37 protein-coding genes, 2 tRNA genes and 1 pseudogene are annotated in these 43,457 nt (G+C 70.4%); 16 read left to right on the forward strand and 24 right to left on the reverse strand.

Annotated elements, in window-relative coordinates:
- Nucleotides 1-458: 458 nt before the first annotated feature.
- The gene (locus tag G3I54_RS30195) at nucleotides 459-974 is read right to left on the reverse strand and encodes an ATP-binding protein (RefSeq protein WP_164619161.1); all 516 of its coding nucleotides are present in this window, start codon (nucleotides 972-974) and stop codon (nucleotides 459-461) included.
- A 223-nt stretch (nucleotides 975-1,197) separates the two neighbouring features.
- Here G3I54_RS30195 and G3I54_RS30200 point away from each other — a divergent pair.
- Nucleotides 1,198-1,306: transfer RNA gene (locus G3I54_RS30200), tRNA-Arg, on the forward strand.
- Nucleotides 1,307-1,383: 77 nt separating this feature from the next.
- On the opposite strand, the gene G3I54_RS30205 is transcribed toward G3I54_RS30200, so the two are convergent.
- The 6 genes from G3I54_RS30205 to G3I54_RS30225 form a co-directional block, all read right to left on the reverse strand.
- Nucleotides 1,384-2,250, reverse strand: coding sequence for a GNAT family N-acetyltransferase (locus tag G3I54_RS30205; RefSeq protein WP_164619163.1), 867 nt, complete (start codon nucleotides 2,248-2,250; stop codon nucleotides 1,384-1,386).
- Between the two features lie 88 nt (nucleotides 2,251-2,338).
- Nucleotides 2,339-2,503, reverse strand: a complete 165-nt coding sequence (locus tag G3I54_RS39110; protein WP_203687388.1) for a hypothetical protein — start codon at nucleotides 2,501-2,503, stop codon at nucleotides 2,339-2,341.
- A complete protein-coding gene (locus G3I54_RS30210) occupies nucleotides 2,500-3,624 on the reverse strand; it encodes a radical SAM protein (protein ID WP_164619165.1) in 1,125 nt (374 codons plus the stop codon). The genes G3I54_RS39110 and G3I54_RS30210 overlap by 4 nt, the downstream gene beginning before the upstream one ends.
- Complete coding sequence (locus tag G3I54_RS30215; protein WP_164619167.1) at nucleotides 3,624-3,830, reverse strand: hypothetical protein; 207 nt, start codon at nucleotides 3,828-3,830, stop codon at nucleotides 3,624-3,626. The genes G3I54_RS30210 and G3I54_RS30215 overlap by 1 nt, the downstream gene beginning before the upstream one ends.
- On the reverse strand, nucleotides 3,818-4,147 hold the full coding sequence (locus G3I54_RS30220) for a hypothetical protein (protein ID WP_164619170.1): 330 nt from the start codon (nucleotides 4,145-4,147) through the stop codon (nucleotides 3,818-3,820). The genes G3I54_RS30215 and G3I54_RS30220 overlap by 13 nt, the downstream gene beginning before the upstream one ends.
- Nucleotides 4,147-4,347: a hypothetical protein gene (locus G3I54_RS30225; protein ID WP_239144658.1), complete on the reverse strand. Its 201-nt coding sequence runs from the start codon at nucleotides 4,345-4,347 to the stop codon at nucleotides 4,147-4,149. The genes G3I54_RS30220 and G3I54_RS30225 overlap by 1 nt, the downstream gene beginning before the upstream one ends.
- A 123-nt stretch (nucleotides 4,348-4,470) precedes the next feature.
- Here G3I54_RS30225 and G3I54_RS30230 point away from each other — a divergent pair, with 123 nt between their 5' ends.
- Entirely contained in the window at nucleotides 4,471-5,817 is a 1,347-nt protein-coding gene (locus tag G3I54_RS30230) for a helix-turn-helix transcriptional regulator (RefSeq protein ID WP_164619173.1), read from the forward strand.
- Here the strand turns inward: G3I54_RS30230 and G3I54_RS30235 are convergent.
- On the reverse strand, nucleotides 5,795-6,328 hold the full coding sequence (locus G3I54_RS30235; protein WP_164619176.1) for an NUDIX hydrolase: 534 nt from the start codon (nucleotides 6,326-6,328) through the stop codon (nucleotides 5,795-5,797). The two genes, G3I54_RS30230 and G3I54_RS30235, sit on opposite strands and share 23 nt — an antisense overlap.
- Before the next feature lie 521 nt (nucleotides 6,329-6,849).
- Nucleotides 6,850-7,326: a hypothetical protein gene (locus tag G3I54_RS30240; protein WP_164619178.1), complete on the reverse strand. Its 477-nt coding sequence runs from the start codon at nucleotides 7,324-7,326 to the stop codon at nucleotides 6,850-6,852.
- Between the two features lie 333 nt (nucleotides 7,327-7,659).
- On the opposite strand from G3I54_RS30240, the gene G3I54_RS40195 reads away from it, so the two are divergent.
- Nucleotides 7,660-8,223 (forward strand): DUF4145 domain-containing protein, encoded by a 564-nt coding sequence (locus G3I54_RS40195; protein ID WP_164619180.1) that lies wholly within the window; start codon nucleotides 7,660-7,662, stop codon nucleotides 8,221-8,223.
- A gap of 204 nt (nucleotides 8,224-8,427) precedes the next feature.
- Here the strand turns inward: G3I54_RS40195 and G3I54_RS30250 are convergent, their stop codons facing one another.
- Together G3I54_RS30250 and G3I54_RS30255 are read right to left on the reverse strand one after the other, a co-directional pair.
- Nucleotides 8,428-9,264, reverse strand: a complete 837-nt coding sequence (locus G3I54_RS30250) for a protein kinase (protein ID WP_164619182.1) — start codon at nucleotides 9,262-9,264, stop codon at nucleotides 8,428-8,430.
- A 72-nt stretch (nucleotides 9,265-9,336) separates the two neighbouring features.
- Nucleotides 9,337-9,780, reverse strand: a complete 444-nt coding sequence (locus G3I54_RS30255; protein WP_164619183.1) for a hypothetical protein — start codon at nucleotides 9,778-9,780, stop codon at nucleotides 9,337-9,339.
- A 364-nt stretch (nucleotides 9,781-10,144) separates the two neighbouring features.
- Here G3I54_RS30255 and G3I54_RS30260 point away from each other — a divergent pair, with 364 nt between their 5' ends.
- Both G3I54_RS30260 and G3I54_RS30265 read left to right on the forward strand, forming a co-directional pair.
- Nucleotides 10,145-10,888, forward strand: coding sequence for a helix-turn-helix domain-containing protein (locus tag G3I54_RS30260; RefSeq protein ID WP_164619185.1), 744 nt, complete (start codon nucleotides 10,145-10,147; stop codon nucleotides 10,886-10,888).
- Between the two features lie 2 nt (nucleotides 10,889-10,890).
- Nucleotides 10,891-11,361, forward strand: coding sequence for an NUDIX domain-containing protein (locus G3I54_RS30265; protein WP_164619187.1), 471 nt, complete (start codon nucleotides 10,891-10,893; stop codon nucleotides 11,359-11,361).
- A 713-nt stretch (nucleotides 11,362-12,074) separates the two neighbouring features.
- On the opposite strand, the pseudogene G3I54_RS30270 reads toward G3I54_RS30265, so the two are convergent.
- The 4 genes and pseudogenes from G3I54_RS30270 to G3I54_RS30285 all read right to left on the reverse strand — a co-directional run.
- A pseudogene (locus G3I54_RS30270) lies at nucleotides 12,075-12,272 on the reverse strand (NUDIX hydrolase); the annotation flags it as partial.
- Nucleotides 12,273-12,415: 143 nt separating this feature from the next.
- Nucleotides 12,416-13,183 carry an enoyl-CoA hydratase-related protein gene (locus G3I54_RS30275; protein WP_164619189.1) on the reverse strand — a complete coding sequence of 256 codons (768 nt, stop codon included), beginning with the start codon at nucleotides 13,181-13,183 and terminating at the stop codon, nucleotides 12,416-12,418.
- Nucleotides 13,184-13,275: 92 nt separating this feature from the next.
- Complete coding sequence (locus G3I54_RS30280; RefSeq protein ID WP_164619191.1) at nucleotides 13,276-14,520, reverse strand: Ig-like domain-containing protein; 1,245 nt, start codon at nucleotides 14,518-14,520, stop codon at nucleotides 13,276-13,278.
- 247 nt (nucleotides 14,521-14,767) lie between these two features.
- On the reverse strand, nucleotides 14,768-16,009 hold the full coding sequence (locus G3I54_RS30285; RefSeq protein ID WP_164619193.1) for an Ig-like domain-containing protein: 1,242 nt from the start codon (nucleotides 16,007-16,009) through the stop codon (nucleotides 14,768-14,770).
- 152 nt (nucleotides 16,010-16,161) lie between these two features.
- Here G3I54_RS30285 and glgX point away from each other — a divergent pair, with 152 nt between their 5' ends.
- Nucleotides 16,162-18,489 carry a glycogen debranching protein GlgX gene (gene glgX / locus G3I54_RS30290; protein WP_164619195.1) on the forward strand — a complete coding sequence of 776 codons (2,328 nt, stop codon included), beginning with the start codon at nucleotides 16,162-16,164 and terminating at the stop codon, nucleotides 18,487-18,489.
- Here the strand turns inward: glgX and G3I54_RS30295 are convergent.
- From G3I54_RS30295 to G3I54_RS30310, 4 genes are all read right to left on the reverse strand, one after another.
- The gene (locus G3I54_RS30295) at nucleotides 18,465-19,118 is read right to left on the reverse strand and encodes a response regulator transcription factor (protein WP_164619197.1); all 654 of its coding nucleotides are present in this window, start codon (nucleotides 19,116-19,118) and stop codon (nucleotides 18,465-18,467) included. The genes glgX and G3I54_RS30295 overlap by 25 nt on opposite strands.
- 55 nt (nucleotides 19,119-19,173) lie before the next feature.
- Nucleotides 19,174-20,463: a sensor histidine kinase gene (locus tag G3I54_RS30300; RefSeq protein WP_164619199.1), complete on the reverse strand. Its 1,290-nt coding sequence runs from the start codon at nucleotides 20,461-20,463 to the stop codon at nucleotides 19,174-19,176.
- Nucleotides 20,464-20,477: 14 nt separating this feature from the next.
- Nucleotides 20,478-21,209: an ABC transporter permease gene (locus G3I54_RS30305; RefSeq protein ID WP_164619229.1), complete on the reverse strand. Its 732-nt coding sequence runs from the start codon at nucleotides 21,207-21,209 to the stop codon at nucleotides 20,478-20,480.
- Nucleotides 21,210-21,318: 109 nt separating this feature from the next.
- Entirely contained in the window at nucleotides 21,319-22,266 is a 948-nt protein-coding gene (locus G3I54_RS30310; protein ID WP_164619201.1) for an ABC transporter ATP-binding protein, read from the reverse strand.
- 196 nt (nucleotides 22,267-22,462) lie between these two features.
- On the opposite strand from G3I54_RS30310, the gene G3I54_RS30315 reads away from it, so the two are divergent.
- From G3I54_RS30315 to G3I54_RS30330, 4 genes are all read left to right on the forward strand, one after another.
- Nucleotides 22,463-24,382, forward strand: coding sequence for an ABC transporter ATP-binding protein (locus G3I54_RS30315; RefSeq protein WP_164619203.1), 1,920 nt, complete (start codon nucleotides 22,463-22,465; stop codon nucleotides 24,380-24,382).
- Entirely contained in the window at nucleotides 24,379-26,262 is a 1,884-nt protein-coding gene (locus G3I54_RS30320; RefSeq protein ID WP_164619206.1) for an ABC transporter ATP-binding protein, read from the forward strand. The genes G3I54_RS30315 and G3I54_RS30320 overlap by 4 nt, the downstream gene beginning before the upstream one ends.
- 106 nt (nucleotides 26,263-26,368) lie before the next feature.
- Nucleotides 26,369-26,860 (forward strand): DUF2975 domain-containing protein, encoded by a 492-nt coding sequence (locus G3I54_RS30325; RefSeq protein WP_164619208.1) that lies wholly within the window; start codon nucleotides 26,369-26,371, stop codon nucleotides 26,858-26,860.
- Nucleotides 26,860-27,105 carry a helix-turn-helix transcriptional regulator gene (locus tag G3I54_RS30330; protein ID WP_137233565.1) on the forward strand — a complete coding sequence of 82 codons (246 nt, stop codon included), beginning with the start codon at nucleotides 26,860-26,862 and terminating at the stop codon, nucleotides 27,103-27,105. The genes G3I54_RS30325 and G3I54_RS30330 overlap by 1 nt, the downstream gene beginning before the upstream one ends.
- Nucleotides 27,106-27,186: 81 nt before the next feature.
- Here the strand turns inward: G3I54_RS30330 and G3I54_RS30335 are convergent, their stop codons facing one another.
- From G3I54_RS30335 to G3I54_RS30345, 3 genes are all read right to left on the reverse strand, one after another.
- Nucleotides 27,187-28,236, reverse strand: coding sequence for an LPXTG cell wall anchor domain-containing protein (locus G3I54_RS30335; protein WP_164619211.1), 1,050 nt, complete (start codon nucleotides 28,234-28,236; stop codon nucleotides 27,187-27,189).
- A gap of 200 nt (nucleotides 28,237-28,436) precedes the next feature.
- Nucleotides 28,437-28,556: transfer RNA gene (locus G3I54_RS30340), tRNA-OTHER, on the reverse strand.
- Nucleotides 28,557-28,635: 79 nt separating this feature from the next.
- Nucleotides 28,636-29,718: an NAD(P)/FAD-dependent oxidoreductase gene (locus G3I54_RS30345; RefSeq protein WP_164619213.1), complete on the reverse strand. Its 1,083-nt coding sequence runs from the start codon at nucleotides 29,716-29,718 to the stop codon at nucleotides 28,636-28,638.
- A 124-nt stretch (nucleotides 29,719-29,842) separates the two neighbouring features.
- Here G3I54_RS30345 and G3I54_RS30350 point away from each other — a divergent pair, with 124 nt between their 5' ends.
- Entirely contained in the window at nucleotides 29,843-30,433 is a 591-nt protein-coding gene (locus G3I54_RS30350) for a TetR family transcriptional regulator (RefSeq protein ID WP_164619215.1), read from the forward strand.
- A gap of 385 nt (nucleotides 30,434-30,818) precedes the next feature.
- A complete protein-coding gene (locus tag G3I54_RS30355) occupies nucleotides 30,819-32,864 on the forward strand; it encodes a M4 family metallopeptidase (protein WP_164619217.1) in 2,046 nt (681 codons plus the stop codon).
- A 93-nt stretch (nucleotides 32,865-32,957) separates the two neighbouring features.
- On the opposite strand, the gene G3I54_RS30360 is transcribed toward G3I54_RS30355, so the two are convergent.
- Nucleotides 32,958-34,190 (reverse strand): alginate lyase family protein, encoded by a 1,233-nt coding sequence (locus G3I54_RS30360; RefSeq protein ID WP_164619219.1) that lies wholly within the window; start codon nucleotides 34,188-34,190, stop codon nucleotides 32,958-32,960.
- 249 nt (nucleotides 34,191-34,439) lie between these two features.
- Nucleotides 34,440-37,109: an alpha-glucan family phosphorylase gene (gene glgP / locus G3I54_RS30365; protein ID WP_164619221.1), complete on the reverse strand. Its 2,670-nt coding sequence runs from the start codon at nucleotides 37,107-37,109 to the stop codon at nucleotides 34,440-34,442.
- 706 nt (nucleotides 37,110-37,815) lie between these two features.
- Between glgP and G3I54_RS30370 the strand changes: the two genes are divergently transcribed.
- From G3I54_RS30370 to G3I54_RS30385, 4 genes are all read left to right on the forward strand, one after another.
- The gene (locus G3I54_RS30370; RefSeq protein WP_164619223.1) at nucleotides 37,816-39,834 is read left to right on the forward strand and encodes an alpha-1,4-glucan--maltose-1-phosphate maltosyltransferase; all 2,019 of its coding nucleotides are present in this window, start codon (nucleotides 37,816-37,818) and stop codon (nucleotides 39,832-39,834) included.
- Nucleotides 39,831-41,537, forward strand: a complete 1,707-nt coding sequence (gene treS / locus G3I54_RS30375) for a maltose alpha-D-glucosyltransferase (protein ID WP_164619225.1) — start codon at nucleotides 39,831-39,833, stop codon at nucleotides 41,535-41,537. The genes G3I54_RS30370 and treS overlap by 4 nt, the downstream gene beginning before the upstream one ends.
- A 229-nt stretch (nucleotides 41,538-41,766) precedes the next feature.
- Nucleotides 41,767-43,188 carry a phosphotransferase gene (locus tag G3I54_RS30380; RefSeq protein WP_164619227.1) on the forward strand — a complete coding sequence of 474 codons (1,422 nt, stop codon included), beginning with the start codon at nucleotides 41,767-41,769 and terminating at the stop codon, nucleotides 43,186-43,188.
- A 76-nt stretch (nucleotides 43,189-43,264) separates the two neighbouring features.
- Nucleotides 43,265-43,457: hypothetical protein (locus tag G3I54_RS30385; protein WP_203687391.1), on the forward strand; the 193-nt coding region annotated here is incomplete at its 3' end.

Here is a 43,457-nt window from a genome sequence, read left to right on the forward strand (position 1 = left end):
ATCCGGCGGCGAGGGCGGCGGCCAGCACCCCGGCGCCCGCGCCCAGCGCATCACGGCGGCCCATCGGAGCCCTGCGTCCGTCCATGCCCGACCACCTCACGCTCCACGGATGCCACCGGTTCCGGGGTCACAGTAGAGGCGCGATGGGCGAAATGGGGTGATTGAGCAGTTCAGCCGATGATCAATGAATCATTCAGACGTCGCCATAAGAATGCATGGAAAACCAGGCAAGTGACCGAGCACACCTACGATTCAACCAGCAAATGCCCGTTTGATCCTAAAATATCCACACAAGCCGCTTTGGCACCGGGGTCGCCCGTCTGCCATAGTCGGATCCACGACCCCCATTGACCCGGGCCAAGGTCGTCATAAGCGGCCGTGAACACACCCCCCATGTCACGGCCCCCGTCAGAAACCCCCGCAGCGCCGCACCACGGCCGACCGGGGGTTTCTGCGTGTCAGCGGTCGGAGATCCGCATCTCGAACCAGGTGGTCTTGCCGCGCGGCAGCAGGTCCACACCCCATCGGTCGGAGAGCTTGTCGACGAGGAAGAGCCCTCGGCCGCTGACGTCCATCTCGCGCACCGGCATCAGACACGGCAGCCCACGCGAGGGATCACGCACCTCGACCCGGATCCAGCCCCGCCGGCGCACCATGCGTAACCCGAAGACCCGGGCCCCGGTGTGGCGCACCGCGTTGCCGACCAGCTCGGAGACGAGGAGCACCGCGTACTCCGCGGTCTGCGGCGAGAGGGCCCACTGACGGAGCACGACGCAGGAGGTGAGCCGTCGGGCCGTCGCCGCCGACTCCGGACGGGACGGCAGCCGCACTTCTCCCTCGGTCGGATTTCCGAACAACTCCAGCGCCTTGAACGCCTGTTCGTCATCCATGGTCGACGTCCAGCGCGCCGCGGTCGCGCTGCTGCGCGGTCGCGGCTGATCCACACCCTCCAAGCCCGCCATGCCCACCATCATGGCCGCACGAATCGGCCTCCGGGGCCGTTCCGCAGGAATCCGCACCCCGGAACAACTCATTCCGCAGAAGGCTTTTGACATATGCCCATGGCAAAAGAGTGCCGCGCAGAGCCCCGCTGAGCTGCGGCGATACACGCCCCCGCGAGGGTCGCCCGGCCGACGGCGGCACCGGGCCTTAAGGTTGCCTTAAGGCCCGGATAATCCGCTCTGATTGGTGAACCCCGCACACGAGGCCCACCCGACCCGACTATCGGCGACCCCGATCTGACTACGGATCACCGGTCATCTGACTACGGATCAGATGGTTGCGGGTTCGAATCCTGCCGAGTGCACAGCAGGCGAGAGGCCCCCCCGGGGGGACATCCTGGGGGGCCTCTCGCGTTGCCCGTACACCTTTCTCGTCCAGCGGCTACGCCCGTGTCGTGTGACTGAAGCCGAGGGTGGCCAGGCCTTCGGACTGACACAGCCGATCGGAGGGGCCGCCGACCTCGGTCTGGAGAAGTTGGTACGCGGCACCGAGCGTCTGCCCCCAGTGCATCGCGGCCCGCCACAGAATCCGGCCCAGGCCCTGTCCTCGGACGTCGGGCAGGACGGCGAAGTACTGAGGCAGGAGCTGGGGGCGTCCGATGGCATCGAGGCGCACGTCCATGGGGCCGATCGCGCCCACGATCCGGTTCTCGACGGCGGTCGCGAGGACCGGACCGCACTGGCCGGTCTGCATCTGGGCGTGGAGGAAGGCCAGGCCGTCGGCGGCCATGGCTTCGGCGAAAGGGGCGAAGGTCTCCCGTACGGCGGCAGGCCAGCCGGTGACGGGGCGGACCGGCCCGTCGGGGTTTGGGCAGGTGCGGTCGGTGAAGCGCTTCAGCTGGATGCGAGTGCCGCGCGGAGAGCCGGTGTCGGGCCCGAGTGGACGCACGACCTTCGCGTTGAACGCGTCGTACTGTGCGGCGAGCTTCGCTGCCAGCTCGGCTGCTTCGTTCACGACGCTGTCTCGGTGGCCGTAGGCGAAGACCTTCACGGTGCCGCGTCCGCGCCGGGTCAGGGTGGGGATCAGGGTGCGCTCAGGTTGGTGGACCACATCACTGCGGAGGACTGTCTCGTCCTTCTCGCCGCCCCAGCGCCGGTCCTTGTCGTAGGGCAGGAAGTCCCCGGTGTCCGCGACTCGCAGAATGTCCTCGAAGAGGTCGACCGACAGGGCGTCGGGGTGGACCGGACCGAGAGTCGGCACGATCGGCGCGGTCAGTTGGGGCCGGAGCCAGTCCCAGCGGAAGAACATGAGCGGCACCCTAGTGGTGGGACGGGCAGGGCTCAGGCCCCGACGCGAGTACGCCGGAGCCTGAACGGAGTTGACCGGCTCGTGTCGGTCAGTGGGGGTTGTCGTCACCGGCATCGCAGGAGCACTCCGCGCTCTCCACGACCTCGTCCAGGTCCAGTACGGCGGTCACCGAGAGGGTGGCGACGGGCGGTGCCGGACGGCGGGCCGAGGCGGGCGGGCCGGGGAGGATGGTCACCGGTACGGGCGTGGTCATGAGGTGTTCTCCTTGTCTCCGTGCTGGCAGTAGCTGTGCAGCGGCGCTTTCGCCTCCTGGTAGTGCTTGGCCAGGGGGCGGCAGACCCGGCAGGTGCCGGACAGGGCGCAGCCCTCGCACCCACCGGTGCGAAGCATGAGGCGGTCGGCGATGGCGCCTAGCCGGGTGAGGCCGTCGATGCCTTCGGCCATGAGGTCGATCTGGTCGTCGCGGCCGACCTTGCAGATCGAGACCTTGGCGTGGGGGTCGGCGTGGAAGAAGGTGTGTCCCGCGTTGCAGCCGGCGAACGGCTTGCGCTGCCGCAGGTGGGCGGCGGACTGGGCGAGGAGCGGCTCTCCGCCGCCGTAGATCGTGGGCGTCATGTTCGTGTACGCGTGGTTCTCGACGTTCCACTCCTCGGCGAGGGCGGCCATCTCGTCGGCCTCGGAAGCGTTGTCCTCGGTCACCACGACGTTGATCCGCAGCGGCAGCCCCGCCTCACGTGCGGCGTCCATGCCTCGCCGGAACGACTTCCATGCCCCGCGGCGCTGGGTGAGCGTGTCGAAGGACTCCTCACTCGCCCCGTACATGCTGACGACCAGACGGTAAGGCGGGCAGTCCTGGAAGAGCTTGAGGAGGTCCGGCCGCCAGAGCAGTGAGCCGTTGGTGGAGATGGTGAGCATCATCCCGGCCCGCCAGGCGTACCGGTAAGCACCCTGGAAGTCTGGATCCATGGTGGGCTCGCCGCCGGTGATCTGGAGCCAGAGGACACCGGCCTCGCGCATGATGTCCAGCAGCCGCACCTTGTCCTCCCAGCCGAGGCCGGAGAAGGGCCGCTCGCCGAGGTAGCAGTGCTTGCAGCCGAAGTTGCAGCCGAGGTTGATCTCCCAGGAGGCACGGCAGTAGCCGTACGGAGACGGCTCGCGCACCAGCACCGTGCCGTGCGCGGTCTGGCCGCCCAGGTCCAGGCCCCACAGGTCGGCGGCGGCCTGCACCGCCCAGGCGGGAAGCGACTCACCGTCGGTGGCGGCCTGGCGCAGGCCCTCGAAGTGGTCGGCGGAGATGCGCGCGCCGGCCCTTGCTCCCGGCTTGAGGAGAAGATGTCCGTCGAGGAACGGGGAGGCGATCAGAGCGTGGGCCATCAGTGGCCCTCCTTCCGGATCACGGAGCGGGCCAGCACGCGGGACTCCTGGCGGCCGGCGCGGCAGTGAATCTCGCCCAGCCCGTTGCAGGTGCCGCAGGTTCTGCCGGACGAGTTGGCGCCGCTGCCACCGCAATCGCCGCACTGTTCGTTGCGAGGCGAGCGAGGGAGCCAGGTCTTGTGCGGGCGCGCGATCAGCTGGTGCACGAGACCTCCTCCGGGGCGTCTTCCCAGGTGTGCTGCTCGGGGTGGTCGGCGAACAGACAGCAGCCCTCCCCGTCAGGACCAGGGGCGACCACCGGGCAGTCCGGCAGCACAAAGAGTTCGGCCTCGTCCGTCCCGTACCAGCGGAGCCACAGTGCGGTCCCGTATGCGCCGGTGTCGGTGAGGAGACCGAAGTGCTCACCCGCGTCGTGCGCGGACAGCTGGCACTGCACCGCCTTGTCGATGTACGGGGCGGCCACCTTCTCCCGCGCTTCCCGCGCAAGGTCGAGGGGCACCCGGTACCAGTGCACGCACCGCATCACGACACCATCCGGAAGGACGCGACAGCGTTCCGGGCCTGCTGCGTGCACCGGGGGCAGACGCACGGCGGGTAGCGGCCCGGGTTCTCCGGTACCACCGGGTCATCGCCCACGCGTACCTCCGCGAGAGGCCCCCACGTCAGCCCGGAGTCGCGGGAGACCCGCAACGTCATCCGTACGTCATCCTGTCCGTTCGCCATGGACAGGAGCATCGCGATCTGCGGGCACGGCCAGAAAGGCCAAGCGGGTTACCCAACTTGGGTAACATCACTTTCGGTTGACCACGAGCTGCAATCCGTAGTCCTCATGCCGGAGCGTGCCCGATGCCCGAGCCACCTCGCCCGAAGGAACTCCCGGTCAGCCTGCTCACGGATCCGGTGATGATCGAGGCATGCCGGGCCAGAGACTTCGGCCGCATCTTTCGGCTGGTCAAGGCGCGAGCGGGCATCTATCCGTCGATGATCGCGCGCCGTTGTGACCTGACTCCGAGCCGGGTGGGTGAGGTGATCACCGGGCGGAGGCAGTTAGTGCACATGGATGTGATCGAACGGATCTCGGACGGGCTGCGCATCCCCGGAAACATGCTCGGCCTTGCCCGACGCTCCTGGGAGACACCGCCCACCCTGGCAGTCACGCCCCGCGAACCGACCGAGGTTCCGACCTCAGCCATCGAACCGTTTGCCGCCGGACTGCCGGGGGCGGACGTCGACAGCATCCTCGCTCTGGCGGCCGAGCGGGATCTCAGCCCGTCGACGCTGGACGCGCTGCATTCGTCGATCGCGGACTACTGGCGCCGGGACGACGAGCACGGCGGCGAGACCCTACGGCCGGCGGTGGTCGGCCAGCTCCGCTACGTCGTCGACCTCCTCAAGAAGCAGCGTCCGGCTCCTGTACGGGACGGCCTGCACAGCATCGCGGCCGAGCTGGCCCGGCTCACCGGATGGACCTACTTCGACGCCCGCCAGTACAACCAGGCACGCGCCTACTTCACCGAGTCCCTCGGACTGGCCAAGGCCATCGACGACCGCCAGTTCATGGCCAACGTCCTCGCCTGCATGAGCCTCCAGGCCACCTACCAGGACAAGCCCGGCGACGCCCTCGCACTCGTCACGGCCGCCCAGGACCAGGCCCGAGCAGCCGCCGCAACGACACCACGCGTACTGGCCATGCTCGCGATGCGCGAAGCCTTCGCCCACGCCACCCTCGGCAACCACAGCGCGACCCACACCGCGATCTCGGAAGCGCACACCCACTTCGGACGGATCAGCACCGGTGACCCGGATCCGGCCTGGGTCGCCTACTTCGACGAACCGAAACTGATAGTGGACACCGGCATCGCACACGGCCGCCTGGGCGAAGCCGCCCTCGCCGAACCTCTCATCGCGGACGCCCTCCGCCACGAACACGCATCGAACCACCGAGGCCGCGCCTTCCACGCCTTCTGGCTCGCCCGCACCCAACTCCAGCGCGGCAAACTCGACGAGGCGTGCTACACGGCCATGGACGCACTGGCCCCGGCGGCGGCCGTCAGCTCGCAACGAGTCACCGGCCACCTCACGGAGTTCTACGAACAGCTGGAGCCCTTCCGCCGCGAACCGGCCGCGGTGACGTTCGAGTCCCGGCTCCGGGAAGTGCTACCCCGTCAGATCAGCGGATTGCCTCGTCCATGAGCACGTAGAGCAGCCCGACAAGAGAACCGCTGCTGACGATCTCGCGCCGGTCGATCATGCCCCGCACGTCGGCCAGCGGGATCCATTCGATCCGGTCCGACTCGTTCATCTCGGTCGGAGGCCCCTCGTGCGTTGCCCCGTCGGCCCGGAAAACGTGATGCTGGGAATCGGTGATGCCGTTGGCCGGCTCGGCATAGATCAGTGACTTGACCGCGCCGAGCCGCCAGCCGGTCTCCTCCAGCACCTCCCGGGCCGCCGCTTCCGCAGGCGTCTCGCCCTCCTCGACCAGGCCCATGGGGAGTTCCCACGCCCAGGCGTTGGTGATGAAGCGGTGTCGCCACATCATCAGCACCTCGCGCCGATCGTTGACGACGGCGGCCACGGCCAGGTGCCGGAGCTTGACGACGTGGTGCTCCCAGCGGTTCCCGTCAGGCGTCTCGACATCGGTGAGCCACAGGTTCACCCAGTTGTTCTCGTAGATCGGACGTTCCCCGTGGATCTTCCACTGCATCGCCGCAGCCCCTCTCGATCGGCTTTCAGCATCGCAGAGTTGTGGAGACGCGCGCCGCGCTTCCGACAAGTTCGCGTCAGATTGACACATGCGATTTGCGCGTGCGGCCGGGCGCTTGTCGGAGACTCGGGCTGCGTTGGCGTCTTTCGCTTGACCGGCGTGGTGCCGACTGGGGTTGGGAGATGTAGCACCATGCGTAGAGCGAGACCCGCCTGTGGGCTTCGAGGGCGATCGAGTGAGCCTCTGAGCGTGGCGTCCTGATCAGCGCGTAAGCGTTGAGCGAGTTGTTACAGGTTTCTCTACCTCATCAAGCACCCGACGCTGGCTGCGCCTGCGCTCCTGGCTTCGGCCCGCTCGGCGCTGCCGCCGCCGACGCGCGCCCGCAGTGGATAGGCCCATGGGGCATGAGTCGAGAACCAAGCCCGCAGCTTCAAGAGGATGCCTCCGGCGGGGGCTCAGGCTCCGGGATAGGAGCCGGGGTAAGTGGTGGGACGAGGTGGGAGTGCTTGTAGCCCCCTCCCCTAGTCAGTAGTTGGGTTGTCTTCGGGGGCTGGAGGGTCGTCGGGATTGAAGGTCTGGTAGAGGCCAATTCCGCATAGGAGCAGGCCTAGCAGGAGGGCTCCCACGAAGAGGCTCCAAGACCACCAAGCTCCTGGTAGTGCGAGAAGCCATAGAGTCGGGAAGAAGAAGATGACGACGATGATCACGGCACCCAGACTCGCCCAGTTGCGGCGATGAGCGACAAACCTCGTTTGTCGAGCCAGAACGGCCGCGAGTTGGGTTCTCACCAGCACTTCCAACTGACTGGTCTCATGGACCCATGACTGCGACTGATCTGCGTTTAGCTTGTCCAGCATCTCCCAGTTGCGCTCTAGGTCCGCAGTCAGGCGAGCATCACGACGGTTCTGGATGGTGCCCGTAACCAGCGGACCCAACGCTGCGGCAAGCACAACGCCCACACCGCCTAGAAGAGGCGTGAGCACCTCAGTTGCAGCCATAGGTTCTCACCGATAGATCTGATCAAGGCCACGCTTGCCCTGCGCCAGCCGTTCCGCAGCGTAGTAGCGCAACTGCTTTCGTACCTCACCGTTTGCCGTAGCGAGGAAGCCGGGCCGTTGCTGACGGCTCCACGCAGAGCTACGGTTCAAAAGACCCCGCGCGCCCGGGAGCCGGATAGTACGGTTCCCGACATGACCCACAGGTTCCCTGATCTAGAGGGGCGTCCCGGTAGCTCTGTCCGGACCGCTGGCGATTGCCCGTCGTGCCTCAAACACACCACTCTCACGCGTGATTCCCACACGCCTATCGACGGAAGCCAAGACGGAAACGGAGTGGCCGTCTACGAGATGCTTCTGACCTGTGACTGGTGCAAGAAGCAGAGCCTCTACCTCCGTACTGCACGTCGCACGTCGCGTGGGACTGGTGGCGCACAACGTGTTTGGTTCTATGACACTGTTGATCTAGAGCAGGTCTGGCCCAAACGGGCTCCGCGCCAACTCGCTCCTGAAGCTCCGGAAGCCGTTCGTGAAGTCTTCGCAGAAGCCGCGCAAGCCGAGGCAGGGGGAGCCATGCGTCTGGCTGGAGTCGGCTACCGCAGCGTCGTCGAGCAGATCGTCAAGGAACGAGGGGCACCGGGCAAAAACCTCAAGGCCATGATCACTACTCTTTCCGGCATGGGGGTGCCACAAAGTGTCGTGGACGCCTTCGACGAGGCAAGAGCCGTTGGCAATGATGCTGTGCATGACGGTATTTCATATTCGACAGAAGAGATCGCCGATCTTGCTGGCCTGATCCAAGAAACCGTTCTCATTCTTTACGTCCAGCCCGCTCAGCGCGCCCAGATGGCAGTAGCACGTGCAGCTCGCCGTGCAGCAGCCAAACAGTCCGCGCCGTAGACGCAGGCCATGTGACAGCAGCGGCGTACCCGCAACCACAGCAACCGCCCCCGTACGCGCACGCCTCTCCGGGGCCGAGTAGCGGCGGATATGGCCGTCGTTGACCGATCCGGCTAGAGCTACGGATCAGATGGTTGCGGGTTCTGATCCCGTCCAGGAAAGCTTCGGGGGGGCGGCAGGGGGACGGCAGGACACTGGCAAGGCTTAGCGCAGCGCCTCACGGACCTCTTGGATCGTGGGCCGGTCGCCCGGAACCGGACTGAGCATGGTGTCGATCAGGTCGCCCAGCTCGCCCGGTGCTCGCACGGGCCGACGCTTGCCGCTCGCGACGGCTCGCCTCTGCTCGGGGCGGGGTGCGTCGTCCGGGTACTCGACGGCACGCCAGCCCGTGGCGGAGATGAGCAGGGATGCGCCGAGCGCGTAGATGTCGGCTTCCGGCGTGGGTTCGGCCTCTCCGGTGGCGAGCACGCTGCGCGCGATCTCCGGAGCCTCGTAGTGGACCAGGCAGCCGCGGAACGGGAAGTCGTACTCAGCGGGTACGTGCCCGCCCCGGGCAAGGGCGAGGTCGATGAGATGCGTCCGCTCCGGCCCGATGATGAAGTGCGCGGGCTGTACGTCACCGTGGGCCCAGCCCTTGGCGTGAAGGTCGGCCAACGCCTCGACACAGCCCAGTGCGACGCTGGTGTGAGGTTCGACGATCGAGCCCTTCTTACGGCAGGGCTCCCACAGTTGGTAGAGGTCCGGCCCCTGGCGCCATGGCTGGAGGTTCCACGTTCCGCTCCCCCACTCGCCGTACGCCACGTCGTCCAGGCCCAGGTGATGCAGTACGGCCCCCTCGCGTGCCGGTGCGAGCGCGGTCCAGGGCTGGGCGGGCCGGTCGGCCGTGGCCTCGATCGGATGACCGAGCTTCACGGCGTAGTGGCCCCGTCGGCTCTCCACTTCCCAGACCGTGGAGCCCCGGCGGTCCGCCGCCAGGCGCTGAACCGTAGGCATCAGGGTGTCGAGCACCGCGATCGGCAGCTCAGGGACTGACCTTGGCAACGTCTCTTCTCCTTCCGGTCCTACCGGCGGCCGGCCACCACTCGTGGCCGGCCGTGTCACTGCTGTCGCGTGCTACGCCTGACCGTACGGTCGGCCGCAGTCCGCGTCGCACTGCGCGAGGTTGGTGCCGTCCATGGTCCACAGATCGTCGAAGACCATGAACCCGGCCGCCTTCATGGCGTGCGCGGAGGCGGCGACCTTCTCCGGGGCACGGGCCCCGCCACCAGGCGCCGGGTTGTGGTGGAGGAAGCGGCCCGCGTACCGCTCGCACAGGGCCGCGTACTCCTTCGTGTGCAGGATGAGCGCGTGCAGCCCGAGGTCCACATCGTCCGACGGGACCATGGGAACGGTGACGGTGGCAGCGGTGACCAGGAAGGCCACGGCCTGGTCCGCGATCCGCCGGGCCTGCTCGGGCGACTGCCCGTTGTGGACGACCACGAAGTGGGCGAGGCTTTCGAACAACTCCTCACCAGCCACCGCGCGACCGGTCCTCCGATCGTTCGTCGTTGCCGTCATGTGTCGACTCCTCGTGTGTGGTGATGCATGACGCCCACCTCTCGCATCGGTCGTTGAGTCACGGCCCAAGGACGACCAGAAGGCGGGCTCGGAAGGCAGGTCCTGAACGAGTACGGGAAGCCGCCGCGGATCGGCCGTATCCGCACACGACCGCCGACCTCGCCCAGGACGACGCCGATACATCCCCTGGCGGTGTCCTTCGCCAATGCACCGATGCACGACCTGGCCTGCTGGTTGCTCGCCATGCGGACGAGGATCCTGCCACTCATCAGGACGTCGGAACCTCCGACGAACCCCACTTCGGGACGTCCCGCGTCGGGTAGAACGTCCCTGGTGCCGTCCCCGAGTGTCAGGTGAGATTGAGATGCCGAACGAGAGGTTACGTGCGGCCATGGCGGCCGGCGGCTGGACGTACACCGCCCTGGCGAACAAGGTCGAGGTCGATCCCAAGTCCGTTGAGAGATGGGTCAATTCGGGGCGCACGCCGCGCCGTGCCACAGCCATGGCGGCAGCGAAATCGCTGGGAGAAGACGTGCACGCTCTCTGGCCCGCGCTCCGGCAGGCACGCCCTGCCCGCGCTGTGAGTCCGGAACTGGTGGCCCTCTACGACCAGCGGGCGGACATCCCCGTCTCCACCTTTGTGGACATGCTGACCCAAGCCCGCGAGCGCATCGACGTGCTGGTGTACGCGGCAGTCTTCCTGCACGAGGCGTACCCGCGGCTCAACGGCTTGCTGCGAGAGCGCGCTGCCGACGGGTGCGCGGTCCGCATCGCGATCGGCGACCCGGACAGCGCCCATATCCAACAGCGCGGCAGGGAAGAGAGGTTCGGCCACGGAATCGAGTCCCGCTGTCGACTCGCCCTCATGCACTACCGCCCCCTTGCCGGGGTACCTGGCATCGAGGTGCGGACACATGCCACCACGCTCTACAACTCGATCTATCGTGCGGATGACCAGGCAATGGTCAATGCCCATATCTGGGGCGTGAACGCCTACGGCGCTCCTGTATGGCATCTGCGGCGCAGCGAAGAGGGCGGCATGTTCGACACCTACGCCAACAGCTTCGATGCGGTCTGGGAGACCGCGACGCCGGTAAGCGAAGGGTGACCATGGCACGGACCGAGTACTACGACGACCCGGCGGCACCTGAACCGAACAGCTTGGTGGTCGCGGCGTCCGCCGTGATCACCGACGCCGAAGGGCGTCTCCTCTTGCAGCGCCGACGCGACAACGACCTTTGGGCTCTTCCCGGCGGCGGCATGGAGATGGCCGACTCGCTTCCCGGCACGGCCGTCCGCGAGGTGAAGGAGGAGACGGGTCTGGACGTCGAGATCATCGGGCTCGTCGGCACGTACACCGACCCTCGCCACATCATCGCCTACTCGGACGGTGAGGTGCGCAGACAGTTCAACGTCTGCTTCACGGCCCGTGTGGTCGGTGGCCGGCTCGCGATCTCGGACGAGTCTACGGAGCTGCGCTTCGTGCCGCCGCAGGACATCGATCAACTGCCGATGCACCACACGCAGCGGCTCCGGATCCGCCACTTCCTTGAACGCCGTGCGCGGCCCTATCTCGGCTGAACGACATGCGACATCCGCTTTGGGAGAGAGTCCAGGTTGCCTCTCTGCTGAGCTGCGGCTTCACCGGGCCAGGAAGCGGTTGGTCGCTCACCCATGAGGCAACGGCGCAGATCGTGGCTACCTCCTGCATCCGGCACGGTTGTGGCAGGGGACCTGTTCGCGACGAGATGCCACGAGTGCTGCGCCAGGAGCTCGGGTGCTGGGCTGTCCTTCAGAGGCGGTACGCACCGACGCAGGTCCTGCTTGACGCCGATCCAAGCGCCGTTGACGGGCACGGGCCACGCGAGCCGGGGACTGGAACAGATCGTTCAGCACCTCGTCGGGGCAAGTGCCACGGCAGCTCGATCAGCCTTGATACCCAGACAGTCGTGCGCCTCAACCGCGAGCAGTTGGCGCACCGATTGGCTTCGAACCCCACGTTGAGACGGCTGTCCTGATCGAAGACCGTTTCGGCACCGCCGACCGGTCTCATGTGGGCCGGCCGTCCGCACCATCCGCATGTCGTGCTTGCTTCCGGCGATCAGGTCGTCCACATCGGATGCGGCTCGACGAGGCAGGCCGCATGGGCATGGCTCTCTGGTCCCAGCGGCAGCCGTCGGCTCGCTACGAGTCCTCGGCCCTCCGGGAGTTCCACGAACGGTTCGGGCCCATACGCTGCGAACCAGCCGTGGTTGCGTTCGAGTACCGGCTATGGAAAGTGCCGCCCCGTCGGGTCAGCGGATGGCCTCGTCCATGAGGAGGTAGAGCAGCCCGACCAGGGAGCCGCTGCTGACGATCTCGCGCCGGTCGATCATGGCTCGCACGTCGGCCAGCGGGATCCATTCGATCCGGTCCGACTCGTTCTTCTCGGTCGGCGGGCCTTCGTACGTCGCCCCGTCGGCCCGGAAGACGTGGTGCTGGGAGTCGGTGATGCGATGCCGCCACATCATCAGCACCTCGCGCCGCTTCCAGCATCGCAGAGGTACAGGGACGGCCACGGCGATCCCAGGCGATCCCAGGGGCCGCCGCCGACCACCGCCGTCGGCGGCCCCTGCCCGCAGCTCTGAGCTACGGATCAGAGGAACGTGGCCTTCCCCGGCCCCTCCTCCACGAAGCTGCGCATCCCCCGCTCGCGGTCCTCCGTGGCGAACAGACCGGAGAACCAGTTCCGCTCGATGGTGAGCCCGGTGTCGAGGTCCGTCTCCAGTCCGGCGTCGATCGACTCCTTGGCCGCGCGCAGCGCCAGCGCGGGGCCCTTGGCCAGCTTGGCGGCCCAGGCGTGTGCCTGCTCGTAGACCTCGGCGGCCGGGACCACCCGGTCGACCAGGCCCAGAGTGAGGGCCTCCTCCGCCTTGACCATGCGGCCGGTGAAGATGAGGTCCTTGGCGCGGGAGGGGCCGATCAGGCGGGCGAGCCGCTGGGTGCCGCCCGCGCCCGGGATCAGGCCGAGGAGGATCTCCGGCTGGCCGAGCTTGGCGTTGTCCGCGGCGATCCGGTAGTCGGCGCAGAGCGTCAGTTCGCAGCCGCCGCCGAGCGCGTAACCGGTGACGGCGGCGACGACCGGCTTGGGGATGCGGGCGACGGCGGTGAAGGCGTCCTGGAGGCCCTTGGACCGGAGCACCATCGCGGTGTGGTCCATCGCCTGCATCTCCTTGATGTCCGCGCCCGCCGCGAACACCTTCTCGCCGCCGTAGAGGATCACGGCGCGCACGTCCTCGCGCCGGGTCGCCTCCTCGGCCAGCTCCCGCAGCCGGTCCTGGATCGCCACGTCCAGGGCGTTCATGGGCGGCCGGTCGATCTGGATGGTGCCGACGCCGTCGCGTACTTCGAGAGTCACAGTCATGCCAAGAGGTTAACCACCGCTAACGCGGGCGGGCCCGGTGCCGTTGGTCACAGCACCGGGCCCGGCCGGGTCGTTCAGGAAGGGGAAGAGGGTTACTTCTTCCACTCCTCCCAGTCCATGTTCCAGCCGTTGAGGCCGTTGTCCGGGGCGATCTGCTTGTCCTTGGAGTTCTTCACGATGACCACGTCGCCGATCATCGACTTGTTGTAGAACCAGGCCGCCGGCGTCTGGTTGTCGTAGCCGCCGCGCACATCGCGCAGACCGACACAGCCGTGGCTGGTGTTGGTGTTGCCGAAGATGGAGGACGCGCCCCAGTAGTTGCCGTGCAGGAAGGTGCCCGAGGTGGACAGCCGCATGGCGTGCGGCACGTCCTTGATGTCGTACTCGCCGCCGAAGCCGACGGTGTCGCCGTTCATCCGGGTCACCTTGAGCTTCTCGCTGATGACCATCTGACCGTTGTACGTGGTCGTCGCCGGAGCGCCCGCGGAGATCGGGATGTCCTTGATCTGCTTGCCGTCGCGGACCACCTTCATCCGCTTGGTGTCCGCGTCGACGGTGGAGACCTGGCTGCGGCCGATGGTGAACTTCACCGTCTTGGCCTGCTTGCCGTAGACGCCCGGCCGGCCCTCGACGCCGTCGAGGTTGAGCTCGACGGTCACCTTGGTGCCCGCCGCCCAGTACTTCTCCGGGCGGAAGTCGAGGCGGTCGTTGCCGAACCAGTGGCCCTCGATCTCGACGGCCGGTTCGGCCGTCACCTTGATCGCCCCCTCTACCGCGGCCGGGTCGGTGATGCCCCGGGTGAAGTGGATGGAGACCGGCATGCCGACCCCGACGGTGGAGCCGTCCTCCGGCGTGTACTGCCCGATGAAGGTGTTCTGCGGCACCAGCGTGGTGAACGTGGTGTCCTTCGCCGACTCACGGCCCTCGGCGTCCTTGGCGACCGCGTGCACCGTGTACTTGGTGGCGGCGGCGAGGTGCCGCTCCGGCGCCCAGCTCGCGCCGTCGGCCGCGATCTCGCCCGCGACCTCGTTGCCCTTGGGATCGGCGACCTTCACCGTGGTCAGCTTGCCCTGCGTGGCGCCGATCTTCAGCGCGCCGCTGGTCGCCACGGACTCCGCGCCGTCCTTGGGCGCGATGGTCACGACCGCCTGCGAAGCGGTCGTGTCCTCCTTCTTCGTACCGCCCGCGGGGCTCTTCTTGTCCTCCGCGTCAGCACTGCCGCCGCACGCCGTCACCAGCAACAGAAGTGCTCCCAGAACCAGGGCCAGAAGCCCCGGTCCGCCGCGCCGCTTCCCGCTCGCCCCGGCCGATGCCCCCGATATCGGCTGCCCGTTCACTGTGGTCGTCTCCCCTCGCACGGCCTGGCCCCGCCATGGCCCGCACCCCCGCGCGCAGAAAATGCGCGTCGCCGCAAGATAATCACATCGCGAGCGGGATGAACTCCCTCCGGAATGTCACCGTTCCGTCCCAACTGGTTCGGGGAGCTGCGCAGGTGGCGCGGGGTGCCGGGGCCGGCCGGAGGGGTCGCCCGGAGGGATGCCCGGATGCCCGGGCACGGGGAGCCTCCGAGGGCTCGGCGGGGCCTCAGCGCAGGGCGGAGCCCGCCTTCCACTTCTTCCAGCCCATGTTCCAGCCGCTGAGCCCGTTGTCCGGTGCGACCTTCTTGTCCTTGGAGTTGACCACCTCGACGACGTCGCCGATCAGGGTCCGGTCGAAGAACCAGCCGCCGGGGGCGGAGCCGCTGCCGCCCTTGGCGTCGCGCAGCCCGATGCAGCCGTGGCTGACGTTCTCCTCGCCGAACACGGACTCGTCGGCCCAGTAGTTGCCGTGCAGGAAGGTGCCGGACTCGGTGAGCCGGATCGCGTGCGGTACGTCCTTGATGTCGTACTCGCCCTTGCCCTTCTTGTCCGTGAATCCGACGGTCGCCCCGTTCATCCGGGTCACCTCGTGCATCTCGGTGACCACCATCTTCCCGTTGTACGTGGTCGTCTTCGGGGCCCCCGCGGTGATCGGGACCGTGCTGACGAGCTCCCCGTCGCGGCGTACCTCCATGGTCTTCTCCTCCGCGTCGACCCGGGAGATCTGGGAGCGGCCGACCGTGAAGACGACGGTCTTGTCCTGGCTGCCGTAGACCCCGGGCGCGCCCTCGACGTCCCGCAGTCCGATGTCGACGGTGACCTCGGTGCCGGGTTTCCAGTACGTCTTCGGGCGGAAGTCGAGCCGGTCCTTGCCGAACCAGTGGCCGGCGACCTCCACCACCGGATCGGACGTCACCCGGATGGCCTTCTCGACCGCCGCCCGGTCGGCGATGGGCCGGTTGAAGGAGAAGGAGACGATCATGCCGGTGCCGACGGTGGACCGGTTCTCCGGTTTGAAGTAGCCGATGAAGCGGTGCTCGGGGACGAGCGTGGTGAACGTGGCGTGCCGGGCGGAGCGCCGCCCCTGTGCGTCCACGGCCACCGCGTCGATGCTGTACTTCGCGGCGAGGGCGAGCCGGGCCACCTTGGGCTCCGGGGCCCAGGAGCGCCCGTCCTCGGCGATGCGCCCGGCCACCGTCTGCTGCTGCGCGTCCTCGATCCGCATGACCTTCACGCTCTCCAGCCGCCCGTCGGGGACCTTCACCGCGATCCGGGTCTCCTCGTCGACGTCCTTGGCGCCGTTCTCGGGGAAGACGCTGATCGCGTCGCCGGGCGATCGCGCCTTGCCGTTGAGCACGGCCTCCCGGGTGTCGGTGCAGCCGGTCAGAAGGGCCAGCACGGTCAGCAGTCCTGCCCATGTCAGCACGGCGGCCGAGCCGGCCCGTGCGCTCTTCGCTGTGTGGTTCACGCTCCCCCAACGACCAGGGCCGGTCGGGGGAAACGTGAGTGCGGGCCGCCCGGTGGGCAGAACAGAGGGGAGGACTACCCCGAAGGGCCGCGGCCGGGACGCCGCGCGCCCCCTCGAAGGTGCCCGTCCTACGAGCCGCGGGAGGCTACACGGTGTCGAGCGCAGCCGAGCAGGAGGCAGTACAGGATCAGGAGCCGGTGCGGGGTCAGGAGCCGGTGCCGGATCCGGACGCGGTGGCCGCCGTGCGGGCGGAGGTCGCCCAGGCGCAGCGCGCTGACGCCGTACGGTCGGGAGCGTCCGCCCCCGCCGTGTGGCCCGGGGCCCCGATGCCGTTGGGGGCCCGCTTCCGGGTCGGGCCGGACGGGGTGGCGGGGACGAACTTCGCGCTGTGGGCGGGCGGGGCCGAGGCGGTCGAGCTGTGTCTGTTCGACGAGCGGGGCGTCGAGACCCGTTGCCCGCTGACCGAGCTCACCCATGAGATCTGGCACGGCTTCGTGCCCGGGGTGCGGCCCGGTCAGCGGTACGGCTACCGGGTGCACGGCCGCTGGGACCCGTGGACGGGGGCCCGTTGGAACGCGGCGAAGCTGCTGCTCGACCCGTACGCCCGTGCGGTCGACGGGACCTTCACCCTGCCGCCCGAGGTGTACGGGCATGTCCGGGACTGGCCGGACCAGCATGTCGCCGACACCGTGCGCGACGACCGGGACTCGGCCCCGTACGTTCCCAAGGGTGTGGTCGTCCACGATGACGACGACTGGGTGGAGGACCGCCGGCCCAAGACCCCGTGGGCCGACTCCGTCATCTACGAGCTGCACGTGCGCGGCTTCACCAAGCTGCACCCGGACATCCCGCCCGAGCTGCGCGGCACGTACGCCGGTCTCGCGCACCCGGCGGCGATCGAGCACCTGACCCGGCTCGGGGTGACCGCCGTCGAACTGCTCCCGGTGCACCAGTTCGCCCACGAGGACCATCTGCTGCGGCGCGGGCTGCACAACCACTGGGGCTACAACTCCATCGGCTACTTCGCCCCGCACGCCGACTACTCCGCGTCCGGCACGGCGGGCGGGCAGGTCGGCGAGTTCAAGCGGATGGTGCGCGCACTGCACGACGCCGGGATCGAGGTGATTCTCGACGTCGTCTACAACCACACGGCGGAGGCGGGCGAGCTCGGCCCGATGCTGTCGCTGCGCGGTATCGACAACCGGGGTTACTACCGCCTCGAGGGCGATCCGCGCCGCTACGCGGACTACACCGGCTGCGGCAACACCCTGCACGTGGTGCAGCCCCAGGTGCTGCGGCTCATCACCGACTCGCTGCGCTACTGGGTCACCGAGATGGGCGTCGACGGCTTCCGCTTCGACCTGGCGGCGGCGCTGGCCCGCTCGATGCACGACGTCGACATGCTCTCGCCGTTCCTCGCGGTGATCGCCCAGGACCCGGTGCTGCGCCGGGTCAAGTTGATCGCCGAGCCGTGGGACGTCGGCAACGGCGGCTACCAGGTGGGGGCGTTCCCGCCGCTGTGGACCGAGTGGAACGACCGCTACCGCGACGCCGTACGGGACTTCTGGCGCGGCGCGCTCCCCGACGTACGGGATCTCGGCTACCGGCTGACCGGCTCCAGCGATCTGTACGCCTGGGGCGGCCGCCGCCCGTACGCCTCGGTCAACTTCGTCACCGCGCACGACGGCTTCACCCTGCGCGACCTGGTCAGCTACGAGCAGAAGCACAACGAGGCCAACGGCGAGGGCAACCGGGACGGGACCAGCGACAACCGGGCGTGGAACTGCGGGGTGGAGGGCGAGAGCGACGATCCGGAGATCAACGCGCTGCGCCGCCGCCAGCTCCGTAACCTGCTGACCACGCTGTTGCTGTCCACCGGGGTGCCGATGCTGGTGGCGGGCGACGAGATGGGCCGGACGCAGGGCGGCAACAACAACGCCTACTGCCAGGACAACGAGACCGGCTGGCTGGACTGGTCGCTGCTGGAGCAGCCGGAGTGGCGGGAGCTGACCGAGCTGACGGCCCGGGTGCTGACCTTGCGCCGGACCCATCCAGTGCTGCGGCGCCGCGCGTTCTTCTCGGGCCGGGCGCAGGCCCCGGACGGGCTGCGGGACCTGGCGTGGTTCGCCCGGGACGGCCGGGAGATGACGGAGGGCGACTGGTACGCACCGGCGGCCACGCTCGGGCTGTACCTCTCGGGCCGGGACATTCCGGGGCGGGACGCGCGGGGCGAGCCGGTGACCGACGACAGCTTCCTGGCGGTGCTGCACGCGGGCGCGGAGCCGGTCGCCTTCGAACTGCCGGGAGCGCCGTGGGCGGACGCCTACGAACTGGTCCTGGACACCTCGCGGGAGGACCAGGCGGAGGCCCCGGGGACGGTCATCGACGGCGGTACGGAGGTGACGGTGCCGGCCCGGTCGGTGCTGCTGCTGCGCGTGGTGGAGCAGCCGGGGCCTCAGCCGAGGATGCCCCGGTCGTAGCCGACGGCGACGGCCGCGGCCCGGTCCTTGGCGCCCAGCTTGGCGAAGATGTGGGTGAGATGGGTCTTCACGGTCGCCTCGCTGATGAACAGCTCGGCGGCGATCTCCCGGTTCGTCGTGCCCCGCGCCACCAGGGCCAGCACCTCGCGCTCGCGGGCCGACAGGGCGGTTCCGGCGGGGTCGGCGGCGGGGGTGCGGACCCGGGTCATCAGCCGGGAGGCGACGGCGGGCGACAGGACGCTGCGCCCGTCGGCGGCGGCCCGGACGGCCGCGAACAGCTCCTCGCGCGGGGCGTCCTTGAGGAGGTAGCCGGTGGCGCCCGCCTCGATCGCGGGCAGGGTGTCGGAGTCGGTGTCGTACGTGGTCAGCACCAGGACCTTCGAGCGCGCGCCGCGCCGGGTCAGCTCCGCGATGGCCGCCACTCCCCCGCCGCCGGGCATCCGCAGGTCCATCAGGACGACGTCCGGGTCGAGCCGCTCGGTGACGGCGAGGGCGTCCACGCCGTCCGCCGCCTCGCCGAGTACCTCGAAGCCGGGGGCGGCGGCGAACATGCCGCGCAGTCCGTCGCGGACGACCGGGTGGTCGTCGACGACGACGAGGCTGATGGTGCGGGCGGGGGTCTCGGTCATGACGGCACCGTACGGGGGCTCGCTCCTGCCTGACCAGGGGCTGCCGCAGGGCCGTTTACTCCTGCCTGACCAGGGGGACCCTGGCGGAGACGGCTGTACCGCCGCCCGGTTCCGACTCCACCTCGACCGCGCCCGCGATGCGTTCCGCGCGGGCCCGCATGCCGCCGAGGCCGAAGCCTCCGGTGCGGCTCGCCGGGGCGGCGGCCGCGGGGTCGAAGCCTCGGCCGTCGTCCCGTACGTCCAGGGTCAGTTCGTCGTCCATGAAGGACAGCGTCACCCCGACCCGTGAGGCGCCGGCGTGCCGCCCGGCGTTGGCCAGGGCCTCGCCCGCGATGCGCAGCAGGGTGGCGGCGATCTCGTCGTGGACCGGTTCGACGGTGCCGGTGACGGTGAAGTCGGCGCGGACGCGGTGCTGTTCGGCCCAGTCGGCGACGGTCTTCTTCAACGCCCCGGCCAGTTCGTCGTGTTCCAGGGCTACGGGGGCCAGGTTGTGCACGGAGCGGCGGGCCTCGCCGAGGCTGTGGCGGGCGAGCGCGGCGGCCCGCTCCAGGTGGAGGCGGGCGGTGGCCGGATCGCTCTCCGTGACGGAGGTGACGACCTGGAGCTGGGCGATGATCCCGGTGAGCCCCTGGGCGAGGGTGTCGTGGATCTCGGCGGCGAGCCTGCGCCGCTCGTCGTCGACCCCGGCCTCACGGGCCTGGACGAGGAGCTGGGCGTGCAGGGCCGCGTTCTCCGCCATGGCCTCCTCCAGCCGGAGGTTGATGCGCTCCAGCTCGGCGATGGTCTCCACCTGGATGCGGGCCTTCTCCTCCTCCCGCATCCCGATGTGCCAGAAGAAGAGGGCGAGGGCGGAGTTGATGAGGTAGAGCGCGCCGAAGGCGACCCAGTTCATCAGGGTGGCGGGCGGCAGTCCGCCGCTCTGCGAACCGGCCAGGGTGACGGCGGTGGCGAGCAGCCCGCCGCGCACGGCCCGTTTGGGCAGCAGGGGTTCGACGTCGAAGTAGCCGAGGGCCGCGTAGATCGCGAAGAACGGGTTGAGCCAGGACAGGGCGAAGGCGAGGACGGTCCGGGCGGCGTAGTAGAACACTCCGGCGGCGGCGCGCGGCGCGGTACGCGGCCGGGCCCGGCCCCACCAGACCTGGAGCCCCAGCGCCGCCGCGACCAGGGCCCCGGCGGCGTACATCTCGGTACGGGTCATGATCAGGTCGGCGGCGACGCCCCCGACGAGGGTGGACAGGGCGAGGACGGCGTAGGGCCCGTACCGGTAGAACTGCTCCCAGCGGTCCTCGATCGTGCGGGGCCCCGTCGCGCCGGACGGGTAAGCGGAGCAGGGCGGCTGCGTCATGCGGGCAGTCTCCGTCACCGCCACCGGAAGAGTCGACCGGCCGCGATGCCCAGGACCACGGTCCACAGCGCGACGACCCCGAGGTACGCCCAGTTCGGCCAGTGGCCGGAGGCGGCCTGGTCCAGGGCCTGCGACGCGGCCCCGAACGGGGTCAGCTGCACGACGCGGCGCAGAGTGTCGGGCATCGCCTGGACGGGCACCCAGACCCCGGCGGTGAACATCATCGCGAGGTAGGCGACCGAACCGACCGCGGTGGCCGCCTTCGTCGTACGGGACAGGGCGCAGATCGTCGCGCCCAGGGCGAGCACGGCGGCGACCGCGAGCAGCAGCGCCAGCGCGTAGCCGAGGAGCTGTCCGGGCGGCGCGACCCCGTAGCCGACGCGGCCGACGGCGACGACCAGCAGCGCCGAGCCGAGGGCGGCCGCGCCGTGCAGGGTGATCTGGGCGGTGAGGAGGGCGGAGGGCCGCACCGGGGTGGTGGACATCCGGCGCAGGATGCCGCGTTCGCGGTACGCGGTGAGGACCGGCGGCATCGCCTGGAGTCCGGCCATGATCATGGCGAGCAGGACCGAGACGGGGACGTAGAGGTCGATGACCCGGCGCCCGCCGAGGTTGTCGTCGGCCTCCTTGAAGGCCGGGACGAAGCCGAGGATCACCAGGAGGACGGTCGGGAAGGCGAGGATCCAGAAGAGGCTGCCCGGTTCACGGAGGAAGAGCCGAGTCTCGGTGAGCAGCACGGCGGCCATGGGGCCGCGACGGCGGGCGGGCGCGGCCGTCTCCGGCGTACGGGTCGGGGCCGGGGCAGAGGTCGGGGGCTGGGCCGGGGTCGATGCGGGGATCGATGCGGGGGTCATGTCAGGCGTCCTGTCCGGTGAGGTGGTTGCCGGTGAGGTCGTTGCCGGTGAGGTCGAGGAAGGCTTCGTCGAGGCTGGTCTCCGTGATCCGCAGCCGCTGGGCGGTGATGCCGAGTTCGGCGAGCAGGGCGATGAGCGGGGTGACGGTGTCGTCGGTGGCGTGCAGGACGAGAACGCCGGCCGCGTCGGGCGGGGTCGCCGAGGCGACGCCCGGCAGCGCGGCGAGCCGGTCCAGCTCGGGCCCGGTCGGGGTGCGGGAGGGGACGAAGGAGACGACGGTGGAGCCGGTGGCCCGCCGGATCAGCCCGGACGGGGTGTCCAGGGCGACGACCTCGCCCCGGTCGATGACGGCGATCCGGTCGCAGAGGCGCTGGGCCTCCTCCATGAAGTGGGTGACGAGCAGCACGGTCACGCCGCTGTCACGGATCTCCTCGATGAGCTTCCAGGTGTCGCGGCGGGCGCGTGGGTCCAGGCCGGTGGTCAGCTCGTCGAGCACGACGACCTTCGGGTTGCCGATCAGGGCGAGCGCGATGAACAAGCGCTGTTTCTGGCCGCCGGAGAGCTTGGCGAAGCGGGTGGTGAGCCGGTCGGCGAGGCCGAGCCGCTCCACGAGCGGCCGCCAGTCGGCGGGGGCTGGGTAGAAGGAGCTGTAGAGCTCCAGCGCCTCCCGTACGGTCAGTTTGGCCTGGAGCTCGCTCTCCTGGAGCTGGGCGCCGAGCAGTTGCGTCACCCGGTCGTGGTCGGCGACCGGGTCGAGCCCGGCGACCCTGACCGTGCCCGCGTCGGGGATGCGCAGGCCCTCCACGCATTCGACGGTGGTGGTCTTGCCCGCCCCGTTGGGGCCGAGGATGCCGAAGATCTCGCCCTCCTCGACGGAGAAGGAGACGCCGTCGACCACGGCACGGCCCGCGTAGGTCTTGCGCACCCCGTTGACTTCGATGATTGCCATGTCCACAGGGTTCCGGCGGGCGGGCGCGGGCGGTATCCGCCGTCACGCTCGACGGCGCATCAGCCGATCGGCTGATGCGGGGGCACGACCCGGCGGACCGGCCGGGAACGCGGTGGGACGGGCGGCGGGGAAAGGGGCTAGGTCCGGCCGAAATTGGGAGGACCGATGTCAGTGGTGAAACGTAGGGTCGGCCCTGATGCCCGAAAAGCCTGCAGAGCGCACGGACCGGTCCGCCGTGCGCTCCCTCCTGCGCCTGTGGCCCTATGTCCGACCCGTGCGGGTACGCCTGTTCACCGCCGCCTTCGTGGCGATCCTGGCGTCCTGTCTGGGGCTGGTGATCCCGCTGGTCCTGAAGTGGATGGTGGACGGACCCGTCGCCGACCGCGATCCGGGCGGGGTGTGGCTGGGGGCGCTGTATCTGCTGCTGCTCGGTCTCGCGGAGGCGCTGCTTTTCGGGTTCCGGCGGTGGCTGGTGGCGCGTCCGCTGGCCGGGGTCGAGGCGTCGATGCGGGCGGATCTGTACCGCCATCTGCAACGGCTTCCGGTCGCCTTCCACGACCGCTGGGCCTCGGGTCAGCTGCTGTCGCGCGGGACGACGGACCTGATGCTGCTGCGGATGTTCCTGGCGTTCCCGCTGACCTTCCTGATCGTCAACACGACGACGATCCTCGTCGGGTTCGTTCTTCTGTTCGCCCAGGACTGGACGCTCGGTCTGGTGCTGCTGGCGCCCGCGGTGCCGCTGATGATCCTGTGCTCGTTGTTCGAGACGAAGTACTCGGTGGTCGCGCGCCGGGCCCAGGACCAGGTCGGCGATCTCACCACGGTCGTCGAGGAGAGCGTGCTGGGCATCCGCATCGTCAAGGGCTTCGGCCGGCACCGCAGCCAGGCGCAGGCCTTCCGGGCGCTGTCGCACCGGCTGCGCACCACGGAGCTGGGCAAGGCCCGGCTGCTCGCCGGGATCTGGGCGCTGATCACCGCCATCCCGGAGCTGGCGATCGGCGCGGCGCTGGTCCTCGGCACGATCCAGGTGGCGGACGGATCGCTGTCCGCCGGCACGCTGGTGGCCTTCCTCTCCACGGCGCTCGCGCTGCGCTGGCCGGTGGAGTCGATCGGCTTCCTGCTGGCGATGAGCCAGGAGTCGGCGACCGCCACCGACCGGTACTTCGAGGTGATGGACGTCCCGGAGGAGCCCGGGGCCGTCGCCGTACGCGAGGACGCTCCGGCCACCGCCGCCGGGATGGTGTTCGAGGGCGTCGAGTTCCGCTATCCGGACGCGGAGCCGGGCTCGCCGCCGGTCCTCGCCGGGATCGACCTGCACATCCGGCCGGGCGAGACGCTGGCCCTCGTCGGGGGTACGGGGTCGGGCAAGACGACGCTGACCGCCCTGGTGCCCCGGCTGCACGAGGCGACCGGCGGGCGGATCACGCTGGACGGCGAGGACATCGCGACGATGGAGCGTTCGCGGCTGCGGGAGCTGGTGTCGGTGGCGTTCGAGGAGCCGACGCTGTTCTCCGCGACGGTCGGCGAGAACGTGACGATGGGCGCGGCGGGCGCGGACGAGGCGCAGGTGCGCCGGGCGCTGTCGGTGGCCCAGGCCGACTTCGTGCACGAGCTGCCGCGCGGGCTGGACACCGAGGTCGGCGAGCAGGGCCTGAGCCTCTCCGGCGGCCAGCGCCAGCGCCTGGCGCTGGCCCGGGCCGTGGTCGGTGAGCCGCGCTTCCTGGTGCTGGACGACCCGCTCTCCGCGCTGGACGTGCACACGGAGACGCTGGTGGAGGCCGCGCTGCGGCAGGTCCTGGAGCGGACGACGGCGGTGGTCGTGGCGCACCGCCCGTCCACCGTGATGCTGGCCGACCGGGTGGCGCTGCTGTCCGGGGGCCGGATCGCCGCCGTCGGCACCCATCAGGAGCTGCTGCGCGACAACGCGGAGTACGCCTGGCTGATGTCGGGCGCCGAGCTCGGCGATCCGGCCCGTACGCGCGAGGGCGCCGGGTTCGCCGACGTCGGCCACGAGGCCGAGCACGAGGGCCGCCGGGGCGCCGTGCCCGAGGCCGAGCACGAGGACCACCGGGCCGCCGTCCGGCAGGTCCCCGCCGAGGAGGGCAGTGCCCGATGACCACGACCACCGATGACGCCTCACGTCCCGCGGCCGATGACGACGGCCTGCGGAAGAAGAGCCCGCCCGCTCCGGAACAGCCGCTCCCCGACGACCCGTTCGACCAGGACGACCTGCCCGCGCCGCCCGGGGCGACGAGATCGCTGCTGTTCTCGCTGCTGGCCCCGATGCGCGGCCGGGTCGCGGTGGCGGCCCTGCTCCTGCTGGTCCAGCAGGTCGCGATGCAGGCGGGCCCGCTGCTGGTGGCGTACGCGATCGACAGCGGGGTTCCGGCGTTCCGGGACCACGACTACGGACCGCTGATCGCGGTCGCCGTCGGCTACGCGCTCTGCTCGGTCGGCGCGGGCGTCCTCCAGTACGGCTTCATCCGGGCCTCCGCCCGGATCAACCAGGACGTGCTGCTCGATCTGCGCGGCCGGATCTTCCGGCACGCGCAGGCGCTCAGCGTCGACTTCCACGAGCGCTACACCTCGGGCCGGCTGATCTCGCGCTCCACGACGGATGTGGAGTCGCTGCGGGAGCTGCTGAGCGAGGGGCTCCAGGAACTGATCGGCGTGGTCCTGTCGTTCGTGTCGATCTCGCTGGTGCTGCTCTGGCTGGACCTGGGCATCGGCGCGATCGCCACGCTCTCCTTCGTACCGCTGTATCTGATGGTCCGGATGTACCGGCGGCGGGCGTCCGTCGCGTTCACGGCGCGATCGACGGCGATCGCGGCGGTGATCGTGAAGTTCGCGGAGACGATGAACGGCATCCGCCCGGTCCAGGCGTTCCGCCGGGAGCGGAGCAACGACGCCGTGTTCGGCACGCTGAACGGCGTCCACGAGCGGCGGAACGGCGACGCGATCCTGGAGATGGCGCGCTATGTCGTCGGCTCGCGGCTGATCGCGAACACGGCGGTGGCCGGGATGGTCCTGTGGGGCGCCTACCGGGTGGCGGACGGGACGCTGGCGCTCGGGGTGCTGGCGGCGGCGGTGCTGTATCTGCGCCGGCTGTACGACCCGATCGACCGGCTGGGCATGTTCCTCAACTCCTACGAGTCGGCGGCCGCCTCGCTGACGAAGATCGCCGGCCTGCTGGCCCAGACGCCGAACGTCCCGGAGGCCGACCACCCCAGGGAGCTGCCGCCGCGCTCCGGCGAACTCCCGGGCCGGGACGTCACGTTCGACGGGGTGCGGTTCGCCTACCGTACGGGCGGCGAGGTGCTGCCCACCTTCGACCTGCACATCCCGGCGGGCCGGACGGTGGCGGTCGTCGGCTCCACGGGCGCGGGCAAGTCGACGCTGGCCAAGCTGCTGGCCCGCTTCTACGACCCGACGGACGGCCGGGTCCTGCTGGACGGCACGGACCTGCGCGACCTGGAGACCGCCGAGCTGCGCCGGGGCGTGGTGATGGTGACGCAGGAGGCGTTCCTGTTCTCCGGGACGGTCGCGGAGAACATCGCGATCGGCCGCCCGGACGCCACCCGCGAGGAGATCGAGCACGCCGCGAAGGCCATCGGCGCGCACGACTTCATCGCCGCCCTGCCGGACGGCTACGACACCGACGTACGCAAGCGGGGCGGCCGGATCTCGGCGGGCCAGCGCCAGTTGGTGGCCTTCGCCCGCGCCCTGCTGGCGAACCCGTCGGTGCTGATCCTGGACGAGGCGACCAGCTCCCTGGACATCCCCGGCGAGCGGGCCGTGCAGCGGGCCATGGACACGGTGCTGCACGGCCGCACGGCGGTGGTGATCGCCCACCGGCTCTCCACGGTGGAGATCGCGGACCGGGTGCTGGTGATGGAGCACGGCCGGATCGTGGAGGACGGCGCACCCGCCGAACTGATCGGCGGGACGGGGCGGTTCGCGGGGCTGCACCGGACGTGGAAGGACAGTCTGGCCTGAGCCGGGGGGCCGGGGCGTGAAACCGCCGCCCGCCCTCCGGCCTCCCCCTTGCCTCACCTATCGAAATTCGATAGATTTCCATCGCATATCGATGGAAGGATGGGCCATGGGAAAGCTGACCGCGCGTGCGCTGCGCGCCGTGCTCGTGGTGGTGCTCACCGGCACCGTGTTCGTACAGGCGTTGATGGTGTGGGCGTTGGTCGGCGGGAACGACCCCGAGGACGGGTCGCTCCCGCTGACCGCGCTGCGCGTGATCACGATCCTGGGCATCGGGACGGCCCAGGTCGTCCTGATCTGCGTATGGCGACTGGTGACGATGGTGCGACGCGGGACCGTGTTCTCCGACGCCGCCTTCCGGTACGTGGACGTCATCATCGGCGCGATCGTCGCGGCCGCGCTCGTATGGTTCGCGGTCACGGCCCTGAACGCGCCCGGCCAGCGGGACGACCCGGGCGTGACCCTCATCATGGGCGGGGTGGGCGTGGCCGTCCTGGGGGTCGCGCTCCTCGTGCTCGTACTGCGGACGCTGCTCGTCCAGGCCGTCGCCCGCGATGTCGAAGCGGCGCAGATGCAGGCCGAGCTGGACGAGGTGATCTGATGCCGATCACCGTCGATATCGACGTGATGCTGGCCAGGCGGAAGATGTCCGTGGGCGAACTCGCGGACCGTGTGGGGATCACGCCCGCCAACCTGGCGGTGCTCAAGAACGGCCGCGCCAAGGCGGTGCGCTTCGCGACGCTCGCCGCGCTCTGCGACGTGCTCGCGTGCCAGCCGGGCGACCTGCTCCGCTGGGAGCCGGAGGACGACGCCGAGGAATCCGGCGAGGACACCGCCGACGGCTGAACCGCGCCCCGGGGATGTACGAGGGGGACGTACGAGGGGGGTGCCGCCCGGCCGGGCGGCACCCCCCTGGCGTCACATCCGTCAGGCGGTCGCGCCGGCCTTGCGGCGCCGTCCGAGGGCGAAGACGACACCGGCGCCGGCGAGGATCGCCACCCCGCCGATGGTCGCGATCAGGGGCAGGTCGGAGTCCGAGCCGGTCTGGGCGAGGGTGCCCTCGGGCTTGATCTCGGTGTTGCCCACGGGCTTGGCCGGGAGCGGCTTCTTGCCGCCTTCCTGGGGCTTCGCCTCGTTCGGGTCGCCCGCTTCGGCGCCTGCGGCCAGGACGTCGAACTCGTAGAAGCCCGGGCTGTCGGCAAGGACGCAGCCGCCCTCGGCGTCGGGGTAGACGCCGGCGGTGATGACGAAGGCGGTGCCCGCCGGGGACTTCTTGGCGACGCTCACCCGCAGGTCGATGGCGAAGGACTCCTTGGCCCGGAGGGAGGTGTGGCCGAGGTAGCCGGAGGCCTCGTTCTCGTCGTCGAGCAGGATGTCCGTCCAGACGCCCGTCTCCGGGTCCTTGAACTGGAGCGTGAGGTGGCCGCTGGAGTCGTTCCACGTCCCCTTGTCGACCTTGGCGGCGAAGACGCCGACGTCGACGCGGTCGTAGGCCTGGTCGCTCTTGTTGGTCACGTTCAGCCGGAAGCCGTGGAAGCCGCTGCCCGCGACGACCTTGGACGGCAGTCCGGAGATCGAGATCCGCACGTTCTCGTCGACCACGGGGTCGCTGTCCTCGTCGCCGCCGTCGCAGATGTCCTCGGGCGAAGTGGCGGAGGGCGAGGGGGTGGTGGCGCTCGTGGAGGGGGACGGGGCGGTCTCCGACTCCTCGGGCGCGGCGGAGGTCTCGCTCTCCTCGGGGGCCGGGGAGCTCTCGGACTCTCCGGGCGCCGGGGACGTCTCGGACTCCTCCGGAGCGGGGGAGGTCTCGGAGCCCTCCGGGGCGGGAGAGCTCGCGGACTCCTCCGGGGCGGGGGAGCTTTCGGTGGCCTCGGGCTGCGGGCCGGGGGTGGCGAGGGCCACGGGGGCCGCGAGAAGGGTGACCGGGGCGAGCACGGCGGTCGCTGCGGCGACGGCCAGGGCGCGGCGGATCTTCATGATTTGAGGTCCTCGGTGAGTCTGGGTGCCGCCGAAGCGGCACGAAGGCTGGGAGGGCCGTCCGGGTTCGAAGGTGGAGGGAGACACGGGTGAGGCCAATGGGTGTGACCGTCAAGGATGGTGCGAGGTTGTATCCGGCCATGGCCGAGATTGCGTGACCCGCCTCACACCCGCGTGCGTCCGTGTGGACTCGGCGGGTGCGATGCCGACGGGATTCGAACCCGCGGACGAGACGGGACAGGTCCGCCCCTGCCTCATCGAGTCGTCGCGGGGAGGACCTTCCCCGCCACGATCGCCTTGGGCCGCTCGGCCACGGCACCGCACCCTGCGGGGCCGCGCGGCCCCGGTCCGCCGATCGTAGGGTGCACGCCGGGCCCGGGCGACCGTATTCGCGCCCGCTCAGCCCGGCAGCAGCCGCACCGCCCCGTTGCGCAGCCGGGTGCGTTCCGTGCTCATGAAGCGGTGCAGGGTCCGGGAGGCGAAAGCGGTCCGCCGGGCGCTGCGGCGGCGTTCGCGGTCGTAGGCGCGCAGGGCGCCGGTGACGCCCGCCGCGCCCGGGGGCGCGGCGGCGAGCGCGCGGGTCAGGGCGTCCGCGTCCAGGATCGCGGTGCAGGCGCCCTGGCCCAGGTTGGGCGTCATGGCGTGGGCCGCGTCGCCGACCAGGGCGACGGGGGCCGCCGAGGAGTCGGGCCCGGCGGCGGAGGGCCCGGCATCGACGAAGGAGGGCAGCGCCGGGTACAGGTGGCGCATCTCGTAGCGGATCCGGTCGGCCGGGTCGGTGGCGTCCAGGATGCGTGGGATCGGGTCGTGCCAGCCGGCGAAGAAGCCGCGCAGCTCCTCGGCGGTGGTGGCCCCAGGCACGGTGGCGTACCAGTTGGTGCGGCCCGGTTCGACCGGGGTCAGCCCGAAGAAGCGGCCGCTGCCCCAGGTCTCGCCGTGCACCGGGCTCTCGAAGTCGGCGATGCCGATCCAGGCGACGGTGCCGACCTCGCGCGGGCCGCTGCGGTCGCCGAAGCGGGCGGTGCGGACGGCGCTGCGGATGCCGTCGGCGCCGATCACCAGGTCCTGCCCGGCGGCGAGGGCGTCCACGTCGGTGACCCGCTCGCCGAGCTTGAGCGGTACGTCGCCGAACGCTTCGAGGCCCGCGAGCAGGGCGTCGAGCAGATACGGGCGGGAGATGAGGAGTTCGGGGCGGCCCGCCTTGCGTTCGATGCGCTCCAGCGGGAGGCGGGCGATCGACGTTCCGTCCGGGGTGCGGATGTGCGCGTCGCGGTAGGGGACGGCGTGGTCGCGCAGCGCGTCGCCGACGCCGAGCCGGTCGAGCGCGGACTGCGCGGTGGGGTGGATGCCGAAGGCCGCACCGTACCGCTCCAGTTCGGTGCGCCGCTCCAGCACGGTCACGCTCCAGCCCGCGCGGCGGAGTCCGATCGCGGTGGCCAGTCCGCCGATGCCCGCGCCGACCACGGTCGCCGTTCCTGTCATGTCGCACTCCCGAAGCTCGTCGGCCGGCGCTGAAGAACCACCACATCCGTGGTACCACAGCTGAGGTAGCATCGGCAAGGAAGGACAGCCGGGGCAGCTGCGGTACGGGAGTGAGGGAGCGCGCGTGAATCCGGACCGGCGGGACCGGCTGCGGGACGCGGCGATCGAGGTGCTGGCCCGGGACGGCGGGCGCGGGCTGACCCACCGGGCCGTGGACCAGGCCGCCGAGGTGCCGCCGGGCACCACCAAGAACTACTTCCCGACCCGTGACGCGGTGCTGCGCGCGGTGGCGGAGCGCTGCCTGGAGCAGTACCTCGCGCTCACCGGGCAACTGGCCGCCCGCCCGGGGCCGACGGACCGCGAGGGCCTGGTCGCCCTCTTCCGCTCGCTCCTGGAGAACGTCGCGGGGCCCGGCCGCGCCCGGCTGCTCGCGGTGCTGGAGCTCCAGGCCGAGGCGACCCGGCGGCCCTGGCTCTCCGGCATCCTCGACCCGATGGCCCGTGGCGACTTCGCGGGCTTCGAGCTGGCGCAGCGCGCCGCCGGGCTGCCCGTCACCCCGCAGCGGGCCGCCGTCGTCACCCTCGCCCTGCACGCGGCGGTCCCGCATCTGCTGACGAACGGCCCCGGCACCCTCGCGGCGGCGGGGCTGGACGACCCGGACCGCTTCGTGCGCGACCTCCTGGACGCGGTGTACCCACCGGACGCGACCGCCTGAGCACCCCGCTCCGCCCCGGGCCGCACCCTGACGGACCGGCACATTCCGACGTGCGGATCTGGCCAGAACCCGACGGCGTCTCATCAGGCGGTCATCACGCCTCTTCCCGCCCGCGACCGTACGGTGCCCGTCGCGCGCGAAACCTGTGACCACCCTGTGAATACCGGGCTCCACAACGCCCGGTAACACTGCGGCAATGATCGGTGAAACGTCCGCTTAACGAACATGACCTTTCCGGCAACGAACGAAAACCGGCCAAGTTATTGACGCGCTCCTGACAGACACGGTCATCTGCTGACACTCTTCACCCCGTTCTGCGCACCGCCTGCACCGTCCGGACGGCCCGTCCAGCGCCGCCGGTACCCCCCTCGCAGAAGGAGTCCGCGTGAGATCCACGCCCAGCCGTCGCGCCACCGCGACCGGCGCTCTGATAGCCGCAGCAGCCCTCATAGCCGTCGCCGTTCCGTCCGGCGCCGCGACCGCCACCTCCGCCCCGGCCTCGGCCCCGCTCGGCGGCATCACCGCCGGCACCAAGGCCGACCCGGGCGCCCTGCCCGCCAAGCTCTCGCCCGCCCAGCGCGCCGAGCTGCTCAGCGAGGCGAACGCCACCAAGGCGGCCACCGCCAAGGAACTCGGCCTCGGGTCCACCGAGAAGCTCGTGGTCCGAGATGTCGTCCAGGACCGCGACGGCACGACGCACACCCGCTACGAGCGCACCCTGGACGGCCTCCCCGTCCTCGGCGGCGACCTCGTGGTCAAGGAGTCCGCGGCCGGGAAGACCGAGGGCGTCAGCAAGGCGTCGAAGGCGACCAGCGCGCAGCTGAAGGCCGTCGGCCTCACCGCCGACGTGGCCCCGGCCGCGGCCGAGAAGCAGGCGCTCGGCGCGGCGAAGGCCGAGGGCTCGAAGGCCAAGGAGGCCAGCGAGGCCCCGCGCAAGGTGGTGTGGCTGGGCAGCGGCGCGCCGCAGCTCGCGTACGAGACCGTGGTCGGCGGGCTCCAGCACGACGGCACCCCGAACGAGCTGCACGTGCTCACGGACGCCACCTCGGGCGAGAAGCTCTACGAGTGGCAGGCCGTCCACAACGGCACCGGCAACACGCAGTACAACGGCCAGGTCACCCTGGGCACCGCGCCCTCGTACACCCTGACCGACACCACGCGCGGCAACCACAAGACGTACAACCTGAACCGGGGCAGCTCCGGCACCGGCACGCTGTTCTCCGGACCGGACGACATCTGGGGCGACGGCACTCCGCAGAACGCCGAGACGGCCGGCGCGGACGCCCACTACGGTGCGGCCGAGACGTGGGACTACTACAAAAACGTGCACGGCCGCTCCGGCATCCGCGGTGACGGCGTCGGCGCGTACTCCCGCGTCCACTACGGCAACAACTACGTCAACGCGTTCTGGCAGGACAGCTGCTTCTGCATGACGTACGGCGACGGCAGCGGCAACGTCAAGCCGCTGACCTCCCTGGACGTGGCCGCCCACGAGATGACGCACGGTCTGACCTCGGTCACGGCCAAGCTCGTCTACAGCGGCGAGTCCGGCGGTCTCAACGAGGCCACCTCCGACATCTTCGCCGCCGGTGTGGAGTTCTACTCCAACACCACCCAGGACCCGGGCGACTACCTGGTCGGCGAGAAGATCGACATCAACGGCAACGGCACGCCGCTGCGCTACATGGACAAGCCCTCCAAGGACGGTTCGTCCAAGGACTACTGGTACTCGGGCATCGGCAACGTCGACGTCCACTACTCCTCGGGCCCGGCGAACCACTGGTTCTACCTGCTCTCCGAGGGCAGCGGCGCCAAGACCGTCAACGGCGTCAACTACGACTCGCCGACCTCCGACGGCCTCCCGGTGACCGGCATCGGCCGGGACAAGGCGCTGCAGATCTGGTTCAAGGCGCTCACCACGAAGTTCACCTCGACGACCAACTACGCCGCCGCTCGCACCGGCACGCTCGCGGTCGCCAGTGAGCTGTACGGGGCCACCAGCCCCGAGTACGCGGCCGTGGCGCACGCCTGGGCCGGCATCAACGTGGGTGCCCGCCCCGGCGGCGGCGACCCCGACCCGGGCGGCAAGGTGTTCGAGAACACCACCGCCGTGAACATCCCGGACGCCGGTGCGGCCGTCACCAGCTCGGTCACCGTCTCCGGTGTCACCGGCAACGCGCCGAGCGCCCTCAAGGTGGACGTGAACATCACGCACACCTGGCGCGGTGACCTGGTCATCGACCTGGTGGCGCCGGACGGCACCGCCTACCGGCTGAAGAACTCCTCCTCCGGCGACTCCGCGGACAACGTGGTGGCGACCTACACGGTCAACGCCTCGTCCGAGGTGGCCAACGGGGTCTGGAAGCTGAAGGTCCAGGACGTCGCCCGGCAGGACACCGGACGGATCAACAGCTTCAAGCTCACCTTCTGATCCACCGGATCCGACCGATCCACCCGCTGTGACCGAACGGCCCGGAAGAGGTCTCCCTCTTCCGGGCCGTTCGTCATGGTGCGAAAGGCCGCGTCAGGCCGGGTTGTTCGCGTGGGTCAGGGTCTCCCAGGCGACGAAGAGGTTGTTCGATCCGGCGGGCCGCTGCCGTTCGGTCAGCGTCTGGGTGTTGGTCATCGCGTAGCCGAGGCGGTTGGCGAGCGCGTTGAAGCCAACCTCGGTGACCGGGCCCAGATTGTCCTTGAGGGAGCCGCCGCACAGCGAGGACGGCACGGGCGTGCCCAGCTGGTGCTTGGCGTGCAGCCCCATCGCGTGCCGCAGCCGGTCGGCGACCTCCGGGTAGAGGTCCTGGCCCTGGATGCGGCTGGTCTCGGCGATGTGGGAGATGGCGGAGATGCCGTAGCCGGTGTGGGTCAGGTCGCGGCAGGTCTCCTGGGAGAGCCCGTCCATGAAGGTGGACTGGCCCTGCCAGTAGTTGATGACTTTGGCCCGGGTATCGAGCCCGCTGCCCGGGGCGACCTTGGGCAGCGAGCCGTCGGCGGTCACATAGATGTACGCCGGGACACGTCCGCGGAATTTCGCCACCGCCCTGTCATAGGCGGCGCGGTCCTCCAGGAAGACCGCGATCCCGATCGCCGCCTCGGTCATGGACAGCTCCCAGTTGCCGTTGGAGTGGGAGCCGTTGGTCACCTTCGGCAGATAGACGTTGCGGAGCATCGTGCCGAAGCGGCCGGAGTTGGGCCAGCTGCTGTAGGTGTACTTGATGATCTCGGCGGCCCGCGGCCAGGAGGAGCCGGCCCAGCCGGTCTGGAGCGGGGCGTTGCTGTTGGTGTGGTCCTTGATCACGGCGGACCAGGCGTCCATGATCTCGATGGCCTTCCGCGCGTACCGGCTGTCCTGGGTGAGGTACCAGGCCAGCGAGAGCGTGTACGCGGCGATGGCGTCCTCGCGCTCGTCCGTGCAGCCGATGTTGGGGTTGGAGTACGAGCCGCACTCGACGATCGCGCGAGGTTTGGCGGTACGGGTCAGCGAGGCGTACTTGCTGCCCATCATCTGGTCGTAGGCGCTCTTCCAGGGCTGCGCGCCCGCCTGCACCCGGCCCCGGACGAAGTCCAGTTGCGGGCGGCTGACGAGTACGCCGGGGTGGGTGAAGTTCGCCGGGGCGGCGGCCGTGACGGGGGCCGCGGCGGGAGCCTTCGCCGGGGCCGGGGATCTCTCCGCGAGGGCCGGTGCGGCGAGGACCGTGGTGAGCAGCGCGGCCAGGGCGGCGGCGGTGCCGAGAACGCGGGGGATGGTGCCGGTGCGCATGTGGGGGTGCCTTCCGGTGCGGTGGCGGTTCGACGGCCCGACCCGACAGGAGCGGTGATGGATACTCACGGGTGTTCATGGGTGTGAACTGTGGGCCGCATGATGAACCCTGCGATGAGTCAGGAACGTAAAGCCATTCCATGGACACGTCAAGGTTCTGCGTTCACTGCACGAAGGAACCGGCCGCACACGCGCAGGGGCCCGGCACCGCACGGGTGCCGGGCCCCTCGGGTCCGCCGGGGCGCGCGCTCAGCGCAGCAGCACGCCCGCGCCCTCCCCCGTCGCCTCGGTCGGCAGCGCGACCAGGCCCAGTTCGGCGCTGGTGGCCAGCAGCGGATGGGCGGGCAGTACCCGCACGGTGTAGCCGTACGGTCCCGTCCGGTCCAGGGCGAGCGGCCCCTCGTACAGCCAGCGGTCCTCCAGGTCCTGACCGCCCGCCGGCTTCAGCGGGAAGGTCTGGGCGTCCGCGATGGCGTCGCCGGAGTCGACCCGGCCCGCGACCACCTGGACCTCCACGTCGTCCGGGTCCAGACCGCCGAGCGCGATCCGCACCCGCAGCGCCAGCGTGGCGCCGAGCTCCGCCGAGCCGCCCGCCGCGGTGTCGGTGACCGACTCCACATGGTCGACGGCGACATCCGGCCAGGCCGCCCGGACCTTGGCCTTCCACCGGGCGAGATCCCGCGCGGCCTCGGGCTCCAGGGCCCGGCGGGCCCGTGCGGCGGGGGCGTACAGGCGCTCCGTGTACTCGCGCACCATCCGCCCCGCGAGCACCCGCGGACCGAGGTTGACCAGCGTGGAGCGGACCATCTCGATCCAGCGGTCCGGCAGCCCCTGCGCGCCCCGGTCGTAGAAGCGCGGGGCGACCCGGTCCTCGATCAGGGCGTACAGGGCGTTCGACTCCAGCTCGTCGCGGCGGTCCTCGTCGACCGCCGAGCCGTCGGCGGTGGGGATCTCCCAGCCGAAGTCCGGGTCGAACCACTCGTCCCACCAGCCGTCGCGCACGGACAGGTTGAGGCAGCCGTTCAGCGCCGCCTTCATCCCGCTCGTGCCGCACGCCTCCAGCGGGCGCAGCGGGTTGTTGAGCCAGACGTCGCAGCCCGGGTAGAGCTTCTGCGCCATGCCCATGCCGTAGTCCGGGAGGAAGACGATGCGGTGGCGCACCCGCGGGTCGTCGGCGAACCGGACCAGCTCCTGCACCAGCCGCTTGCCGCCGTCGTCGGCCGGGTGGGCCTTGCCCGCGACGACGATCTGGATCGGATGCGTCGGGTGGAGCAGCAGCTCCCGCAGCCGGTCGCGGTCGCGCAGCATCAGCGTGAGCCGCTTGTACGACGGGACCCGCCGGGCGAAGCCGATGGTCAGGACGTCCGGGTCGAGGACGCCGTCGATCCAGCCCAGCTCGGCGGTGCCCGCGCCGCGCCGCCGCCAGGAGGCGTAGAGCCGGCGGCGGACCTCGGTGACCAGCTGACCGCGCAGATCCCGGCGCAGGTCCCAGATCTCCTGGTCGCCGATGCCGGTCACCGCGTCCCAGCGGCGCGGGGTACCGGCCTGTGCGGAGGTCTCGTCGGCCACCGGGCCGCCCGCCAGCACCTGGTGGGCGCGGTCCTCGCCGACCTGACCCGCGCCGAGCCGGAACACCTCGGGGGCGACCCAGGTCGGTGCGTGGACGCCGTTGGTGACCGAGGTGATCGGCACCTCGGCGGGGTCGAAGCCCGGCCAGAGCCCGGAGAACATCTCCCGGCTGACGGCCCCGTGCAGGGTGGAGACGCCGTTGGCGCGCTGGGCGAGCCTGAGGCCCATCACCGCCATGTTGAACAGCTCCGGCTCGCCGCCCGGGTAGGTCTCGGTGCCGAGCCGCAGGATCTTCTCGACGGGTACGCCGGACAGCTCGCCGTCGTCGCCGAAGTGGCGGGCGATCAGCTGCCGGTCGAAACGGTCTATCCCGGCGGGCACCGGGGTGTGGGTGGTGAAGACGGTTCCGGCCCGGACCACTTCGAGGGCGGCGTCGAAGTCGAGCCCGGCGGGGATGAGTTCGCGGATGCGTTCCAGGCCGAGGAAGCCGGCGTGGCCTTCGTTGGTGTGGAACACCTCCGGCTCCGGGGTGCCGGTCAGCCGGCACCAGGTGCGCACCGCGCGCACCCCGCCGATGCCGAGCAGCATCTCCTGGAGGAGGCGGTGGTCGCTGCCGCCGCCGTACAGCCGGTCGGTGACGTCGCGTTCGCCCGGCGCGTTCTCCTCGACGTCGGAGTCGAGCAGGAGCAGCGGTACGCGGCCGACCCGGGCCAGCCAGACGCACGCGTGCAGCGAGCGTCCGCCGGGCAGGGCGAGCACCACCCGGGCGGGGGTGCCGTCGGCCTCGCGGACCAGGTCGAGCGGGAGTTCGTTGGGGTCGAGGACGGGATAGTGCTCCTGCTGCCAGCCGTCGCGCGAGAGGGTCTGGCGGAAGTAGCCGTGCCGGTAGAGCAGCCCGACGCCGATGAGCGGGACGCCGAGGTCGCTGGCGGCCTTGAGGTGGTCGCCGGCCAGGATGCCGAGGCCGCCGCTGTACTGGGGCAGCGCCGCGGTGACGCCGAATTCGGGTGAGAAGTAGGCGACGGCGGAGGGGAGTTCGGCTCCGGCGGCCCGCTGCTCCTGGTACCAGCGGGGGCCCTGGAGATACTCGGCCAGGTCGGCGGAGGCCGCGGCGAGGCGGCCGAGGTACGCCTCGTCCCCGGCCAGTTCGGTGAGCCGCCCGGCGGACAGCGAGCCGAGCAGGCGTACGGGGTCGGCGTCCGCGGGCCGCCAGCCCTCGGGGTCGGCGGCCCGGAAGAGCTCACGGGTCTCGGTGTGCCACGACCAGCGCAGGTTGCGCGCGAGGTCGTGGAGGGGTCGGAGGGGTTCGGGGAGGACAGGACGCACGGTGAATCGACGAATGGCCTTCACGTATTCCACCTTTACAGGGGACTTGCGCATCCGAGCGGACGCACCACGGTGTGCGTCCCTTCCGTCACCCCTGACGGTAGCGGCCGTCCGTGGCGGGCTGCCACGGCGCGCGGACGGCGCTCTGAGTCCGGGAGAGATCGCCGCGCGCCGCCCCGCGGAAGCTCCGCGGTCGCTTCACAGGCGCCCCACCCGCCTCGCCGGTGATCCTCCGTCACTCCGCTCACCTGGGGGTTTGGCCGATTTCACCCCCGTACGCAGCCTTGTGGACCTCTCTGCCACAGGGAAGGCTGCCGTGTGGCGCCGCAGAACGGGTATCCGGAACCTGTGGGGGCGCCTCGGGTTCCTGCGCCCACCAGGGCGTGCGCGCCGCGCGCGGCGGTTCCCGAGCGGTTGGCTACGACCGAGTAGTTAACACAGCGCCGGATTTCCCACCCGCGGACGCGGGGAAGGCTTCCCCGGTACGCGGCACGACCCGGCCCGCACACGTTCTCCGTGCATTCCGAAACATGCACGAAACCCCCGCGACCCACCCATTCGAGTGCCATTCGAGTGAACGCGGACAGGAGCGGCCATGCCCACAGCCCGTCAGCAGACAGCTGAGCAGCTACAAAGGACAGATCCCCGTCTTCACGGCACACGCGGTCGGTCCTCCGCGCCCGTGCCGTCCCCCGTGCACGCCGAGCTCCTCCAGCCCTCAGGTGATTCCATGATCGGTCGTATTCCCGTCCTGGACGTCCGTCCTCTCGTCGACTGCGGCAGACGGGCGGCGAAGGCCGTCGCCGGTGAGACCTTCCAGGTCACCGCCACCGTCTTCCGCGAAGGCCATGACGCGGTGGCCGCCAATGTCGTGCTGCGCGATCCGAGCGGACGGGTCGGACCGTGGACCCCGATGCGCGAGCTGGCACAGGGCACGGACCGGTGGGGCGCGGAGGTAACTCCGTCCTCCGAGGGCCGCTGGACGTACACGGTGGAGGCCTGGAGCGATCCGGTCACCACCTGGCGGCACCATGCCGCGATCAAGATCCCGGCGGGCATCGACACGGACCTGGTGCTGGCCGAAGGCGCGGCGCTGCTGGAGCGGGCCGCCGCCGGCGTGCCGAAGAAGCACGGCCGCGAGGCGGTGCTCGCCGCGGTGGACGCGCTGCGCGACGCCGCCCACCCGCCGGCCGCCCGGCTGGCCGCCGCCCTGACCCCGGCCGCCGACGCGGTCCTCGCCCGCTATCCACTGCGTGAACTGGTCACCCGCTCCAAGCCGCTGGCGGTGCGGGTGGAGCGCGAGCGGGCGCTGTTCGGGTCGTGGTACGAGCTGTTTCCGCGCTCCGAGGGGGCGCGGGAGGTACCGGTGGACCCGGCGGACACCTCGCCGGACGCGGAGACCCGGCTGGTCAGCGGCACCTTCCGGACGGCCGCCGAGCGGCTGCCCGCGGTCGCCGCCATGGGGTTCGACGTCGTGTACCTGCCGCCGATCCACCCGATCGGGACGACCCACCGCAAGGGCCCGAACAACAGCCTGACGCCCGGGGAGCACGATCCGGGCGTGCCGTGGGCGATCGGTTCGGCCGACGGCGGGCACGACGCGGTCCATCCGGAGCTGGGCACGCTGGAGGACTTCGACCACTTCGTGTCGGTGGCCCGCAATCTGCGGATGGAGGTCGCGCTCGACTTCGCGCTCCAGTGCTCGCCGGACCACCCGTGGGTCAAGGAGCACCCGGACTGGTTCCACCACCGCCCCGACGGTTCGATCGCGTACGCCGAGAATCCGCCGAAGAAGTACCAGGACATCTATCCGATCGCCTTCGACAAGGACATGCGCGGTCTGGTGGCGGAGACCGTACGGATCCTGCGCTTCTGGATGGACCACGGAGTGCGTATCTTCCGGGTCGACAATCCGCACACCAAGCCGGTGGTGTTCTGGGAGAAGGTCATCGCTGAGATCAACGGAGCCGATCCGGACGTGGTCTTCCTGGCGGAGGCGTTCACCCGCCCGGCGATGATGCACACGCTCGGCGCGATCGGCTTCCAGCAGTCCTACACCTACTTCACCTGGCGCAACACCAAGCAGGAGCTCACCGAGTACGTCACGGAGCTGTCCGGCGAGGCCGCCTCGTACATGCGGCCCAACTTCTTCGTGAACACCCCCGACATCCTTCCCGGTTACCTCCAGGAAGGCGGCCGTCCGGCCTTCGAGGCACGGGCGGTCCTGGCCGCGACGCTCGCCCCGTCCTGGGGCGTGTACGCGGGTTTCGAGCTGTGCGAGAACACTCCGGCCAAGCCGGGGAGCGAGGAGTACCTGCACTCGGAGAAGTACGAACTGCGCCCGAGGGACTGGGAGTCGGCGGAACGCGAGGGCCGCACGCTGACGCCCCTGATCACCTCGCTGAACCGGATCCGCCGGCGTAACCCCGCTCTGCGGCAGTTGCGCGACGTCCACTTCCACCACACCGACAACGAAGCGCTGATCGCCTACAGCAAGCGCTCCGGAACGAACACCGTTCTGGTGGTCGTGAACCTCGACCCGCACCACACCCAGGAGGCCACGGTCTCGTTGGACATGGAGCGGCTCGGCCTCCCATGGCACGAGCGCGTACCGGTGCGCGACGAGCTCACCGGCGATACCTACCACTGGGGCAGGGCCTTCTATGTGCGCCTAGAGCCGGGCATCACGCCCGCGCACATCGCCGTCCTGCGACCGTCCCCGCCGACCGGAGGGTCACCCACACCATGATCGTCAATGAGCCTGTCCACGACACGTTCGAGGACACTCCCGCCAAGGACCGCGATCCCGACTGGTTCAAGCGCGCCGTCTTCTACGAGGTGCTCGTCCGGTCCTTCCAGGACTCCAACGGCGACGGAATCGGCGACCTCAAGGGCATCACCGCCAAGCTGGACTATCTCCAGTGGCTCGGCGTCGACTGCCTCTGGCTGCCGCCGTTCTTCAAGTCGCCGCTGCGCGACGGGGGCTACGACGTCTCCGACTACACCGCCGTCCTGCCGGAGTTCGGCGATCTCGCCGACTTCGTGGAGTTCGTGGACGCCTCGCACCAGCGGGGCATGCGCGTCATCATCGACTTCGTCATGAACCACACGAGCGATCAGCACGAGTGGTTCCAGCAGTCCCGCACCGACCCGGACGGGCCGTACGGCGACTACTACGTCTGGGCGAACGACGACAAGCAGTTCCAGGACGCCCGGATCATCTTCGTCGACACCGAGACGTCCAACTGGACCTTCGACCCGGTGCGCAAGCAGTACTACTGGCACCGCTTCTTCTCGCACCAGCCGGACCTCAACTACGAGAACCCGGCGGTGCAGGAGGAGATCCTCGCGGCCCTGCGGTTCTGGCTGGACCTGGGCATCGACGGCTTCCGGGTCGACGCGGTGCCCTACCTCTACCAGCGCGAGGGCACCAACTGCGAGAACCTCCCCGAGACCCACCACTTCCTCAAGCGGGTCCGCAAGGAGATCGACGCCAACTACCCGGACACCGTGCTGCTCGCCGAGGCCAACCAGTGGCCGGAGGACGTCGTCGACTACTTCGGCGACTACGAGCAGGGCGGCGACGAATGCCATATGGCGTTCCACTTCCCCGTCATGCCGCGGATCTTCATGGCGGTGCGCCGCGAGAGCCGCTACCCGGTCTCCGAGATCCTGGCCAAGACCCCGGCGATCCCGAAGAACTGCCAGTGGGGCATCTTCCTGCGCAACCACGACGAGCTCACCCTCGAAATGGTCACGGACGAAGAGCGCGACTACATGTACGCGGAGTACGCCAAGGACCCGCGGATGCGCGCCAACATCGGCATCCGCCGGCGGCTCGCCCCGCTGCTGGACAACGACCGCAACCAGATCGAGCTGTTCACCGCGCTGCTGCTGTCGCTGCCCGGCTCCCCGATCCTCTACTACGGGGACGAGATCGGGATGGGCGACAACATCTGGCTGGGCGACCGGGACGCGGTGCGCACCCCGATGCAGTGGACGCCCGACCGCAACGCCGGCTTCTCCTCCAGCGATCCGGGGCGGCTCTACCTCCCCACGATCATGGACCCGGTCTACGGCTACCAGGTCACCAACGTGGAGGCGTCGATGGCCTCGCCGTCCTCGCTGCTGCACTGGACCCGCCGGATGATCGAGATCCGTAAGCAGAATCCGGCCTTCGGTCTCGGCGAGTACACCGAACTCCCGTCCTCCAACCCGGCGGTGCTGGCGTTCACCCGCGAGTACAAGGACGACCTCGTCCTGTGCGTGCACAACTTCTCGCGGTTCGCCCAGCCCACCGAGCTCGACCTGCGATCGTTCAACGGACGTCATCCGGTGGAATTGATCGGCGGGGTACGCTTCCCGGCCATCGGCCAGTGGCCCTATCTGCTGACCCTCGCGGGACACGGCTTCTACTGGTTCCGGCTGCGCAAGGACGCGCCGCCGGCCTGATGCCCCACCCGCCCGGTGCGGGACGGTTTCCGCCGTCCCGCACCGGGCACCCTGACCCCAACGCAAGGCCGCGGGCCTCTCCTGGATCCGCCGCCCCGGCCTTCACGGTTCCGCCGTTCGAGTCCGTAAGCACCTTCCTCTCCCGACACGTCCCACACAGCCGGACAGCCATTGCCGCAATCCGGGACACTCTTCGCATCCTGTGTGCCCGGGGAAAGGACGCGATGCCATGTCGGAGGCTGCATCCACTCACGTCGCCCTGGCGAAGAGCACGAGGAACAGCGCAACGCTCAGCAGTACACAGGACGGGGCCCTGCTCCCGTCCCTCGCTCCGCTGCTCCACGCATGGCTGCCCCGGCAGCGGTGGTTCGCCGGCAAGGGCCGGCCGGTCACCGGCTTCTCCCTGGTCTCGGCCACCGAGATGCTGCCGCTGGACGGCACGGCGGGCCCGGGGCTCCTGCATCTGCTGCTGCGGGTCGAGCAGTCCTCCCAGCAGGTGCGCCCGGCCGAGGACTGCTACCAACTGCTCCTGGGCGCAAGAACGTCACTGCCGCCGCTGCTCTCGGGCGCCCTGATCGGCCGGGTGGAGCGGGGCCCGCTCGCCGGCCGGACCGTCTACGACGCCCTGCACGATCCGCGGCTGGCCGATCTGCTGCTGGAGCGCTTCCGCCGCCCCGGGCACCTCGGCTCGCTGCGCTTCGAGCGGACCGCCGCGATCCCGGCCGGTCTCGCGCCCCGGGTGCTGGACGCCGAGCAGTCCAACTCCTCGCTCGTCTACGGGGACGCGTTCATCCTCAAGATCTTCCGGCGCGTCTTCCCGGGCACCAACCCCGACCTGGAGCTGCCCCTCGCGCTCACCGGCGAGGGGTGCGAGCGGGTGCCGGCCCCGATCGCCTGGTTCGAGGCCCCCGGCCCCGAACCGCTCACCCTCGGCGTCCTCCAGCCCTTCCTGCACGGAGCGCGCGACGGCTGGCAGCTCGCGCTGGCCGCGCTCGCCGCGGGCCGCGACTTCCTCACCGAGGCGCGGGCGCTGGGCCGGGCCACCGCCGAGGTGCACATCGCGCTCGCCGCCGCGCTGCCGACCCCGGCGCTGCGCGGCACCCAGACCCGGCAGCTCGTCGCGCAGATGACCCAGCGGCTGGAGGCCGCCGCCCAGGCGGTCCCGGCGCTCGTGCCGTACGTCCCGGGGCTGCGCGCCGCGTTCGACGCGGTGACGGACCTCGGGCACCGGGGCAGCGGCTGGGCCCAGCAGCGGGTGCACGGCGATCTCCACCTCGGGCAGACCCTGCGCTCCGCCGACGGGTTCTGGTCGCTGATCGACTTCGAGGGCGAGCCGGCCCGCCCGCTGCCCGAGCGCCGCAGGCCCGCGCCTCCGGTGCGCGATGTCGCGGGCATGCTGCGGTCCTTCGACTACGCGGCCCGCTCGCACCGCCCGTGGAACCCGGAGTGGGCGGCCCGCTGCCGTGCCGCCTACTGCGAGGGCTACGCGCAGGGGTCGGGCAGCGATCCGCGCGGCGAACCGGAGCTGCTGCGCGCCCACGAGACCGACAAGGCCGTTTACGAGGTGCTGTACGAGGCCCGGCACCGCCCCGACTGGCTGCCGGTTCCGATGGCGGCCATCCAACGGCTGGCCCAGTCCGCCGCGGCCTGAGCCGCGCCCCTCACGTACCTCCCGCCCGCCCCTCCACCCGTGCTTCTCCCCTTCACCCTCCGAGGAGGCAGTCCCTGTGACCGCCCGCAAGCCGTCCCGCAAGGCATCCCGCAAGACCGCCGAAGTGCCTGCCGAAGTGCCCGTCGAGGCCGCCGCCGAGGCCGCCGCCGAGATCGCCGCTGCCGAGACCTCCGTCGACGCGGCGCCCACCCCCGCACCGGCTCCCGCCGCCACCGCCACCAAGGCCGCGCCCGCCAAGCGCGCCAGGC

Source organism: Streptomyces sp. SID14515 (assembly GCF_010548505.1).
GTDB classification, from domain to species: domain Bacteria; phylum Actinomycetota; class Actinomycetes; order Streptomycetales; family Streptomycetaceae; genus Streptomyces; species Streptomyces caviscabies.

Bases quoted from the DNA above. Each gene is read 5' to 3' on its own strand.
- G3I54_RS30255 (WP_164619183.1), bottom strand. From the start codon at position 9,780: ATGACGGCAACGACGAACGATCGGAGGACCGGTCGCGCGGTGGCTGGT.
- G3I54_RS30265 (WP_164619187.1), top strand. From the start codon at position 10,891: ATGGCACGGACCGAGTACTACGACGACCCGGCGGCACCTGAACCGAAC.
- G3I54_RS30225 (WP_239144658.1), bottom strand. From the start codon at position 4,347: ATGGCGAACGGACAGGATGACGTACGGATGACGTTGCGGGTCTCCCGC.
- G3I54_RS30315 (WP_164619203.1), top strand. From the start codon at position 22,463: ATGCCCGAAAAGCCTGCAGAGCGCACGGACCGGTCCGCCGTGCGCTCC.
- G3I54_RS30345 (WP_164619213.1), bottom strand. From the start codon at position 29,718: ATGACAGGAACGGCGACCGTGGTCGGCGCGGGCATCGGCGGACTGGCC.
- G3I54_RS39110 (WP_203687388.1), bottom strand. From the start codon at position 2,503: ATGACCACGCCCGTACCGGTGACCATCCTCCCCGGCCCGCCCGCCTCG.
- G3I54_RS30360 (WP_164619219.1), bottom strand. From the start codon at position 34,190: ATGCGCACCGGCACCATCCCCCGCGTTCTCGGCACCGCCGCCGCCCTG.
- G3I54_RS30275 (WP_164619189.1), bottom strand. From the start codon at position 13,183: ATGACTGTGACTCTCGAAGTACGCGACGGCGTCGGCACCATCCAGATC.
- G3I54_RS30310 (WP_164619201.1), bottom strand. From the start codon at position 22,266: ATGGCAATCATCGAAGTCAACGGGGTGCGCAAGACCTACGCGGGCCGT.
- G3I54_RS30235 (WP_164619176.1), bottom strand. From the start codon at position 6,328: ATGCAGTGGAAGATCCACGGGGAACGTCCGATCTACGAGAACAACTGG.
- G3I54_RS30210 (WP_164619165.1), bottom strand. From the start codon at position 3,624: ATGGCCCACGCTCTGATCGCCTCCCCGTTCCTCGACGGACATCTTCTC.
- G3I54_RS30205 (WP_164619163.1), bottom strand. From the start codon at position 2,250: ATGTTCTTCCGCTGGGACTGGCTCCGGCCCCAACTGACCGCGCCGATC.
- G3I54_RS30240 (WP_164619178.1), bottom strand. From the start codon at position 7,326: ATGGCTGCAACTGAGGTGCTCACGCCTCTTCTAGGCGGTGTGGGCGTT.
- G3I54_RS30260 (WP_164619185.1), top strand. From the start codon at position 10,145: ATGCCGAACGAGAGGTTACGTGCGGCCATGGCGGCCGGCGGCTGGACG.
- G3I54_RS30295 (WP_164619197.1), bottom strand. From the start codon at position 19,118: ATGACCGAGACCCCCGCCCGCACCATCAGCCTCGTCGTCGTCGACGAC.
- G3I54_RS30220 (WP_164619170.1), bottom strand. From the start codon at position 4,147: ATGCGGTGCGTGCACTGGTACCGGGTGCCCCTCGACCTTGCGCGGGAA.
- G3I54_RS30330 (WP_137233565.1), top strand. From the start codon at position 26,860: ATGCCGATCACCGTCGATATCGACGTGATGCTGGCCAGGCGGAAGATG.
- G3I54_RS30335 (WP_164619211.1), bottom strand. From the start codon at position 28,236: ATGAAGATCCGCCGCGCCCTGGCCGTCGCCGCAGCGACCGCCGTGCTC.
- G3I54_RS30320 (WP_164619206.1), top strand. From the start codon at position 24,379: ATGACCACGACCACCGATGACGCCTCACGTCCCGCGGCCGATGACGAC.
- G3I54_RS30325 (WP_164619208.1), top strand. From the start codon at position 26,369: ATGGGAAAGCTGACCGCGCGTGCGCTGCGCGCCGTGCTCGTGGTGGTG.
- G3I54_RS30305 (WP_164619229.1), bottom strand. From the start codon at position 21,209: ATGGCCGCCGTGCTGCTCACCGAGACTCGGCTCTTCCTCCGTGAACCG.
- G3I54_RS30370 (WP_164619223.1), top strand. From the start codon at position 37,816: ATGATCGGTCGTATTCCCGTCCTGGACGTCCGTCCTCTCGTCGACTGC.
- G3I54_RS30300 (WP_164619199.1), bottom strand. From the start codon at position 20,463: ATGACGCAGCCGCCCTGCTCCGCTTACCCGTCCGGCGCGACGGGGCCC.
- treS (WP_164619225.1), top strand. From the start codon at position 39,831: ATGATCGTCAATGAGCCTGTCCACGACACGTTCGAGGACACTCCCGCC.
- G3I54_RS30195 (WP_164619161.1), bottom strand. From the start codon at position 974: ATGATGGTGGGCATGGCGGGCTTGGAGGGTGTGGATCAGCCGCGACCG.
- G3I54_RS30380 (WP_164619227.1), top strand. From the start codon at position 41,767: ATGTCGGAGGCTGCATCCACTCACGTCGCCCTGGCGAAGAGCACGAGG.
- G3I54_RS30230 (WP_164619173.1), top strand. From the start codon at position 4,471: ATGCCCGAGCCACCTCGCCCGAAGGAACTCCCGGTCAGCCTGCTCACG.